This is a genomic window from Nocardia sp. NPDC003482 (assembly GCF_053588115.1).
On record NZ_JBSFPI010000002.1, the window covers coordinates 454669 to 509735 of the forward strand.

At 69.9% G+C, this 55067-nt stretch carries 53 protein-coding genes, 1 tRNA gene and 2 pseudogenes (2 of these 56 only partly in view); 28 read left to right on the forward strand and 28 right to left on the reverse strand.

Annotation, left to right across the window (positions count from 1 at the left end):
- Positions 1 to 700: the 3' portion of a hypothetical protein gene (locus tag ACWDSJ_RS05275; protein ID WP_450029330.1), read on the forward strand. 98 nt of this gene lie to the left of the window's left edge; the window shows 700 of its 798 coding nt (coding positions 99–798); its start codon lies off the left edge, out of view; it ends in the stop codon at positions 698 to 700.
- On the opposite strand, the gene ACWDSJ_RS05280 is transcribed toward ACWDSJ_RS05275, so the two are convergent.
- The gene (locus ACWDSJ_RS05280; RefSeq protein ID WP_450029332.1) at positions 701 to 1072 is read right to left on the reverse strand and encodes a winged helix-turn-helix transcriptional regulator; all 372 of its coding nucleotides are present in this window, start codon (positions 1070 to 1072) and stop codon (positions 701 to 703) included.
- An 87-nt stretch (positions 1073 to 1159) separates the two neighbouring features.
- Between ACWDSJ_RS05280 and ACWDSJ_RS05285 the strand changes: the two genes are divergently transcribed.
- Together ACWDSJ_RS05285 and ACWDSJ_RS05290 are read left to right on the forward strand one after the other, a co-directional pair.
- Entirely contained in the window at positions 1160 to 1987 is an 828-nt protein-coding gene (locus ACWDSJ_RS05285; RefSeq protein ID WP_450029334.1) for an SDR family oxidoreductase, read from the forward strand.
- A gap of 59 nt (positions 1988 to 2046) precedes the next feature.
- Complete coding sequence (locus ACWDSJ_RS05290) at positions 2047 to 3156, forward strand: PLP-dependent cysteine synthase family protein (protein ID WP_450029336.1); 1110 nt, start codon at positions 2047 to 2049, stop codon at positions 3154 to 3156.
- Here ACWDSJ_RS05290 and ACWDSJ_RS05295 read toward each other — a convergent pair.
- Positions 3153 to 3917, reverse strand: coding sequence for a sulfite exporter TauE/SafE family protein (locus ACWDSJ_RS05295; protein WP_450029338.1), 765 nt, complete (start codon positions 3915 to 3917; stop codon positions 3153 to 3155). The genes ACWDSJ_RS05290 and ACWDSJ_RS05295 overlap by 4 nt on opposite strands.
- A gap of 236 nt (positions 3918 to 4153) precedes the next feature.
- On the opposite strand from ACWDSJ_RS05295, the gene leuA reads away from it, so the two are divergent.
- The gene (leuA, locus tag ACWDSJ_RS05300) at positions 4154 to 5956 is read left to right on the forward strand and encodes a 2-isopropylmalate synthase (RefSeq protein WP_450029340.1); all 1803 of its coding nucleotides are present in this window, start codon (positions 4154 to 4156) and stop codon (positions 5954 to 5956) included.
- Between the two features lie 235 nt (positions 5957 to 6191).
- Positions 6192 to 8033, forward strand: a complete 1842-nt coding sequence (locus ACWDSJ_RS05305) for a nucleotide-binding protein (protein WP_450029342.1) — start codon at positions 6192 to 6194, stop codon at positions 8031 to 8033.
- A 37-nt stretch (positions 8034 to 8070) separates the two neighbouring features.
- On the opposite strand, the gene ACWDSJ_RS05310 is transcribed toward ACWDSJ_RS05305, so the two are convergent.
- On the reverse strand, positions 8071 to 8979 hold the full coding sequence (locus tag ACWDSJ_RS05310; RefSeq protein WP_387359216.1) for a LysR family transcriptional regulator: 909 nt from the start codon (positions 8977 to 8979) through the stop codon (positions 8071 to 8073).
- Between the two features lie 94 nt (positions 8980 to 9073).
- Here ACWDSJ_RS05310 and ACWDSJ_RS05315 point away from each other — a divergent pair.
- From ACWDSJ_RS05315 to ACWDSJ_RS05340, 6 genes and pseudogenes are all read left to right on the forward strand, one after another.
- Positions 9074 to 9928 (forward strand): annotated as a pseudogene (locus ACWDSJ_RS05315) (EamA family transporter); the annotation flags it as partial.
- Positions 9929 to 10037: 109 nt separating this feature from the next.
- Positions 10038 to 11798, forward strand: a complete 1761-nt coding sequence (locus ACWDSJ_RS05320) for a hydroxysqualene dehydroxylase (protein WP_450029344.1) — start codon at positions 10038 to 10040, stop codon at positions 11796 to 11798.
- A 36-nt stretch (positions 11799 to 11834) separates the two neighbouring features.
- Complete coding sequence (locus ACWDSJ_RS05325; RefSeq protein ID WP_387359017.1) at positions 11835 to 13070, forward strand: Mur ligase family protein; 1236 nt, start codon at positions 11835 to 11837, stop codon at positions 13068 to 13070.
- Positions 13067 to 13777, forward strand: a complete 711-nt coding sequence (locus ACWDSJ_RS05330) for a type 1 glutamine amidotransferase (RefSeq protein ID WP_450029346.1) — start codon at positions 13067 to 13069, stop codon at positions 13775 to 13777. Before ACWDSJ_RS05325 ends, ACWDSJ_RS05330 begins: the two co-directional genes overlap by 4 nt.
- A 98-nt stretch (positions 13778 to 13875) precedes the next feature.
- On the forward strand, positions 13876 to 15495 hold the full coding sequence (locus tag ACWDSJ_RS05335; RefSeq protein WP_450029348.1) for a GMC oxidoreductase: 1620 nt from the start codon (positions 13876 to 13878) through the stop codon (positions 15493 to 15495).
- Positions 15496 to 15509: 14 nt separating this feature from the next.
- Positions 15510 to 16274, forward strand: a complete 765-nt coding sequence (locus tag ACWDSJ_RS05340) for an ion transporter (RefSeq protein ID WP_450029350.1) — start codon at positions 15510 to 15512, stop codon at positions 16272 to 16274.
- A gap of 16 nt (positions 16275 to 16290) precedes the next feature.
- Here the strand turns inward: ACWDSJ_RS05340 and ACWDSJ_RS05345 are convergent, their stop codons facing one another.
- Together ACWDSJ_RS05345 and ACWDSJ_RS05350 are read right to left on the reverse strand one after the other, a co-directional pair.
- Positions 16291 to 17502: a low temperature requirement protein A gene (locus tag ACWDSJ_RS05345; RefSeq protein WP_450029352.1), complete on the reverse strand. Its 1212-nt coding sequence runs from the start codon at positions 17500 to 17502 to the stop codon at positions 16291 to 16293.
- 20 nt (positions 17503 to 17522) lie between these two features.
- Complete coding sequence (locus ACWDSJ_RS05350; RefSeq protein WP_450029354.1) at positions 17523 to 17978, reverse strand: SRPBCC family protein; 456 nt, start codon at positions 17976 to 17978, stop codon at positions 17523 to 17525.
- Between the two features lie 209 nt (positions 17979 to 18187).
- On the opposite strand from ACWDSJ_RS05350, the gene ACWDSJ_RS05355 reads away from it, so the two are divergent.
- The gene (locus ACWDSJ_RS05355) at positions 18188 to 18763 is read left to right on the forward strand and encodes a dihydrofolate reductase family protein (RefSeq protein WP_450029356.1); all 576 of its coding nucleotides are present in this window, start codon (positions 18188 to 18190) and stop codon (positions 18761 to 18763) included.
- 3 nt (positions 18764 to 18766) lie between these two features.
- Here the strand turns inward: ACWDSJ_RS05355 and ACWDSJ_RS05360 are convergent, their stop codons facing one another.
- Together ACWDSJ_RS05360 and ACWDSJ_RS05365 are read right to left on the reverse strand one after the other, a co-directional pair.
- Positions 18767 to 19180 (reverse strand): YjbQ family protein, encoded by a 414-nt coding sequence (locus ACWDSJ_RS05360; protein WP_387359031.1) that lies wholly within the window; start codon positions 19178 to 19180, stop codon positions 18767 to 18769.
- Between the two features lie 18 nt (positions 19181 to 19198).
- A complete protein-coding gene (locus tag ACWDSJ_RS05365; RefSeq protein WP_450029358.1) occupies positions 19199 to 19660 on the reverse strand; it encodes a MarR family winged helix-turn-helix transcriptional regulator in 462 nt (153 codons plus the stop codon).
- 89 nt (positions 19661 to 19749) lie between these two features.
- Here ACWDSJ_RS05365 and ACWDSJ_RS05370 point away from each other — a divergent pair, with 89 nt between their 5' ends.
- From ACWDSJ_RS05370 to ACWDSJ_RS05380, 3 genes are all read left to right on the forward strand, one after another.
- A complete protein-coding gene (locus tag ACWDSJ_RS05370) occupies positions 19750 to 20196 on the forward strand; it encodes an SgcJ/EcaC family oxidoreductase (RefSeq protein WP_450029360.1) in 447 nt (148 codons plus the stop codon).
- A 99-nt stretch (positions 20197 to 20295) separates the two neighbouring features.
- Entirely contained in the window at positions 20296 to 21561 is a 1266-nt protein-coding gene (locus ACWDSJ_RS05375) for an aspartate kinase (protein WP_387359037.1), read from the forward strand.
- A 2-nt stretch (positions 21562 to 21563) separates the two neighbouring features.
- Positions 21564 to 22598 carry an aspartate-semialdehyde dehydrogenase gene (locus tag ACWDSJ_RS05380; RefSeq protein ID WP_450029362.1) on the forward strand — a complete coding sequence of 345 codons (1035 nt, stop codon included), beginning with the start codon at positions 21564 to 21566 and terminating at the stop codon, positions 22596 to 22598.
- Between the two features lie 3 nt (positions 22599 to 22601).
- Here ACWDSJ_RS05380 and ACWDSJ_RS05385 read toward each other — a convergent pair whose 3' ends face one another.
- The gene (locus tag ACWDSJ_RS05385) at positions 22602 to 23159 is read right to left on the reverse strand and encodes a TetR/AcrR family transcriptional regulator (RefSeq protein ID WP_450029364.1); all 558 of its coding nucleotides are present in this window, start codon (positions 23157 to 23159) and stop codon (positions 22602 to 22604) included.
- Between the two features lie 97 nt (positions 23160 to 23256).
- Between ACWDSJ_RS05385 and ACWDSJ_RS05390 the strand changes: the two genes are divergently transcribed.
- On the forward strand, positions 23257 to 23661 hold the full coding sequence (locus tag ACWDSJ_RS05390; protein WP_450029366.1) for a nuclear transport factor 2 family protein: 405 nt from the start codon (positions 23257 to 23259) through the stop codon (positions 23659 to 23661).
- A 1-nt stretch (position 23662) separates the two neighbouring features.
- Here the strand turns inward: ACWDSJ_RS05390 and ACWDSJ_RS05395 are convergent, their stop codons facing one another.
- The gene (locus ACWDSJ_RS05395) at positions 23663 to 25012 is read right to left on the reverse strand and encodes a serine hydrolase domain-containing protein (RefSeq protein WP_450029368.1); all 1350 of its coding nucleotides are present in this window, start codon (positions 25010 to 25012) and stop codon (positions 23663 to 23665) included.
- A 141-nt stretch (positions 25013 to 25153) separates the two neighbouring features.
- On the opposite strand from ACWDSJ_RS05395, the gene ACWDSJ_RS05400 reads away from it, so the two are divergent.
- Positions 25154 to 25588, forward strand: a complete 435-nt coding sequence (locus ACWDSJ_RS05400; protein ID WP_450029370.1) for a Fur family transcriptional regulator — start codon at positions 25154 to 25156, stop codon at positions 25586 to 25588.
- Here ACWDSJ_RS05400 and ACWDSJ_RS05405 read toward each other — a convergent pair.
- On the reverse strand, positions 25585 to 26175 hold the full coding sequence (locus tag ACWDSJ_RS05405) for a TetR/AcrR family transcriptional regulator (protein ID WP_450029372.1): 591 nt from the start codon (positions 26173 to 26175) through the stop codon (positions 25585 to 25587). The two genes, ACWDSJ_RS05400 and ACWDSJ_RS05405, sit on opposite strands and share 4 nt — an antisense overlap.
- Positions 26176 to 26252: 77 nt before the next feature.
- On the opposite strand from ACWDSJ_RS05405, the gene ACWDSJ_RS05410 reads away from it, so the two are divergent.
- Entirely contained in the window at positions 26253 to 26975 is a 723-nt protein-coding gene (locus ACWDSJ_RS05410) for an SDR family oxidoreductase (protein ID WP_450029374.1), read from the forward strand.
- Between the two features lie 64 nt (positions 26976 to 27039).
- On the opposite strand, the gene ACWDSJ_RS05415 is transcribed toward ACWDSJ_RS05410, so the two are convergent.
- From ACWDSJ_RS05415 to ACWDSJ_RS05430, 4 genes and pseudogenes are all read right to left on the reverse strand, one after another.
- Positions 27040 to 27771, reverse strand: coding sequence for a TetR/AcrR family transcriptional regulator (locus ACWDSJ_RS05415; protein WP_450029376.1), 732 nt, complete (start codon positions 27769 to 27771; stop codon positions 27040 to 27042).
- A gap of 364 nt (positions 27772 to 28135) precedes the next feature.
- Entirely contained in the window at positions 28136 to 28780 is a 645-nt protein-coding gene (locus tag ACWDSJ_RS05420) for a LutC/YkgG family protein (protein ID WP_450029378.1), read from the reverse strand.
- Positions 28781 to 28944: 164 nt separating this feature from the next.
- Positions 28945 to 30099 (reverse strand): annotated as a pseudogene (locus tag ACWDSJ_RS05425) (transcription termination factor Rho, short form); the annotation flags it as partial.
- A gap of 267 nt (positions 30100 to 30366) precedes the next feature.
- Positions 30367 to 31992: a GMC family oxidoreductase gene (locus ACWDSJ_RS05430; RefSeq protein ID WP_387359057.1), complete on the reverse strand. Its 1626-nt coding sequence runs from the start codon at positions 31990 to 31992 to the stop codon at positions 30367 to 30369.
- A gap of 253 nt (positions 31993 to 32245) precedes the next feature.
- Here ACWDSJ_RS05430 and ACWDSJ_RS05435 point away from each other — a divergent pair, with 253 nt between their 5' ends.
- A complete protein-coding gene (locus ACWDSJ_RS05435) occupies positions 32246 to 32734 on the forward strand; it encodes a glutathione peroxidase (protein ID WP_450029451.1) in 489 nt (162 codons plus the stop codon).
- A 10-nt stretch (positions 32735 to 32744) separates the two neighbouring features.
- Here ACWDSJ_RS05435 and ACWDSJ_RS05440 read toward each other — a convergent pair whose 3' ends face one another.
- Entirely contained in the window at positions 32745 to 33308 is a 564-nt protein-coding gene (locus ACWDSJ_RS05440) for a TetR/AcrR family transcriptional regulator (protein ID WP_450029453.1), read from the reverse strand.
- Between the two features lie 110 nt (positions 33309 to 33418).
- Here ACWDSJ_RS05440 and ACWDSJ_RS05445 point away from each other — a divergent pair, with 110 nt between their 5' ends.
- Entirely contained in the window at positions 33419 to 34087 is a 669-nt protein-coding gene (locus tag ACWDSJ_RS05445) for a class I SAM-dependent methyltransferase (protein WP_387359059.1), read from the forward strand.
- 7 nt (positions 34088 to 34094) lie between these two features.
- Here ACWDSJ_RS05445 and ACWDSJ_RS05450 read toward each other — a convergent pair whose 3' ends face one another.
- Genes ACWDSJ_RS05450 through ACWDSJ_RS05470 form a run of 5 tightly spaced genes read right to left on the reverse strand, consistent with a single transcriptional unit; the run spans position 34095 to position 39507 of the window.
- Positions 34095 to 35165, reverse strand: coding sequence for a prenyltransferase (locus tag ACWDSJ_RS05450; RefSeq protein ID WP_450029380.1), 1071 nt, complete (start codon positions 35163 to 35165; stop codon positions 34095 to 34097).
- Complete coding sequence (locus ACWDSJ_RS05455; protein WP_450029382.1) at positions 35152 to 35883, reverse strand: class I SAM-dependent methyltransferase; 732 nt, start codon at positions 35881 to 35883, stop codon at positions 35152 to 35154. Before ACWDSJ_RS05455 ends, ACWDSJ_RS05450 begins: the two co-directional genes overlap by 14 nt.
- Complete coding sequence (locus tag ACWDSJ_RS05460; protein ID WP_450029384.1) at positions 35877 to 37124, reverse strand: glycosyltransferase family 4 protein; 1248 nt, start codon at positions 37122 to 37124, stop codon at positions 35877 to 35879. Before ACWDSJ_RS05460 ends, ACWDSJ_RS05455 begins: the two co-directional genes overlap by 7 nt.
- A gap of 48 nt (positions 37125 to 37172) precedes the next feature.
- Complete coding sequence (locus ACWDSJ_RS05465; RefSeq protein ID WP_450029386.1) at positions 37173 to 38021, reverse strand: LLM class F420-dependent oxidoreductase; 849 nt, start codon at positions 38019 to 38021, stop codon at positions 37173 to 37175.
- Positions 38022 to 38037: 16 nt separating this feature from the next.
- Positions 38038 to 39507 (reverse strand): FAD-dependent oxidoreductase, encoded by a 1470-nt coding sequence (locus tag ACWDSJ_RS05470; protein WP_450029388.1) that lies wholly within the window; start codon positions 39505 to 39507, stop codon positions 38038 to 38040.
- 209 nt (positions 39508 to 39716) lie between these two features.
- Between ACWDSJ_RS05470 and ACWDSJ_RS05475 the strand changes: the two genes are divergently transcribed.
- Positions 39717 to 40484 (forward strand): SDR family NAD(P)-dependent oxidoreductase, encoded by a 768-nt coding sequence (locus ACWDSJ_RS05475; RefSeq protein WP_450029390.1) that lies wholly within the window; start codon positions 39717 to 39719, stop codon positions 40482 to 40484.
- A gap of 5 nt (positions 40485 to 40489) precedes the next feature.
- Here ACWDSJ_RS05475 and ACWDSJ_RS05480 read toward each other — a convergent pair whose 3' ends face one another.
- On the reverse strand, positions 40490 to 41281 hold the full coding sequence (locus ACWDSJ_RS05480; RefSeq protein WP_387359073.1) for a crotonase/enoyl-CoA hydratase family protein: 792 nt from the start codon (positions 41279 to 41281) through the stop codon (positions 40490 to 40492).
- A 103-nt stretch (positions 41282 to 41384) separates the two neighbouring features.
- Between ACWDSJ_RS05480 and ACWDSJ_RS05485 the strand changes: the two genes are divergently transcribed.
- Complete coding sequence (locus ACWDSJ_RS05485; RefSeq protein WP_450029392.1) at positions 41385 to 42983, forward strand: succinic semialdehyde dehydrogenase; 1599 nt, start codon at positions 41385 to 41387, stop codon at positions 42981 to 42983.
- Positions 42984 to 42987: 4 nt separating this feature from the next.
- Here ACWDSJ_RS05485 and ACWDSJ_RS05490 read toward each other — a convergent pair whose 3' ends face one another.
- On the reverse strand, positions 42988 to 44376 hold the full coding sequence (locus tag ACWDSJ_RS05490; protein WP_450029394.1) for a lipase family protein: 1389 nt from the start codon (positions 44374 to 44376) through the stop codon (positions 42988 to 42990).
- Positions 44377 to 44490: 114 nt separating this feature from the next.
- On the opposite strand from ACWDSJ_RS05490, the gene ACWDSJ_RS05495 reads away from it, so the two are divergent.
- On the forward strand, positions 44491 to 45117 hold the full coding sequence (locus tag ACWDSJ_RS05495; protein ID WP_450029396.1) for a TetR/AcrR family transcriptional regulator: 627 nt from the start codon (positions 44491 to 44493) through the stop codon (positions 45115 to 45117).
- Positions 45118 to 45305: 188 nt separating this feature from the next.
- On the forward strand, positions 45306 to 45599 hold the full coding sequence (locus tag ACWDSJ_RS05500; RefSeq protein ID WP_450029397.1) for a hypothetical protein: 294 nt from the start codon (positions 45306 to 45308) through the stop codon (positions 45597 to 45599).
- A 95-nt stretch (positions 45600 to 45694) separates the two neighbouring features.
- Here ACWDSJ_RS05500 and ACWDSJ_RS05505 read toward each other — a convergent pair.
- The 3 genes from ACWDSJ_RS05505 to ACWDSJ_RS05515 form a co-directional block, all read right to left on the reverse strand.
- A tRNA-Pro gene (locus ACWDSJ_RS05505) sits at positions 45695 to 45768 on the reverse strand.
- Between the two features lie 55 nt (positions 45769 to 45823).
- Positions 45824 to 47503 carry a hypothetical protein gene (locus ACWDSJ_RS05510; protein WP_450029398.1) on the reverse strand — a complete coding sequence of 560 codons (1680 nt, stop codon included), beginning with the start codon at positions 47501 to 47503 and terminating at the stop codon, positions 45824 to 45826.
- Between the two features lie 39 nt (positions 47504 to 47542).
- The gene (locus tag ACWDSJ_RS05515) at positions 47543 to 48505 is read right to left on the reverse strand and encodes a metallophosphoesterase (protein ID WP_387359085.1); all 963 of its coding nucleotides are present in this window, start codon (positions 48503 to 48505) and stop codon (positions 47543 to 47545) included.
- Between the two features lie 81 nt (positions 48506 to 48586).
- On the opposite strand from ACWDSJ_RS05515, the gene ACWDSJ_RS05520 reads away from it, so the two are divergent.
- The gene (locus ACWDSJ_RS05520; RefSeq protein ID WP_387359087.1) at positions 48587 to 49051 is read left to right on the forward strand and encodes a GatB/YqeY domain-containing protein; all 465 of its coding nucleotides are present in this window, start codon (positions 48587 to 48589) and stop codon (positions 49049 to 49051) included.
- A gap of 183 nt (positions 49052 to 49234) precedes the next feature.
- On the opposite strand, the gene ACWDSJ_RS05525 is transcribed toward ACWDSJ_RS05520, so the two are convergent.
- On the reverse strand, positions 49235 to 51604 hold the full coding sequence (locus ACWDSJ_RS05525) for a penicillin-binding protein (protein ID WP_450029400.1): 2370 nt from the start codon (positions 51602 to 51604) through the stop codon (positions 49235 to 49237).
- Between the two features lie 378 nt (positions 51605 to 51982).
- Here ACWDSJ_RS05525 and ACWDSJ_RS05530 point away from each other — a divergent pair, with 378 nt between their 5' ends.
- Complete coding sequence (locus ACWDSJ_RS05530; protein ID WP_030516437.1) at positions 51983 to 52306, forward strand: WhiB family transcriptional regulator; 324 nt, start codon at positions 51983 to 51985, stop codon at positions 52304 to 52306.
- A 53-nt stretch (positions 52307 to 52359) separates the two neighbouring features.
- Here ACWDSJ_RS05530 and ACWDSJ_RS05535 read toward each other — a convergent pair whose 3' ends face one another.
- Positions 52360 to 53532 carry an ArsA family ATPase gene (locus tag ACWDSJ_RS05535; RefSeq protein WP_450029402.1) on the reverse strand — a complete coding sequence of 391 codons (1173 nt, stop codon included), beginning with the start codon at positions 53530 to 53532 and terminating at the stop codon, positions 52360 to 52362.
- A complete protein-coding gene (locus ACWDSJ_RS05540) occupies positions 53532 to 54551 on the reverse strand; it encodes an ArsA family ATPase (RefSeq protein WP_450029455.1) in 1020 nt (339 codons plus the stop codon). The genes ACWDSJ_RS05535 and ACWDSJ_RS05540 overlap by 1 nt, the downstream gene beginning before the upstream one ends.
- A gap of 94 nt (positions 54552 to 54645) precedes the next feature.
- Here ACWDSJ_RS05540 and ACWDSJ_RS05545 point away from each other — a divergent pair, with 94 nt between their 5' ends.
- Together ACWDSJ_RS05545 and ACWDSJ_RS05550 are read left to right on the forward strand one after the other, a co-directional pair.
- The gene (locus ACWDSJ_RS05545; protein WP_387359093.1) at positions 54646 to 54810 is read left to right on the forward strand and encodes a hypothetical protein; all 165 of its coding nucleotides are present in this window, start codon (positions 54646 to 54648) and stop codon (positions 54808 to 54810) included.
- Positions 54810 to 55067: the 5' portion of a RidA family protein gene (locus tag ACWDSJ_RS05550; RefSeq protein WP_450029405.1), read on the forward strand. Its footprint extends 204 nt past the window's final position; the window shows 258 of its 462 coding nt (coding positions 1–258); the start codon lies at positions 54810 to 54812; its stop codon lies beyond the right edge, outside the window. Before ACWDSJ_RS05545 ends, ACWDSJ_RS05550 begins: the two co-directional genes overlap by 1 nt.

The following is a 55067-nucleotide window of genomic DNA, read 5'->3' on the forward strand; positions in this document are numbered from 1 at the left end:
CACCGGGCGGACCTGCCAGGACTACATCGAGGTCGGCACGGCCGTATTCGACCGTGTCTGTGGCGAACTCGTCGAGGAGCAGCACGCGGCGGTGCTCGACGCCCGGATCGAGGGCTGTCCCGATCCGGAACCGGAGGTGCGCCGGGCGGCCATCGTGGTGCACGACGCCACGGGCGCCGAGCGCATGACCGCGGCCGCCGAGCTGTGCTACCGGGAGGTGGGCAACAAGGAAGTGGAGGAGTATCGAAAGGACTTGGCGCTGTGGGAGAAACGCGAGCGGCAACGCAACGAACGCTGCCTGCGCGCCATCGCCGCCGCCGGTCGCCGGATGCCGAAGGAGGGCGAGCTGCCCTACCTCGAGGTCGCCGATCCGCGCCTGCGCGGCCTGGTGCTGGCCCTGCGGGTCGAGGCCGACACCGTGCGCCACGAGGTGCCCGATCTCGACCACTGCCGCGAACAGCTCATGCTCGCCGAGAACACGGTCGCCGCGGCCCGATCCGCCGAACGTGTGGCACGGGCGAAGGGCGATCCGGCCGAGGCCGTGCACGCCCGCGCCTATGCCGCCCGCTGGACCCCGCGCGTCGCCCGCTGGGCCAGCTTCCTCGAACTCACCACCGAGGCCTACGCCGACGCCGCGTCGGTCGACGCCCTCGCCGACCGGTTGAGCCTGGTGACCCCGTCTCAGGAGGACTGTGGCTGATCAGGCCGAGGACGCGCGGCGCAGGTCGTAGTTCCGGCGTGCCGCGTCGACTCGAGTGAGGTTGGGGGACCATTCGGCGAGGGCGGCGAACAGCGGGCCGAGGCTGCGGCCGAGGTCGGTGATCTCGTAGACGACGCGGGGCGGGACCTCGGCGTGGTAGGTGCGCTCGACCAGGCCGTCGCGCTCGAGCTGGCGCAGACGCTCGGTGAGGACCTTCGGGGTGATCGAGGCGATGCGGCGCTGGAGTTCGACGAATCGCTGCGGACCGTACTCGTTGAGCGTCCACAGGATCGGCGTGGTCCAGCGGCTGAACACCACATCGACCACGGGGGCGATGGGGCAGGCGGTCTCGGGTGTCGTGTCGCTGCTCACAATCCCATTACTTTCCTCTAGGTACCTACTACCTCCACGATAGTAGCGTTTCTCCTGTTCGAAAGATCCACTCGGAGAGGGAAAGACATGATCGTGGTGACCGGAGCGACGGGCAATGTGGGGCGCGCGCTGGTGGGGGAGCTGAGCGCGGCGGGACACCGGGTGACGGCCGTGTCCCGGTCGGTGACGGCCGCCGATGTGCCGGACGGGGTCGTCCCGGTGCGGGGCGACCTCACCCGGCCCGACGACCTCGTGCCCGCCCTGGCCGGGGCCGAGGCGCTGTTCCTGCTGACCTCGGGCGAATTCCTGGGCAGCGGGGCCGGACTCGACGGTGTGCTGAAACTGGCGCGGGACAACGGAATTCGCCGGATCGTGCTGCTGTCGTCGCAGGGCGTGGGGACGGGGCGGCATCCGGCGGGATTGGAGGACGCGGTGCGGCGGTCCGGGCCGGAGTGGACGATCCTGCGCGCGGGCGGATTCATGTCCAACGCGCTGCAATGGGCGGAAAGCGTTCGCGCGCAACGGATCATCGCGGCGCCGTTCGCGGATGTCGCGCTGCCGCTGATCGATCCGGCCGATATCGCCGCCGCGGCCGCGACGACCCTCGTCGACGACGGGCACGCCGGGCGGGTGTACACCCTCACCGGGCCCGCGCCGATCTCGCCGCGCGAGCAGGCCGCCGCCATCGGTGCGGCGATCGGGGAGCCGGTGCGCCTGGTCGAGTTGACCCGCGCGGACGCCGCCGCGGCCATGCGCGCGTACCTGCCGGAGCCGGTGGTCGAGGGCACGCTCGACATCCTCGGCGACCCGACCCCCGAGGAGCGGCTCGCGGATCCGGCGGTGGCCGAACTGCTCGGCCGTCCCGCGGGTGGTTTCGCCGCGTGGGTGGCCCGGTACGCCGACGCGTTCCGGTAGGGCGTTCGCCCTGGATGTGTAGGCTTCGAACCCGGACATCCAGGTCGGAGGAGGTGCGCATGACCACGAGCGAGACCGGCACCGCGGTCGACATCAATCGCTACGATCCCGTCCACCGGCAGTGGCTGGCCCGGGCCGTCGCCAAGGTTCGCGCCGACGCGCGCCGCTCCTCGGACACCCATCTGCTGCGCGTGCCGATCCCGGCTGTGCCGGGGGTGGACCTGTATCTGAAGGACGAGTCCACCCACCCCACCGGATCGCTCAAGCATCGGCTGGCCCGGTCGCTGTTCCTGCACGCGCTGTGCAGCGGCTGGATCCGGCCGGACCGCCCGGTGATCGAGGCGTCCAGCGGATCGACCGCGGTGTCGGAGGCGTACTTCGCGCGGCTGATCGGGGTGCCGTTCATCGCGGTCATGGCCCGCGGCACCAGCCGGGAGAAGGTGCGGCTGATCGAATTCCAGGGCGGCCGTTGCCATTTCGTGGACAATGCCAACGAGGTGTACGACGTGGCCGCGCGGCTGGCGCGCGAGACCGGCGGCCACTACATGGACCAGTTCACCTTCGCCGAACGCGCCACCGACTGGCGGGGCAACAACAATATCGCCGAGTCGATCTTCGACCAGCTCGCCGAGGAACCCCATCCGGAACCGGCCTGGGTGGTGGCGACCGCGGGCACCGGCGGCACGTCGGCGACCATCGCCCGCTACATCCGCTACACCGGCCGCGCCACCGGACTGTGCGTCGCCGATCCGGACAACTCGGCGTTCTTCCCGGGGTGGCGCGACGACGATCCGGAGCTCACCACCGAAATCTGTTCGCGCATCGAGGGAATCGGCCGCCAGCGCGTCGAGCCGAGCTTCGTCTCCGCGGCCATCGACCGGATGATCCACGTGCCCGACGCCGCCGCCATCGCGGCCGTGCACGTGCTCGAGGAGCTCATCGGCCGCAAGGCGGGCGCCTCCACCGGCACCGGGCTGTGGGCGGCGTTCCACATCATGTCCGAGATGGCCCTGCTGGGCAGCACGGGCAGCATCGTCGCGTTGCTGTGCGACCCGGGCGACCGGTACATCGACAAGTACTACTCCGGCGAGTGGCTGGCCGCCCAGGGGCTCGACGTCGAGCCCTATCGAATCCGGTTGCGCGCCTTCCTCGAGACGGGGCGGCTCTAACCGGCGAGCAGCCGCACCACCGCGACCACGCCGACCACCACGATCACCGCGCGTAAGGCGTTGGGCGGCAGGCGACGTCCCACGGTCGCGCCCAGCTGGCCGCCGATGATCGAACCCACCGCGATGAGCGCGGCCGCCCGCCACGACACGTCCGCGACACAGATGAAGATCAGCGCCGACACGGTGTTGGCGAGCAGGGCGAGATAGTTCTTCACCCCGTTGAGCCGCTGGATGTCCTCGTGCACGAACACCCCCAGCAACCCCATCAGCAGCACCCCCTGGGCCGCGCCGAAGTAGCCGCCGTACACACCCGTCCCCAGGACCGCCAGCCAGAGCAGCAGCCCGCCGTGTTCGGGCGCCGCGCCCCCGGACTCGCGGCGCCGCTTGACCCACGCCGACAGGCGCGGCTGCGCGACCACCAGCACCAGCGCGAGGATGATCAGCACCGGCACGATCGCCTTGAACGCGCCCGGCGGCAGTGTCAGCAGCGCCACCGCCCCCGCGATCGCGCCCAGCAGCGTCGCCGAGCCCAGCCGCAGCAGGCGCGAGCGCTGCCCCGACAGCTCGCGGCGATAGCCCAGCACGCCGCTGAGCCCGCCCGGCACCAGGCCGATGGTGTTCGAGACATTGGCCGTGACCGGCGGGAAACCCAGGGCGAGCAGGACGGGGAAGGTGATCAGCGTGCCCGAGCCCACGACCGTGTTGATGCCGCCGGCGGCGATGCCCGCGGCGAAGACCGCGAGCTGTTCAGTCAAGGTCATGGGTCCACCTCACGTCCCCGCCCGGTTCCGGCGCCAGAGGTGGGACGAATCTCACGCTCGTCGACCTGCCTTTCCGTCCTCGATTTCGGAGCGGTAAACTCGCGACCATCATGCAGCGGGCACTTCTTCTCGGCCGCCGCGACGGGGTCTGATCCGACCGGCTCCCGTCGCGGGGTTCAGCCGCGCCGGTCGATCCATCCTTGGCAGACCCACCAGCCCACATCACGGAGAAACGTATGTCACCCGCTGACGCATTCGTATCCGCCACCCGGACCATCAGCGCGCCCGCCAAGCCGGCGCCCGCGGACCAGCCCGCGTGGAACAAGCAGAAGAACTCCTCCATGCCGACCTTCCGGTATCGCCCGTTCGCGGAGGAGGTCGAGCCGATCACCCTGCCCGACCGCACCTGGCCGAACACGGTCATCGATCGCGCGCCGGGCTGGTGCGCGGTGGATCTGCGCGACGGCAACCAGGCCCTGATCGATCCGATGAGCCCCGCCCGCAAGCGCCGCATGTTCGACCTGCTGGTGCGGATGGGCTACAAGGAGATCGAGGTCGGCTTCCCCTCGGCCAGTCAGACCGACTTCGACTTCGTCCGCGAGATCATCGAGGACGGCGCGATTCCCGACGACGTCACCATCCAGGTGCTGACCCAGTGCCGCCCCGAGCTGATCGAGCGGACCTTCGAGGCGTGCCGCGGCGCCGGGAACGTCATCGTGCACTTCTACAACTCGACCTCGATCCTGCAACGGCGGGTGGTGTTCCGCGCGGATCGCGAGGCGGTCAAGAAGATCGCCACCGACGCGGCGACGCTGTGCCTCGAGATCGAGCGGCGCTATCCGGACACCAACTGGCGCTACGAGTACAGCCCCGAGTCCTACACCGGCACCGAACTGGAGTACGCCCGCGAGGTGTGCGACGCGGTCACCGAGATCATCGCGCCGACCCCCGACAAGCCGATGATCATCAACCTGCCCGCGACCGTCGAGATGGCCACGCCCAACGTGTACGCCGACTCGATCGAGTGGATGAGTCGCAATCTGGCGCGGCGGGATTCGATCGTGCTGTCGCTGCACCCGCACAACGACCGCGGAACCGCCGTCGCCGCAGCCGAATTGGGCTATCAGGCCGGGGCCGACCGCATCGAGGGCTGTCTGTTCGGCAACGGCGAGCGCACCGGCAATGTGTGCCTGGTGACCCTGGGCATGAATCTGTTCTCCCGCGGCGTCGATCCGCAGATCGACTTCTCCGACATCGACGAGATCCGCCGGACCGTCGAATACTGCAACCAACTGCCCGTGCACGAGCGGCATCCCTACGGCGGCGATCTGGTCTACACCGCGTTCTCCGGCAGCCACCAGGACGCCATCAACAAGGGTCTGGACGCGATGAAAGCCGCTGCGGACGCGGCGGATTCGGATGTCGACGACATCACCTGGGAGGTGCCCTACCTGCCGATCGACCCCAAGGACGTGGGCCGCACCTACGAGGCGGTCATCCGGGTCAACTCGCAGTCGGGCAAGGGCGGCGTCGCCTACATCATGAAGACCGATCACGGGCTGGCGTTGCCGCGCCGGTTGCAGATCGAGTTCTCCCAGGCGATCCAGCGCATCACCGACGGCGAGGGCGGCGAGGTCACGCCGAAGGAGATGTGGGACGTCTTCGCCGACGAGTACCTGAATCCGATTCTGCCGCTGGAGCGGATGCGGCAGAAGGTCACCGCGTCGGAGACCGACGGCGGCACCGACCGGATCGACGTGGTGGTCAAGGTCGACGGCGTCGAGCAGGAGATCACCGGCACCGGCAACGGCCCGCTCGCCTCGTTCGTGGACGCGCTGTCGACCATCGGCTACGACGTGCGGGTGCTGGACTACTCCGAACACGCCATGTCCTCCGGCGACGACGCGCAGGCCGCGGCCTACGTGGAATGCGCGATCGGGGACAAGGTGACCTGGGGCGTGGGCATCGCCACCTCCATCACGACGGCCTCGCTGCGCGCGGTCGTCTCGGCGGTCAACCGCGCCCAGCGCGCGCACTGAACTCGGTCCGCCGCCCGGTCCGCGCCGGGCGGCGGCCCTGTGGATCACATGTGGATAACTCCGCGCGGCAACGGGTATGGACTCGCTCGGCCGGAGCACGGGTAATCGGACAGCGTGCTAGCTTGGAGCTGCATTAGCGCCGAGCTCTCTGCTCGAACTCCGAGCAGATGGGGGAAACGTGACGACTGACGACAACTCGACCCAACCGCCCTGGTTGCAGAACCACGGAGTGGACGTGGCAGCCGAGCAGGACGATTCGAAACCGGCGCACGAGGATCCGGCCGAGGACGCCGCGGCGGAGGCCGCCGCGGGCGAGGAGACCGCCGAATCGGAACCGCCCGAGGGCGGTGAGCCGGCGGCGTCCGGAGTGTTCCCGCCCGTGCCGGAGTCGCTCGGGCAGGAGCCGTTCGGATCGTTCGCGCCGAGCGGATTCGCCGGTCCGGGTGTCCCGTCGAACTCCGGCAGCTTCCCGATTCCCGAGCAGTACGGGCAGCCGGGCGATCCGAATCCGTTCGTGCCGAGCGGTCCCGGCGACCCGAACCAGTTCGCGCCGCCCCATTTCGGCGCCCCCGGCGATCCGAGTCAGTTCGCTCCCGGTGGTCCCGGGCAGTACGCGCCCGGTCCCGGTGATCCGAATCAATTCGCGCCCGGGCAGTTCGCGCCCGGTCCGGGTGATCCGAATCAGTTCCCGGGCGACCCGCAGGGATACGGGGCCCCGAACGCGTTCGCGCCCGGCCCATCCGGTGATCCCAACGCGTTCCCCGGCTACGGCGAGGCGCGGCAGGAGACGCCGTACGGCGAGATCCGGCAGGAGATCGGCCCGGACGGCATGGTGCGCCGCGTCTTTCCCGAGGACGGCGGCCAGCAGGGCCCGCCGCCGGAACCGATGGGCGGCAATCAGGAGCAGTACAGCTGGGCCCCGCCCCCGCTGCCGCCGGCCCCGCCCCCGCAGCAGCTGTACTCCCAGCCGCCGCTGCCGCCCGGTCCGCCGGGCTGGCCGGGCGGCGGACCGGCGAATCCGCCGCAGCCGCAACAGTATTCGGGCTTCCAGCCGCAGCACATGGCCCAGCCCGGCCAGCCCGCGCACTCGCTCAACGATCTGAACCTGCTCAAGCGCGCCCGCAAGGCCCCGCGCAGCGGCTGGCGGCGCGCGGTGCACAAGATGACCGGCGGCACGGTCAATCCCGGCGAGTCCCCGGCCGACGTCGTCCACCGCGAACTCGTCGAACGGGTGAATCAGCCGGTGCGCGGCGACTACCGGATCGCGATCCTCTCGCTCAAGGGCGGCGTCGGCAAGACCACGACCACGGTCGGGCTCGGTTCGACGTTCTCCTCGCTGCGCGGTGACCGGGTCATCGCCATCGACGCCAATCCGGACCTCGGGACGCTGGCGCACCGGGTGCCGCGCCAGACCCGCTCCACGGTGCGAAACCTGTTGGAGGACCAGCACATCGGCCGCTACTCGGACGTGCGGGCGCACACCTCGCAGGCGCCGAGCCGGTTGGAAGTGCTTGCCAGCGAACAGGATCCGGCGGTGTCGGAGGCGTTCAGCGAGGAGGACTACCGCCGCGCGATCGCCATCCTCCAGCAGTTCTACAACATCATTCTCACCGATTGCGGTACGGGACTGATGCATTCGGCCATGAAGGGCGTGCTGGACATGGCCAGCTCGCTCATCCTGGTGACCTCCCCGGCCATCGACGGCGCCCGCAGCGCCTCGGCCACGCTGGACTGGCTCGAGCATCACGGCTACGGCAAGCTGGTGGAGCGAACCGTGGTGGTGGTCAACGCCTCTCGCCGCGGCGCCTCCACGGTCGACCTGGATCAGCTGCGCAAGCTGTTCCTGGACCGCACCCGCGCGGTGCAGGTCGTCCCGTTCGACGATCATCTGGCCGAGGGCGCGGAGATCGATCTGGAACTGGTCGGCAAGCCCACCCGGCGGGCGCTGCTGGAACTGGCCGCGATGGTCGCCGACGACTTCGGCTATCACGTGCCGCAGCCGCCGTTCCCGAGCCCGCAGACCAACTATCCGGGCGGCCCGCAGGGCTATCCGCAGGGGCCGTACCCGGGGCAGTGACCCGGATGCCTTGCGCGAGGCCGGATTTCGCGGTCGGTCAGCGCGGTCTGCCCGTGGCGGCCACGTCGCGGGCGGCCGTCTCGAAGGCGGCGAGGACGGCGGCGATGGCGGGCCGGGCGGCGGCGTCGGGGCGGGCGGCGAGTTCGTAGAGCCGGGCGGCCCGGACCCCGGCCAGCCGCAGCACCACCAGCTCGGGGTGCCGGACCGCGTAGCGGGGCATGAGCGCGACCCCGTAGCCGGAGGCCACCAGCTCCTCGATCACGCCGAAGTCGTTGAGCCGCTGGGCGATTCGGGGCTGCACGCCGGTGACGGTCGCGATCGAGCGGAGCACGTCGTCGACCGGGAAGCCGCCGCGCACGCTGAGCCAGGTCTCGTCGGCGAGTTCGGCGGGCACCACCGCGCCCTGCCGGGCCAGCCGGTGGCCGGGGGCGACGACCACATCGATCGGCTCGCGCATGAGCACCCGCGCGGTGACCCGGGGACCGGTCAGCGCGGGCGCGCGTTCGTCGCGGTGGGTGAGCACGACGTCGTAGTCGGCGAGCAGGCGCGACACCTCGGTCGGGGGCACGTCCTCGTCGCGGGCCACCACCTCCACGCCGCTGCCGTCGAGCGCGGCCAGCACCCGCGCGAGCAGCAGCACGGCCCCGGACGGGAACAGCGCCACCCGCACCTGACCGCGCGGGGAGCCGCGATACAGCGCCATCTCCGCGGCGGCGCGCTGCATGGCGGCCAGCACCTCGTCGGCGCGGACCACCAGCGCGCGCCCGGCGTCGGTGAGCCGCACCCGCCGCCCGTCCGGTTCCAGCAACGCCACCCCGGCCTCCCGGGTGAGCACCTTGAGCTGCTGGGAGACCGCCGACGGGGTCATCGACAGCGCCTCGGCCACCGCGGCGACCGTGCCGCGGTCGGCGAGTTCGCGCAGTACCCGGAGACGTTCGACCGCCATGAATCCCGCTGTGTCCACTCTTCAGTTGTACTACATCGACATTCCATAATTATTCGATGGTGCTTATCTGTCCGATGCTTCGATGATGGGCGGCGTGAGTAACCGTGATCGTCTGCTCGGCCTGGCCGTCGTCCTGCTGTGGGGGCTGAACTTCCTGGCGTTGCATGTGGGCCTGGAGCACTTCCCGCCGTTCTTCTTCGCCGGGCTGCGCTTCGCGGTCCTCGCGATTCCCGTGGTGCTGCTGGTGCCGCGGCCGCGGGTGCCGGTGCGCTGGCTGGTGTTGTACGGGGCGGGGTTCGGGATCGCGCAGTTCGCCTTCCTGTTCACCGCGATGCGGGCGGGCATGCCGACCGGGCTGGCGTCGCTGGTGTTGCAGAGTTCCGCGCCGTTCACCGTGGTGCTCGGCGCGGTGCTGCTGCGAGAACGCTTGCGGCCCAGCCAGTTCGCGGGCCTGGGGGTGGCCGTGCTCGGCATGGCGGTGATCGGCTGGGATCGGGCCCAGCACGCCACCGTGGCGCCGGTGCTGCTGACGCTCGCGGCCGGGCTGGGCTGGGCGTTCGGCAATATCGGCTCGCGGCTGGCCGCGGCGAGCGATGCCGGGCATCGGGTGGATCCGCTGCACCTCACCCTGTGGATGGCCGTGGTGCCGCCGGTGCCGATGTTCGCGCTCTCGGCGGCGGTGGAGGGTCCGGCGACCGGCTGGCGCGCGCTGGCCGACGCGTTCACCCCCGCCGGGTGGCCCGCGCTGGCGGCCCTCGCCTACACCGCCGTGCTGGCCACCCTCGTGGGTTCGGGCCTGTGGACGTATCTGATGGGCCGCTACCCCGCGGGCGCGGTCGCGCCGCTGTCGCTGCTCGTGCCCGTGGTCGGCATCGGAACCGCCTGGCTGTTCCTGGGCGAACGACCGTCCGCCCCGGCGCTGGCGGGTGCGGTCGTGGTGATCGCCGGAGCGTTCGCGGCCACCTCCCCCCGGTCGGGGTTGTGGTTTTTCACACCCCATCCGGCACGTCGGCGGGTTCCACCGCTTAGAGTTGGCCGCGGCGTGGAGGTCTCGACAGATGGCAGATCGGCAATCGACCGTGTCGCGGCGGCGGGTGCTGCGCGGGATGGTGGCCGCGGGCGTGCTGACCGCGGGTGGATCGCTGCTGCGCCCGGGCCGGGCGGCGGCGGATCCGGGACGGAGCGTGGCGATCTTCGGCGGCGGGGTGGCCGGGCTGACCGCGGCGCACGAACTGGCCGAGCGGGGTTTCGCGGTGACCGTCCACGAGCGGCGCGCGCTCGGCGGTAAGGCCCGCAGCATCCCCGTCCCGGGGTCCGGCCGCGACGGGCGACCGGATCTGCCGGGCGAACACGGGTTCCGCTTCTTCCCGGGGTTCTACAAGCACATTCCGGACACCATGCGGCGAATCCCGTTCCGGGACAACCCGAACGGCGTGTGGGACAACCTCGTCCCCGCCGTCGAGGCGCGCTTCTCCCGCGCCGGGACCGACGACGTGTTGCTGCCCATGGGTCAGGTCGCGAAGCCGTGGTCGACTCCCGACGACTTCCGGCAGACCGTGGGTTCGGTCATCGCGACCTCGACCCGGATGCCGATGACCGACGCGCTGTACTTCGCGAACCGGCTGCTGGTCTTCAACACCAGCTGCGACGAACGCCGCCTGGGCCAGTGGGAGAACACGGCGTGGCGCGATTTCGTCGGCGCGCGCGGGCGATCGGCGGAGTTCCGCGTGCTCATGTCGCGCACGCTCACGACGCTGCTGGTGGCCGCCAAGGACGATCACGCCAGCACCCGCACGATCGGCAGCATGGGCGAACAGTTCCTCGGCAATCCGCTCGAGACCGGCAACGACGGCCCGCTGGACCGGCTGCTGAACGGGCCGACCACCGAGGTGTGGATCGATCCGTGGGTGAATCGCCTGCGGCAGTTGGGCGTTCGGTTCGAGACCGCCGAACTGCGCGGGCTCGACGCGGCCGGCGGCCGGATCACGGGCGCGCGGATCGCCGACGCCGCGGGCGCGGCGCGCACGGTGACCGCGGACCACTACCTGCTGGCCGTGCCGATGGAGGTCGCGCGCGGGCTGTGGACCCCCGAAATTCTCACGGCGCGACCGGAACTGGCCGCCATGAGCGATCTGGTCACGAACTGGATGAGCGGCATCCAGTTCTATCTGCGCCGCCCCACCGAGATCGCCCGCGGCCACACCGCCTACGTCGACTCGCCGTGGTCGCTGACCTCCATCGCGCAGAACCAGTTCTGGTCGCGCACACCGATTTCCGGCTACGGCGACGGCACCGTGCGGGACTGCCTGTCGGTCGACATCTCCGACTGGAACACCCCCGGCATCGTCTACGGCAAACCGGCCGTCGAATGCACCCACGAGGAGATCGCGCACGAGGTGTGGGCCCAGCTCCAGGCCCATCTGGACGGCGCGGCGACCCTGCGCGACGAGGACCTGTGCTCCTGGTTCCTCGACACCGGCGTCGCCTGGGACGCGGCGCGCGGGCGCAACACCAACGCCGATCCGCTGCTGATCAACACCGCCGGTTCCTGGGCGGCCCGCCCGCAGGCCCACGGCGGACTCGAAAACCTGTATCTGGCAGGCGATTACGTGCGGACCAACGTCGACCTGGCGACCATGGAAGGCGCGGCCGAGTCGGCGCGCTCGGCGGTGAACGCGCTGCTCGACGTCGCCGGTTCGGACGCGCCGCGCTGCGCGCTGTACACCCTGTACCGGGCGCCCGAGCTGGAACCGCTGCGGCGGCTCGACGTCGGCCGCTACGCCGCCGGACAGCCCAATATGTTCGACGGTCCCGCCTAGCGAGAGCGCGGCGGCGACAACACATAAACTCACGTCGTGGCAGACATCTCGGTACGTGGGCGGCTGGCGCTGCGGGCGGCGGCGGGCGCCTCGTGGGCGTCGCAGAAGGCGGGGCGGGGCAAGGGGTCGATGATCGGCGGCCTGATCGCGCTGCGGATCGATCCGTCGATCATGACGCAGCTCGGCCGCGGTCGCCGCACCGTGCTGGTGACCGGGACCAACGGCAAATCCACCACCACCCGCATGACCACCGCCGCGCTCGGCGCGCTCGGACCGGTGGCCACCCAGGCCGACGGCGCGAACATGGACGCGGGCATCGTCGCGGCGCTCACCGCGCATCGCACGGCCCCGCTGGCCGCGATCGAGGTGGACGAGCTGCATCTGCCGCACGTGGCCGACGCCCTCGACCCCGCCGCGGTGGTGCTGCTCAATCTGAGCCGCGATCAGCTCGACCGGGTCGGCGAGATCAACATGATCGAACGCAAGCTGCGCGCGGGCATGGCCCGCCACCCCGACACCGTGCTCATCGCCAACTGCGACGACGTGCTGGTCACCTCGATCGCCTACGACCACCCGAACGTGGTCTGGGTGGCCGCCGGGAGCGGCTGGTCGGTGGACGCCACCAGCTGCCCGCGCAGCGGCGAGCCGATCGTGTGGGAGGGCGCGCACTGGCGCAGCACGGGCGCGGACTTCCGGCGCCCCGAACCCGACTGGTGGGTGGACGAGGAGTTCCTGTACGGCCCCGACGGCCTGAAACTGCCGCTGCACCTGGCACTTCCGGGCCGGGCCAATCGCGGCAACGCGGCCCAGGCGGTCGCGGCCGCGGTGGCCCTGGGCGTCGAGGCGGAGAAGGCGGCCGTCGCCACCGCCACCGTGCGTGAGATCGCGGGCCGCTACCGCACCGCGCGGGTCGGCGAGCACACCGCGCGGCTGCTGCTGGCGAAGAATCCGGCGGGCTGGCAGGAGGCGCTGTCGATGATCGATCCGGAGGCCACCGGCCTGGTGATCGCGGTCAACGGGCAGGTGCCCGACGGCGAGGACCTGTCCTGGCTGTGGGATGTGCGCTTCGAGCACTTCGAGGGCACCCAGGTGGTCGCGGCCGGGGAACGCGCCACCGATCTGGCCGTGCGGCTGACCTACGCGGGCGTCGAGCACACCACGGTCGCCGATCCGCTGCGGGCCATCGCGTCGTGTCCGCCGGGACGGGTCGAGGTGCTCGCCAACTACACCGCGTTCCGCGACCTCAACCGGGATCTGGAGGCAGCCCGATGACCGACTCGACCGTGCGCATCGGCCTGGTGCTCCCGGACGTCATGGGCACCTACGGCGACGGCGGCAACGCGCTGGTGCTGCGGCAGCGGCTGCGCATGCGCGGCCACGCCGCCGAGATCGTCGAGATCACGCTCACCGATCCGGTCCCCGAATCGCTGGACATCTACACCCTCGGCGGGGCCGAGGACTCCGCGCAGCGGCTCGCCACCCGGCACCTGCAGCGCTACCCCGGTTTGCAGCGCGCGGCCGCGAAAGGCGTTCCGGTGCTGGCGATCTGCGCGGCCATCCAGGTGCTCGGCAACTGGTACGAGACCTCCTCCGGCGAGCGGGTCGACGGGGTCGGGCTGTTCGATGTGACCACCTCCCCGCAGACCAAGCGGGCCATCGGCGAGGTCGCCTCGACGCCGCTGCTGCCGGGGCTGAGCGCCGCCCTCACCGGCTTCGAGAACCACAGGGGCGGAACGGCTCTGGGCCCCGACGCGACCGGTCTGGCCCGGGTGACCCGCGGCGTGGGCAACGGCGTGGGCGACGGGCTCGAGGGCGTGGTCCAGGGGTCGGTGATCGGCACCTACATGCACGGCCCCGCGCTGGCCCGCAATCCCGAACTGGCCGACCATCTGCTGCGGCGCGCGCTCGGGGTGGACGACCTCGAACCGCTGACCCTGCCCGAGGTCGATCAGCTCCGCCGAGAACGCCTGCGCGCGTGAGGGGTTGTGACATGTGCGAAGACTCGAAGATCGCGTTGTTCGGTGACCGCCGACGCGGTACTCTCGCGCGGCCAGGCGTGGACTAGGGAGGTCACAGCGTGCGCAGACGCGCCTTTCTGAAGGCGGCCGGAGCGGCAGCGCTGCTCGGCGCGGCGGGGGCGGGGTTCCGCCCGGGATCGGCCGCGGCCGATCCGGTCTGGAACGACCTGTTCCGGCAGTGGGTGCCCGAGATCTTCGCCCCGCTGCCCGATCCGCCGGAACACACCGAGGCCGTCGTCGTCGGCTCCGGATTCGGCGCGGCGGTGGCGGCGCTGCGGCTGGCCGAGGCGGGGGTGAGCACCTCGGTGCTCGAGCGCGGCTCGCGCTGGCCCAACGACCCGTGGCGGGAGATCTTCACCGGCGACGATCTGCCCGACGGGCGCGGGTTCTGGCATCGCACCAGCTTCACCGGGGTCACCAAGGTGCCCATGCAGGTCGCCGACTTCGGCGGGGTGCTCGACGTGACCTCCTACGACGGCATCGACGTCTGGCGCGCGGCGGCGGTGGGCGGCGGTTCGATCGTGTTCACCGGGGCCATGATCGCCCCCGAACGCCGGTTCTTCGACGAGATCTTCGGCGGCACGGTCGCTTTCGACGAGATGGACCGCGTCTACTATCCGCGCGTGCGGCAGATGCTGCGGCTGAGCACCATGCCCGCCGACATCTACGCCTCCGCCCCGTTCACGCATTCGCGGATGTGGGACGAGCAGGTGCGCAAGGCCGGATATCAGCCGGTGCCCAACGAGTCGATCTACAAGTGGGACGTCGTGCGCGGCGAATTGACCGGCGCCACACGGCCTTCCGCGACCGCCGGACGCAGCAACCTGGGCAACTCCAACGGCGCGAAGTACGACCTGAACCAGAACTATCTGAAGGCCGCCGAGGACACCGGCCGCTCCCGCATCTATCCGGGCCACCGGGTCGACAGCATCGCCCAGGACGGCAACGGCCGCTACGTCCTCACCGTCACCAAACTCGATCCGACCGGCGCGGTGCTCGCCACCCGCACGCTCACCTGCGACCGGCTGTTCCTCGGCGCGGGCTCGGTCGGCACCACCGATCTGCTGGTGAGCGCGCAGGCCACCGGCGGCCTGCCGCATCTCAACGAGCACATCGGCGCGGGCTGGGGCACCAACGGCGACGCCGTGCTCGGCCGCGGCGAGAGCGCGCTCGCCGGGCTGGGTCAGGGCGTCGCGAGCGCCAGCCGCGTCTTCGACGACTCCGGGATGCCGCTGACCCTCGAAAGCTGGTATCTCCCGGGCTTTCCCATGGAGACCGGGGCGCTGGCCTCGCTCGGCATGGCGTTCGACCCGACCCGCGCCCGCTTCACCTACGATCCGGCGCGCCGCGCGGCCACGGTCAGCTGGCCGCGCAAGGCGCAGGACGACGTGGTGGCGGCGTGCCGCGCGGTCGATCGGCGCATCGCCGAACGGGCCGGGGCGCTGTTCGACTACGGGCCGATCGGCTACGACGCCAACGCGATCTTCACCGCCCATCCGCTCGGCGGCGCGGTCATCGGCAAGGCCACCGACAACTACGGTCGCGTCATCGGGCATCCGGGGCTGTACGTGGTCGACGGCGCGGCCGTGCCGGGCAGCACCGGAACGGTCAATCCGTCGCTCACCATCGCCGCGCTGGCCGAACGCAATGTCGAGGCCGTCATCCGCGCCGGGCGTTGATTACGCTCGCGACGATGGACGTCGAGGAGTATCCGCGCAAACCGCCCGCGCTGTGGACCGAGTTCGTGATGCTCGCGCTGGCCGTGGCGTCGGTGGCGCTGCTGGTGTGGATCACGTTCTTCCTCGTGCCCGCCGGGGCCGAGCACTGGATCGTGGCCGCCGACTACGCGATCTGCGCGGTGTTCGCCATCGAGTTCGCGTGGCGCTGGCGGCGCGCGGACTGGTCGTGGACGTTCCCGTTCGTCTACTGGTACGAGGTGCTGGGCATGATCCCGGTCACCAGCCCGTTCTTCCGCGGCTTCCGGCTGCTGCGCGTGGTGGTGATCGCGGTCCGGCTGGCCCGCGCGGCCGATCGCGCGTTCGGTGACCGGGTGACCGCGGCGCTGGTGAACCGGTTCGTGGGCACCATCGTCGAGGCCGTCAAGCGGCCGGTGACGATGGCGGTGCTCGAGGAGGTCGCGCAGGTGCTGCGCACCGGCCAGTACACCCGCAACATCGCGCTCGCGCTGGAGGAGAACCGCGACGAACTCGACGCCATGATCGTCGAACTGATCAAGAACGATCCGCAGATCGGCCGGGTGCGCTACCTGCCCTTCCACGAGGACGTCATCCGCGGCATCGCCAACACCAGCTTCCGCATCCTGTTCCAGGCCCTCGGCGATCCGCGCATCGACGAACTCATCGGAGATGTGTTGCGGGAGAACGTGAATCAGATGCGGATCGCGGTGCGCGAGGGTCTCGAGGTGCCGGAGACGGTGGACCACAAGGCGATTCGCTGAGCTCGGTGCCCCGTGCTCAGTGCTCGGTGCCGTGCCGGATCTCCGCGCGCGGTTCGGCGTAGCGCACGACCTCCCACGCGATGAGCGCCGCGAGCACCCCGAACAGCACCGCGAGCGCGGCCATCGCGGGCAGATGCGCGGCGAGCGGCACCAGCGCGATCAGCACGACGGCGGTGAGCACCCGCGGCCACAGCACCACCCCGGTGGCGTAGTGCCGGAAGCCGATCAGCGCGATCAGGTACAGCACCACGCCGCCGTACAGCGCGAACAGCGGTATGCCGGTGAGCCGATCGCGCAGGGTGTGTTCGGCCGCGCCGCCGAGGTAGCTCTCCACCTTCTTCAGGCCCAGCGAGAGCGCGATGATGCCGACCACCATCGGGAAGTGCCAGTAGGTGTAGCAGTTGCGCGCGATGCGCACGCGCCGCTCGCCGTGCGCCTGTTCCATCGCGTGCTCCACCACGGCCGCGCCGACATCGAAGTACGCCCACCACAGCAGCGCCGAAACACCAAGGGCCAGAAGCGATCCCACCGTGATGGGCCAGGAGATCGGCAGTCCGGCCACGCCCACCCCGATCGAGACGATGGATTCGCCCAGCGCGACGATCACGATGAGGCCGTGCCGCTCGGCGAAATGGGCGACGGAGTTGACCCGCCATTCGTTGCCCGCGAACATCGTCCAGAGCATGTCGCCCGCGATGGCCGCGAGCCACCACCAGATCTGCGCGCTGCCGTGGTTCACGGCCGCGACGATCAACAGCACGGTCCCGATCGTGATCGAGCCGATCGACCAGCGCGTGACCTGGCGGCGCAGTTGCTCGTCATGGCTACTGGCACACCAGAACACGTACAGGTGCACCAGCCGGATCACCAGGTAACCGATCGCGAACACCAGCGGCGCGTACCACCCGCCCGGAAAGTCGTGGAACGCTTCGGGAATCGCGAGCGCCATGATCAGCGCCGCGCCCATGGCCGCGAACATCGCTACCCGCGCGATGCCCTCGTCGGCCTTGATCACATTGCCCAGCCAGGCGTAGGCGATCCACACCCACCACATGACCGCCAGGACCAGCAGGGCCCGCAGCATGTTCGGCGCGGTGGTCTCGTGCGCGGCGAGATCGGTCACCTGCGTGAAGGCGAACACCAGCACGAGATCGAAGAACAGCTCGAGTTGGGTCACCGAGGAGTTCTCGGTGACGGCCTGCATGCGGCCCCGTCGGACACCCGTCATGGGGACATCGTGGCAGGCGATCAGCTCACTTCGTAGTTCTCGAAGCGAAATTTCTCGATGAACTCGATGAGGTTCTGCACGGCCTCGTCGTTGACCCGGTTGAGCGTCCGCTTCATCAGCAGGCCCGGCACCGGGATCGGCAACTGCACCTCGGTGTGGTACCAGACCTCGGTGCCCTCGGCCACTTCCTCGATCTCGAACCAGCCCTTACCGCCGCCGCCGATGCCGCTCTCGACCACCTCCCAGGCGATCCGGTCCTCGGCGCAGTCGTATTCGATGACCTGGCGGTCGTGGTTGTTCATCGGCGTCACCGTCGCGTAGACCCGCTTGGGCCGGCCGAACTCGTCGCGCGTCGCCACCCGCACGTCGTTGTGCCACGGTGACCATTCCGGAATCCGCTCCACCGCGAGCAATGCCTCCAGCACCTGCTCCGGATGGACCTCGACGAGAAATCGGTGGTCGGTCTTCGTGCGCATTGCCTGTGCCCTCCACCCCCCGTACTGGTACGGCCCGATTGTCTCCGTGGTCACAGCCGCCCGTCAACCATGTGGTCTGTTTCACACGTGTCGCTCACAGGGTTCCGGGGCGGGTTTTGTGTGCGCTGCCAGGGCCTTGACACCACTTCAGATGTAGTACTATATTCTGATCACTACATTCGGAGTACAACGGCCAAGGCGGTAACTACATGCGAAAACTCGTCTACTACGTGGGTGTCTCGCTGGACGGATACATCGCCGGGCCCGCGGGCGAATTCGACTTCTTCCCGGTGGCGGAGGACGTGACCGCGTGGATCGCCACCGACTACCCCGAAACGATTCCCGCGCACCTGCGCCCGCATCTGGGGATGGCTGTGGACACTCCGAACACGCGGTGGGACACGCTGATCATGGGTCGCGGCACCTACGAGCCGGGACTCGCGATCGGGGTGGCCAGCCCGTATCCGCATCTGAAGCAGTACGTCGTGTCGACCACGCTGCCCGAGGTCGAGGATCCGGCGGTCGAGATCGTCCGCGAGAATCCGGTCGCGCTGGTGCGGCGACTCAAAGCCGAAGAGGGCCGCGATATCTGGCTGTGCGGCGGCGGAACGCTCGCCGGGGTGCTCGCCGACGAGATCGACGAGCTGATCCTCAAGACCTATCCGGTGCTCGCGGGTACGGGTGTGCCCGTCCTCGCGGGCGCGTTCCACCCGACGCGGTTCACCCCGACCGCCAGGCGCGAATTCGCCAGTGGCGCACAGGTGAGCTGGTACACCCGCGCCTGAGCGTCAGCCCGCGAGGAACGACAACCGGACCTCGCGGACCGGGTTGTCCACATTGAGGTCGACCATCGCCACCGATTGCCAGGTGCCCAGGGCCATTTCGCCGCGCAGCACCGGCACGGTGGCGTAGGGCGCGATCAGCGCGGGCATGACATGGCTGCGCCCGTGCCCGCGCGAGCCGTGCGCATGCCGCCAGCGATCGTCGGCGGGCAGCAGATCCCGCAACGCCGCCAGCAGATCGTCGTCGCTGCCCGCGCCCAGTTCGATCAGCGCCACCCCGGCGGTCGCGTGCGGCACGAACACGTGCAGCAGGCCGTCCCGCCCCGCGGCCACCTCCCCGAGGAAGCGCGCGCACTCGCCGGTGAGGTCGCGCACGACCTCGTCCCGGCCGGTCTTCACCTCGACAACGGTGCTCTCCATATCCGAGTCCTTCCCGAATCACGCACCCGTACGCAGCAGCGCCGCCACCCGCTGCGATGTCTCGTGCAGGCGATCGAAGACGTCCAGGATCAATTCCAGCTGCTCGACCGTGTAGTCGCCCAGCAGTTTCCCGAACTCGCGGGCCAGCGGCTCGTAGTGCGCGCCGATCTCGGCGACCCGATCCTCGGCGAGGGTCACGATGACGCGGCGGCGGTCCGCGTGGTCGTGTTCGCGGCGGACGAAGCCCGCGGCCAGCAGCCGGTCGATCATGCGCGTCACCGCGCCGGTGGTCAGGCCGGTGCGGGCGGCCAGCTCGCCGGGCGTCGCGGAACCGTTGAGCCGCAACAGGTTCAGACAGCGCAGGTCGGTCACGTGCAGGCCCAGTTTGTCGGCCACGGCCTGATGCATCATCACCGCGTCCGTCGCGTTGCGCTGCGCCGCCACCGTGAGCCGCTCGCCCAGTTCCGCCTTCGTCGTCATGCTTGACAGCATAGCCGCTTTGGCTCAGTATCTTACTCAATCAACTATTTCTTGACGCAGTTGATGTGTCGATCAGAGAAAGGCCCACCATGACCACCCAGCAGCTCGCCGACGAAACCGCGATCCGCACCCTGTTCGACGACCTGAATCGTGCCTGGGCCGACGGCGACGCGGCCGCCTTCGCGGCCTGCTTCACCGCCGACGCCGACTACGTGACCTTCTTCGGCCCGCACTACCGCCGCCGCGCCGATATCGAGGAGATGCACCGCCCGGTGTTCGAGAAGTGGCAGAAGGGCTCGCGGCTGGACGGCGAGATCACCTCGCTGCGCTTCGTGACCCCGGATGTCGCGCTCGTGCACGGCAAGGGCGCGGTGGTGAAGGGACGCGGGCGGCGCAACCGGTTCAACACCAAGGTGAACCTCTTCGTGGCCGTGCGCGAGGACGGGGAATGGCGGTTCACGGCCTTCCACAACACCAAGCAGAACTGGTTGCTCACCGCGCTGACCACCCGTCATGCCCCCGCGCCGGTTTCTTGAGCCCGGTCACAGTCGGAGGTGGGCCGGAAACGGGTAGACATCGATCGGTACCCTTAGTTGCTGGTAACAGCCAGCTCGTCGATCTTGGAGGACCCTGTCGTGGCTCTCGTCGTTCAGAAGTACGGAGGATCCTCGCTCGAATCCGCCGAGCGAATCCGTCGCGTCGCTGAACGGATCGTGGAGACGAAGAAGCAGGGGCACGACGTCGTCGTCGTGTGCTCCGCCATGGGTGACACCACCGACGAACTGCTGGATCTCGCCCAGCAGGTGGCGCCCGCCCCGCCCGCCCGGGAACTGGACATGCTGCTCACCGCGGGCGAGCGCATCTCGAACTCGTTGGTGGCCATGGCCATTCACTCACTCGGCGCGGAGGCCCGGTCGTTCACCGGCTCGCAGGCCGGGGTGATCACGACCGAGGCGCACGGCAACGCGCGCATCATCGACGTCACCCCCTCGCGGGTGCGGCAGGCCCTCGACCAGGGCACGGTCGTGCTCGTCGCCGGTTTCCAGGGCGTCTCGCAGGACAGCAAGAACGTGACCACGCTGGGCCGCGGCGGTTCCGACACCACCGCCGTCGCGCTGGCCGCGGCGCTCGAGGCCGACGTCTGCGAGATCTACACCGACGTGGACGGCGTCTTCACCGCCGACCCGCGGATCGTCCCGGACGCGCAGAAGCTCGACCAGGTCTCCTTCGAGGAGATGCTGGAGATGGCGGCCTGCGGGTCCAAGGTGCTCATGCTGCGTTGTGTGGAGTACGCCCGCCGCTACAACGTGCCCGTGCATGTGCGCTCCTCGTACACCGACAAACAGGGCACCTATGTCTACGGATCGATGGAGGACATCCCCTTGGAGAAAGCAATCCTCACCGGCGTCGCGCACGACCGCAGCGAGGCCAAGGTGACCGTGGTGGGCCTGCCGGACGAGCCGGGCTACGCCGCCAAGGTGTTCCGGGCCATCGCCGACGCCGAGATCAACATCGACATGGTGCTCCAGAACATCTCCAAGGTGGAGACCGGCAAGACCGACATCACCTTCACCCTGCCCAAGACCGACGGTCCCAAGGCGGTGGAGTTCCTCACCAAGCGGCAGACCGAGATCGGCTTCTCCCAGGTGCTGTTCGACGACCACATCGGCAAGGTGTCGCTGGTGGGCGCGGGCATGAAGAGTCATCCCGGCGTCACCGCCACCTTCTGTGAGGCGCTGGCCGAGGCCGGGGTCAACATCGATCTCATCTCCACCTCCGAGATCCGAATCTCCGTGCTGGTCAAGGACACCGAACTGGACGAGGCGGTGCAGGTGCTGCACAAGGCGTTCGATCTCGGTGGCGACGAGGTGGCGGTCGTGCACGCCGGAACGGGGCGTTGATCATGGGAGTGCGCGTAGGAGTCGTGGGCGCGACCGGACAGGTCGGCGCCGTCATGCGAAAACTGTTGGCGGAGCGGGACTTTCCCGCCGACGAGGTGCGTTTCTTCGCCTCGGCGCGTTCGGCGGGCAAGACCCTGCCGTGGCGCGGCGGGGAGGTTGTGGTCGAGGACGCCGAGACCGCCGATCCCAGCGGACTGGATATCGCGCTGTTCTCGGCCGGGGCCACCATGTCCCGGGTGCAGGCGCCGCGGTTCGCCGCCGCCGGTGTCACCGTGATCGACAACTCCTCGGCGTTCCGCAAGGATCCCGAGGTGCCGCTGATCGTCTCCGAGGTGAATCCGGAGCAGGCGCGGAATCTGCCCAAGGGCATCATCGCCAATCCGAACTGCACCACCATGGCCGCCATGCCGGTGCTCAAGCCGCTGCACGACGAGGCCGGGCTGCACCGCCTGATCGTGTCCAGCTACCAAGCGGTTTCGGGCAGCGGTCTGGCCGGTGTCGAGGAACTCGCGGGCCAGATCCGCGCGGTCGCCCCCGAGATGGAGAAGCTGACCCACGACGGTTCCGCGGCCGAGTTCCCGGCTCCGAACAAGTACGTGGCCCCGATCGCCTTCAATGTGCTGCCGCTGGCCGGTTCGCTGGTCGACGACGGCTCCGGCGAGACCGACGAGGACCAGAAGCTCCGCAACGAGAGCCGCAAGATCCTCGGCCTGCCCGATCTGCTGGTGAGCGGAACCTGCGTGCGCGTCCCGGTCTTCACCGGTCACTCGCTGTCGATCAACGCCGAATTCTCCCGCCCGCTGTCGGTCGAGCGCGCCCGCGCGATCCTCGCCGACGCTCCCGGCGTGAAACTCACCGACGTGCCCACCCCGCTGGCCGCCGCCGGTATCGACGAATCCCTCGTCGGCCGCATCCGCCACGACCCGGGCGTCCCCGAGGGCCGCGGCCTGGCCCTGTTCGTCTCCGGTGACAACCTGCGCAAGGGCGCGGCGCTCAACACCATTCAGATCGCCGAGGTGCTGCTCCGCCGGAGCTGAGGCTCAGCGGGGGCGCATGCCGTCGAAGACGATGGCGAACGTGTGGCGGCGTTCGTCATCGGTGATCTCCGGGGAATGGGTGGCGAGGAAGACGCCCCGGATGATCCGCTTGAGATCGGTCGGGCGCAGGTCCGCGCGGATCGCGCCGTCGTCCTGGGCGCGGCGCAGCAGGCCATCGATCTCGTCCCACAATTGCTGTGTGGGAGCGGAACATTCGACGGTGTCGTGGCTGCCCAGGGCCTCGGCGAGGTCGCGTTTGAGGCCGCCCTCGGCGACCATGCGCTCCAGGAAGGCGAAGAAGGCCGGGCCGGGTTCGGCGGCGCGCGCCGCCTCCCGGGCGAAGTCGATCATGCGCTCGAGATTGTCCACGATCGCCGCGTGGAACAGCGCCTCCTTCGTCGGGAAGTGCCGATAGACCGTGCCGGGGCCGACCCCGGCGCGGCGCGCGATCTCGTCCAACGGAACCGAAATGCCCTCGGCCGCAAAGGCTTCCCGCGCCGCGTTCAACACCCGCTCGCGATTGCGGCGGGCGTCGGCGCGCAGGGGACGTGTCTCGGTCACGGCGCGAGTCTACCGAGTCGGGCCATTGACAAGCGGGGCGATCGTTCCGGAAGATAAGCGGGGCGTTAATTCCGTTTATTGTCGAAACGAGGTTGCCATGGTCGAGACCCCACGCGAACTGGTCGAGAAGCTGCTCCGGGTACTGCCCGCCCGCGACGCCGACGCCTTCGCCGCGCTGTTCGCGCCGGACGCGGTGTTCGAGATCCCGTTCACCGTCCCCGGCCTGCCCGAACGGCTCGCGGGCCGCGAGGCCGTCCGCGACCATCTGCGGCGGCGGTGGGCGGGCACGAGCGGAATCGAGGTGCACGGCATCGACTTTCAGCTGCACGAGTGCGCCGACCCGGAACTGTTCGTCACCGAGATCGATGTGGACATGACCCGTCCGGGCGCCGAGCGGGCGCGAATTCGTACCTCCGTCAATGTGATCCGGATTCGCGACGGCGCGATCGTGCTGTTCCGCGACTACATGAACACCGCCCTGCTGGCCGGACTCGACGCCTGACTCAGCGGATGCCCGGCGTGCGCGGATCGGGCCCCAGGCACACCACGACGAAACAGCCGGGCGGCGCGTCGGTGAAGGGCGCGGCGAGCGGAGTCTGCAAGCAGGACAACACATTACAGCCCGGATAGGCGGCCGGGCCGAGCCCGAACACCGACGCGGCGATATCGGGATCGATGTAGTCGCCCGGATTCAGCTCGATCGCCTGCTCCACGTACGGCCCGGGGTCGAGGACCGGCGGCCGTTGCATGGCGGCCACCAATCGGCGGAAGAACTCCCAGGACAATTCGTCGGTGGTCTGCAACACCCCGGACACGCCCCGCCCCGTGCGATTGCCGAACACGCCCGTCCACACCACGGTCAGATCCCACTCCGGCACCACGAACACGTTCTGCAACCCCAGTCCCGACATGAGATACGTGTCGCGCGGCAGGAACGCGGGCATCTCCACGCATCCGGCGCCGACCCAGAACAGATAGCCGTAACAGGGATTGGCCGCCGAGGGCCGCCGCGCCGCGCGCAGGAACTCGCTCGACACCACCCGCCGATCGCCCCAGCGCCCGTCGTCGGTCACCAGCAGGCCCAGCCGCGCCAGATCGTTCGGCGGGATCAGCAGGTGGGCGTAGCCGTAGGTGTGCCCGGAACGGTCGCGGGCCCAGTAGTAGTCGCCGCGCGCGATGCCCAGCGGATCGAACAACTCGCGCTGCGCGAAGCGCTGGAACGGCTCGCCGACCGCGAGTTCGATCACATAGGTCAACAGGTCCACATTGCGCTGGCTGTAGGTGAATTCGGTGCCGGGCGGATTGTCGAACGGCGTGCCCAGCGCCTGCACCGCGCTGTTGGGATCGATCGGGACGACCGCGGTCAGCCCCTCGGTCAGCGCGCCGATCCGCAGTCCGGAGGTCTCGGTGAGCAGGTTCTCCACCGTGATCGCGCGGTGGGCCGGGTCGCCGAGCCCGGGCGGCAGGTACCGATCGATCGGGGTGTCCAGGTCGAGCAGCCCACGGTCCCAGGCGATTCCGGCGACGAGCGCGACGACGCTCTTGGTCACGCTCCACACGTTCCAGGCGGTGTCGCCGGTGGCGGCGTTGCTCGGGCCCTCGCCCACCAGGCAGTTGTGCCGGAACACTTGCACATTGAGCCGATTGCGCTCGCCGGTGAACGCCAGCGCGGCGGCCAGCCGGTCGGCGTCGAATCCGGCGGCCTCCGGTGTCGCGCGGGCGAACTGCCGTCCGGCCGGGACCGCGCACCGGATCTCGTCGCCCGACTCGGCCCATCCGGGGGCGGCCACGAAGACGCCCGCCAGCAGTGCGGCGACGACCATGCCCGAAATCCACGCGCGGATGCGGCCCATGCCGGGAGGCTAACGCGCCGGGCGACACGCGGTGGCCAACACGCCAGTGTCGCAATGGAATCGAGAGCGTTCCCGCCGATCAGCGAAACATAACTATCGGTCTTTTCTTGTCTTGTTCCAGAAAAGCTGGACACTGGAGTCATGCACACCGACCCCTTCGATCCGCGTGCGCGCCTGCGCGAGGCCGGGCTGCGCGTCACCGCGCCGCGCGTCGCGGTCCTGGATGCCGTGGTGGCCCAGCCGCATTCCGACGCCGATCGGGTGGCGGCCGCGGTCCGCGAGCGTCTCGGCACGGTGTCCACCCAGGCCGTCTACGACGTGTTGCGCGCCTGTGTGCACGCCGGTCTGCTGCGGCGGATCGAACCCGCCGGATCCGCCGCGCTCTACGAGGCGCGCACCGGCGACAATCACCACCACCTGGTGTGCCGGCAATGCGGCACGGTCGTGGACGTCGACTGCGCCGTGGGTCACGCCCCCTGTCTCGATCCGTCGGACGCGCACGGGTTCGTGATCGACGAGGCCGAGGTCGTCTATTGGGGTCTGTGCGCGAACTGCCGTCGCGTCGACCGATCTTAGGAGCCGGGCGCCAGCGTGGCCGCCAACCGCGCCGCCGTTGCCTCGTCCAAAGGGGCGTGCCCGAGCAGGAACCGATACCAGAACACGCCGTAGACCTGGTCGACCACCAAGTCCACATCGGTGTCCGATGCCAGTTCGCCCCGCTCCACCCCGCGAATCACGATGCGCCGCAACGCCGCTCGCCGGGTCAGGGCGAACTGCCGCAGCAACTCGGCGGTGTGCGGATCGTCCGCCGCCTCGCGCACCAGGGTCCGCAGCGCCGAGGCGGTCGAATTCTCTTGCGCCCCAGTGAAAGTCGCCGCGATCATGGCCGTGAGATCGCCGCGCAGCGAACCGGTGTCCGGTCGCGGGACCGATTCGTCGGCGCGTTCGAGCATGGCCGCCAGCAGGACCGCGCCCTTGGAGGGCCACCACCGGTAGATCGTCTGCTTGCCGACCCCGGCCGCGCGCGCGATGGCGTCGATGGTGATCGGGGCCCCGTCGGCGGCGGCGAGCAGTTCCACGGCGGCGCTCAGAATCGCCTGCCGCACCGCCTCGTTGCGGCGGCGCCCCGTGTGCGGGCGCGGCGGGCGGCTCGGGGATGCCATGGGAATACCGTACCGCCGTCTCCGGTTGTCGAGACTGTCAGTCTTGACAACAGATCTCGAGCAGAAGAGAGCAGCAGATGAACGCTCCGCACGTCGTCGTCATGGGTGGTAGTTCCGGGATCGGCGAGGCGACGGCCGCGGCCTTCGCCGCCGACGGGGCCGAGGTCACGGTCACCGGACGCGACCAGGCCAAGCTCGACGCAGCCGTCGCCCGGATCGGCGGCGCGACCACCGGCTTCCGGATGGACGCGAGCGACCGTGCCGACATCGACCGGTTCTTCGCCGCGTGCGGCCCGATCGATCACCTCGTCGTCGCGGTCAGCGGCGCGGCGGGCAGCGGTCCGTTCGCGGAGCTGGATCTCGACGACCTCGCCGCGGGTTTCGAGGCCAAGTTCTGGGCGCAGCTGCGGGTGGTGAAAGCCGCACTGCCGCATCTGGTTCCGGCCGGTTCGATCACCCTGGTGACCGCGGCCTCGGCGCACGCGGCGTTCCCGGGCACGGCCGGACTGGCCGCGATCAACGGCGCGCTGCACGCGCTGGTGCCGCCGCTCGCGGTGGAACTCGCGCCGCTGCGGGTGAACGCGGTCGCGCCCGGTGTCATCGATACGCCGTGGTGGGACCGGGTGCCCGCGGAGCGGCGGGAGGCGCTGTTCGACGGGTTGGCCGCCACCACACCCGTCGGCCGGGTCGGCCGGCCCGAGGAGGTCGCGAGCGCGATCCGCGCGCTGGCCGGGAACGGATTCGTCACCGGGGTGGTGCTCGACGTCACGGGGGGAGCGAACCTGCCCACCGGGCGCTGAGCGATCTCGGCGAGCGCCGGCACTCGGTCGGGATGCTCGGGCTCGATGACGTTGCGCCGCTTGCTCATCCGGGCAGGCGGCGCAGCTCCAGGGCGTCGAGGACGATGCCGAGTTCGGTGTCGAAGTGGGCGTCGCGGGTGCGGGCCGGATCGGCGTCGTGGTGGTCGGTGTAGCGGCGGTGGATGCGGGGATACGGGCTCGAGGCCGCGCGGGCGGCGGAACGCAAGCGCCGCAACCACTCCGGTTCGGCCAGGCCGCTGTGGGCGAGGGTGGTGAGCATGGCGGCCTCGGTGGAGGTCGCGCCGATGACGTAGCCGAGCAGGACGTTCGCGCCGCGATCGGCGGACTCCTCGTCGAAGCCCGCCGACTCCAGGATCGTCAACAGGGCTTCCGACAGGCGCATCATATTGGGGCCCAGGTGACTCAGGCCCGCGGTGCTCAGCACGCCGGTGATCCACGGGTGGCGCAGCAGCACGGCCCGGATGTCGCGGCCGAGCCGCAGCAGCGCGGGCCGCCAGCGCTGCGGGGGTGCGGCGGGAAGCCGGATCTCGCCGAAGGTTTCGTCGACGACGAGTTCGAGCAGTTCGTCCTTGTTCGCGACGTGGGTGTAGAGGGAGGTGGCCCCGGCGTTGAGTTTGGTGCCGAGGCGACGCATGCTCAACGCCTCGAAACCCTCCGTGTCCAGGAGTTCGATCGCCTCGGCCACGATCTGTTCGCGGCTCAGCACGGGTGTGTCACGGCGGGGGCGCTGCGGGCGGGTCCAGACCGATGGGATCCCTCGCGCGTTCGCGGCCATCGCGGTCTCTCCTCTCCTGTCCGAGCCAGCATAGTGGCATTCGCACATATGTTCGCCCGCACGGATTCGCGTGCGGGACCGGAGAGGTTAGGCCGCTTTCAGAGCATGCCCCACCAGTACAACAGGCAGGCCAATACGAAGACGACCACGGTTTCCATCGTCGCTCCCAATCTCCTTGGCGCACTTGTCCACCATCATTCCTCGAGATGGCGCGAAACGCTCAGGACCATGATCACAACGTGGCAACGGACAACGGTCCGGACGTGCCCGCCACCCCTCGCGAACGGGCACATCCGTACGAGAGCACGATGCCGCCCGGGGCTTGGTTCGGGCTTAAGAAGCGCTTGCAGTCGCGCCGCGTCGCCTACTCGACGATGACCACCACGAGGTGGCGCGGGCCGTGGCCGGCCGCGGCGATCGAGACCAACTCGTCCTCGTCGGGCGCCGCCGCGGGTCCGCGGAACCAGGTGATCGGGCGGCGGGAGTCGAGTTTGTCGAGGACGTCGGGCAGCGCGGGTTCGATCTGATCGGCCCGCACCACGCAGATGTGACAGCCGGGGGCCAGCAGCGACGCGCGGCCCTGGCCCGGCCCGCCGTCCAGCACGATGGTCGCGGGCTCGACGACCGCGCCCGCGCAGCCGGTCACCACGGCGTCGGGCGTCTCGGTCGACACGAGCGGATGGTCGGGCACGACCCGGTGACGGTCGGTGTCCGCCCAGACGGTCAGCCACTCCAGCGGCAGGCCCTCGGGGGCGACGACCGAACCGATGTCGTGGGTGGTGAGCGCCTCGGTCACGGCGTCGGCGATCTCGCTGTCGGAGATCCGAACCACTTGCGCGCCATCGTTTTTCACGCGTTCGGCGAACATGTCGACGAGTTCGGCGCGGGCGGCCGGATCCAGATCGGGCGTGTGACGGCGGTGGCGGCCCAGGGTGACCGTGCGCTCGTCGTCGGGCAGGGCCTTGAGGGCGTCGGCGACCCGGCGCAGCATCTGCTCCCGATCGGTCATTTTCGCTTCTCGCCCGGAATGCCCGAGGTTTCGTCCCACCGGCGAGAACTTCGACTCGATTGCACCGGCAGCCTCACGAAAACCTCCAGATCCAGCCGGGTCGGCCTGGTCCCTTGTGCCGATCCCCGGTCCAGGGTAACGGGAGGAACCGGGCGGGCACGAGATCACCTTCCGGCGGTGCGGATGTTGTGCAGGAATTCGGCGTTGGTCTGGGTGCCGCGCAGTCCGGTCAGCAGGAGTTCGGCGGCCTGGCGGGGTTCGCGGCCCGCGAGGGTGCGGCGCATGGACTCGACGGCCGCCAGTTCGGCGGGGTCGAGCAGCAGTTCGTCGCGGCGGGTGCTGGAGCGGTTGACGTCGACGGCCGGGAAGACGCGCGCGTCGGCGATCTGGCGGTCGAGTTTGAGTTCGGCGTTGCCGGTGCCCTTGTACTCCTCGAAGATCACCGAGTCGGCGAGCGAGCCGGTCTCCACCAGCGCGGTGGCGATGATGGTGAGCGAGCCGCCGCCCTCGATGTTGCGGGCCGCGCCGAGGAACCTCTTGGGCGGGGCCAGCGCGGCCGCGTCGACGCCGCCGGAGAGGACGCGGCCCGAGGCGGGGGCGGCGAGGTTGTAGGCGCGGGCCAGGCGGGTCAGCGAGTCGAGCAGGACGACCACGTCGCGGCCCATCTCGACCAGGCGCTTGGCGTGTTCGATGGCCAGTTCGGCGACCGCGACGTGTTCGCGCGGCGGGCGGTCGAAGGTGGCGGCGGCGATGTCGGCGGGCACGGCCCGCGACAGGTCGGTGACCTCCTCGGGGCGCTCGCCGATCAGGACCATCATGAGCTGGCATTCGGGGTGGTTCTTCGCCACGCCGTGCGCGACCGATTGCAGCACCGAGGTCTTACCCGCCTTGGGCGGGGCGACAACCAGGGCGCGCTGGCCCTTGCCGATCGGCATCGTGAGATCGATTGCGCGGGTGGTCAACTCGTGCGGTTCGGTCTCCAGGCGGAGCCGGTCGCAGGGATGGATGGGGACCAGCTCGGCGAAACGCGGTCGCTTGCGGGCCTGTTCGGGCGCGAGCCCGTTGACGGTGTCGACGCGCACCAGCGGATCGAATTTCGCGCCCGCCCGCCGGGTTCCGACGGCGCCGGTGACGGAATCACCGGGGCGCAAACCGTTCTCGCGGATCAGGCGGGTGGATACGTGGACGTCGTGCTCGCCGGGCAGATAGCCCTCGGTGCGCAGCGACGCGTGGTTGTCGGAGATGTCGAGGATGCCGGTCACGGTCGTCGCCGGGACCGCATCCTGAATGTCGTTGTGTGTCATGGTGTTTCCCCCTCCGGGAAATGTCGCGTGGGTACGGCGAACGGCCGTGACCGCGGCCTGGTGCCGCGAATGAGAACTCCGGCGGAACCGGAATGAAGACCTTGCGGGGCGGGATCAGATCAACCTGCGTCCACAAGAAGAACGATGCCTACGTTAGCGGCACCCACGACAACACGCAATCCCTTCGGATTGTTCCCGGCCCGAAAAGCAGGGCCGGGAACAGGAAGGGAGAGGGCGCAGGAGAGGCGCGGCCGCCCGGAGGGGCGGGGCGGCCGACCGGTATCAGGAGGCGCTGATCAGCTCCGCGGCCTTCTCGCCGATCATGTAGCACGGCGCATTGGTGTTGCCGCCGGTGATGCTGGGCATGATGGAGGCGTCGGCGACGCGGAGGCCCTCGATGCCGAGGACGCGCAGCTGCGGGTCGACGACCGCGCGTTCGTCGACGCCCATGCGGCAGGTGCCGACCGGGTGGTAGACGGAGTGGACGCGGTTGGGGAGTTCGCGGCGCAGGGCGGTCTCGTCCCGGTAGGCGGGGCCGGGGGAGAACTCCTCGGTGACGTCGCCCGCGACGGCCTTGTTCGCCATGATGTCGCGGATGATTTTGATGCCCTCGACGAGGAATTCGGTGTCGGTCGGGTCGGACAGGTAGCCCGGGTCGATCAGCGGGGAGGCCAGCGGATCGGTGGAGGCCAGCCGCAGCTCGCCGCGGCTCTTGGGGTAGATGAGCGTGGGGAAGATGGTCAGTCCGGCGCGCCGGTCGACCATGTGCAGCTTGTCCTCGTCCTGGTTGGGCACCGGATAGCTCCACGGCAGGGTGTGGATCTGCATATCCGGAATGTCTTGCGCGAACGAGGTTTTCACGAAGCCGACGACCTCGAACACGGTGCGGCCGAACCACGAGCTGCCGGGCCGGACCAACTCGCGCATCAGGCCCGCGGCGAAATGCGAGGGGATGCCGCGGTGGATGGCCTTCTTCGAGATGAAGGTCATCGGCACGAACAGGTGGTCGTGCAGGTTCTGGCCCACGGGCAGATCGGCGTGCACGTCGATGCCGAGTTCGCGCAGCTGACCCGCCGGGCCGATGCCGGAGAGCATGAGGATCTGCGGCGAGCCCATGACGCCCGAGGACACCACGACCTCGCGGGCCGCGCGGATGATCCGCGTCCCGGACTTCTCGATCACCTCGACGCCGGTGGCCCGGCCCTTCTCGATGACAACGCGCGCGACGTGCGCGTTGGTCAGCACCTTCAGGCCCGAGTTCGGCCGATTCGTGATGAATCCGCGAGAGGAGCTGTAGCGCAACCCGTCTCGCACGCTCTGCTGGAAAACGCTGATGCCCTCCTGGGATTCGCCGTTGTAGTCGGCGATCCGCGGCACCCCGAGGGTGTCGGTGGCGGCCTCCATGAACTGCTGGGCGATCGGGGTCAGCTCGCGCTGGCGGGTCACCTCGATGGGTCCGCCCGCGCCGCGCAGTTCGCTCGCGCCGCCCTCCCAGTTCTCCAGCCGCTTGTAGGCGGGCAGCACGTCGGCGTAGCTCCAGCCGGTGCAGCCCTCGGCGGCCCAGGAGTCGAAGTTGGCCTTGTTGCCGCGCACGAACAGCATGCCGTTGACCGAACTCGAACCGCCCAGCACCTTGCCGCGGGTCATCGGGATCTCGCGGTCGTTGGCGTGCTTCTGCGGAACCGAGTTCTGCTTCCAGGTCACGCGCTTCTTGAGCTGGGGGACCGTGTGCACCATCGTGATCATGCCGGGGGTCGTCACCAGGCGGGTGTCGTCCTTGCGTCCGGCCTCGATCAGGATGACGCTCGCGCCGGTTTCGACGAGCCGGCCGGCCACGGTCGCGCCGGCGCTGCCCGCGCCCACGACGATGTAATCGGCCTCGCTGGTATCCGCGCTGCGGTCGGTCATATTCGCATACCTCATCCTCGAAGTGGCTCCGGACACACTGTAGAACAAGTTCTAATCCGAGAGAAGATCCGGGCCGCGCCGGGATCGCCCTCGGGGCACTCGGACATGTGGTAGATCATCTCCCGGAAACCCGGGCGAGGCGGTGTGGAGCGGCGTCTCCATCGAGGTAGAACTCGTTTCAGTTGTCCGCGTGCGGGTGACCCATCGGGAGCCGCGGGATCGAGCAGCGGCCGGTCGCGGTTCGTAAGATCGGATTGTGAGCATTCGTGACATTCCCGTCCGCACCTTGTCCGACGAACCCACCACCCTCGCCGACCTGGCCGGGGACCGGGCCCTGCTGGTGGTGAACGTGGCCTCCAAATGCGGCCTCACCCCGCAGTACACCGGCCTGGTGGAACTCCAGAAGACCTACGGCCCACGCGGTTTCAGCGTGATCGGCGTGCCGTGCAACCAGTTCATGGGTCAGGAACCCGGCACCGCCGAGGAGATCCAGGAATTCTGTTCGGCCACTTACGGAGTCGACTTCCCGCTGCTGGAGAAGGTCGAGGTGAACGGCGAGGACCGGCATCCGCTGTATCGGGAACTCGTGGAGACCGCCGATGCCGAGGGCACGGCGGGCGATATCCAATGGAACTTCGAGAAGTTCCTGGTGAATCGCGACGGTGATGTCGTGGCCCGCTTCCGCCCGCGCACCGAACCGAGCGACCCGGCCGTGGTCACCGCGATCGAATCGGTGCTCTGATCCGAGGGATTCAGCCCCGCAGCACCCGTAACGCCGATCTCTCCAAACGGTCCGCGATCTGCGCGTACGAGGCGTATCCGACGCCCGCGCGCACGAGCGCGCCCGCGTAGAGCAATTCCAGGGTCTCGACGATATCCGGATCGGCGTCGGGACCGAGCGCCTCGATCAGGCGGCGGCGGATCTCGGCGCCGATGCGCAGGCGCAGATGCGCCACATCGGGATCGGTGCCCAGCAGCGCGCTGGTGACCGCGCCCGCGAGCGCGGGTTCGTCGGCGACCAGCATGGCGGTCTGGCGCAGCACGGCCAGGACCCGCTCGGTGCGGTCGGGGGAGTCGACGACCGGCGCGGCGGTGGCGGCCAGGCGCCGCCAGAAGACCTCCGCGACCAGGTGCTCCTTGGAGGAGAAGTAGGTGTAGGCGGTGGCCGTGCCGACGCCCGCGGCGGCGGCGACCATGCGCACGGTGAGCCCGGCGAATCCCTCGCGCGCGAGCACCTCCAACGCGGCCCGCGTCAACCGGTCGACGGTGTCGGCCTGCTTCTCGGTGAGACGGCGGCGCGTGGCCTCCATATTCACCGCGGGCGGCTCGCTGGAAAGGGGATCAGACACGTGTCCGGATGCTACTATCTCAAAGCTTCGGGGGCAACTGGACACGCCTGACGCGGGCGGACGGAAAGGTATTCATCGTGACTCGTGCCGATTCGGCGATCTCTGAGGATACGGCCCGATTGTTCGAAATCGCCGAGGCGACAACGGGTTTCATGCCGCCCGACGAGGGTCGCGCGCTGTACGAGGCGGCGCTGCGCTACGGCGGTTCCGGAACGATCGTGGAAATCGGCACCTACTGCGGCAAGTCGTCGATCTATCTCGGCGCGGCCGCCCGGCGGACCGGGGCGACGGTCTACACCCTCGACCACCATCGCGGCTCGGAGGAGCATCAGCCCGGCTGGGAGTATCACGACACGTCGCTGGTCGATCCCGAGACCGGCGTCTTCGACACGGTCGCCACGTTCCGGCGCTCGATGGTGAAGGCCGGGCTCACCGATACCGTGGTCGGGGTCGTGGGGGCCTCGGCCACCGTCGCGCGGATCTGGCGCGAACCGATCCGGTTGCTGTTCATCGACGGCGGGCACACCGAGGAGGCCGCCCAGCGCGACTACGACAACTGGGCGCACTGGGTGGCCGCCGGGGGCGCGCTGGCCATCCACGACGTGTTCCCGGATCCGCGCGACGGCGGCCAAGCGCCCTACCACATCTATCGGAAAGCTTTGGACGGCAACGGTTTCCGCGAGGTGTCGGTGACCGGTTCGCTGCGGATCCTGGAGCGGTCCGCGGGCTGCGGCGGCGCGGCCTGAGCCGGGCTCAGGACAGCGTCGACACGCAGTCGCAGGCGAAGCCGGTGCTCATATCGGCGGTGGCGGCGAGTTCCCGGAACACGCCGTTGCCGCCGGAGGTGCGCGACAGCGCGTCGGCGGCCAGGATCATCGCGGCCCCGGTCCAGGTGGTGCGCTCCTCGGGCCAGTGCTTGCCGTCGGCGAAAACCAGTCCGGTCCAATAGGATCCGTCCTCGGTGCGCAGATGCTGCATCGCGGCCAGCAGATCGCGGGCGCGGTCGCGATCGCCCACGGTGTCCAGCGCGAGGGCCAGCTCGCAGGTCTCCGCCCCGGTCACCCACGGCCGGTCGCCGACGCAGCGGATGCCGATGTCGCCCACCACGAAATCGTCCCAGCGCGCGGCGATCCGGGCCTCGGCGGCGGCGCCGCGAAAGGCGCCGCACAGCACCGGGTAGTACCAGTCCATCGAGTACCGGTCCTTGAGCGCGAACGCCTCCGGATGGTGCCGGATAGCGTGCCCCAGCCGCAGCGCCGCGACCTCCCACTCGGGCTGGTCGATGTCGAGGAACTCCGCCAGCGCCAGCGCGCACCGGATGCTGTGGAACATGCTGGAGCTGCCGGTCAGCAGGGCCTCCGGCAGGATCTCGGAATCGGTTCGCAGCCAATAGATCTCGCCGCGCGGGCCCTGGAGGGTGAGCACATGGTCGATGGCGGCGCGCACGGTCGGCCACAGCCGGGTCGCGAAGTCCCGATCGCCGGTGCAGCGCACGTAGTGCCACACACCCGTGGCGATGTAGGCGCAGAAGTTGGTGTCGGCGTCGGCGATCTCGATCGCGCCGCACCGGAACTGACTGGGCCAGGACCCGTCCGGGCGCTGGGTGCGCGCCGACCACTCGTAGGCCGCGCGCGCCTCGGTCAGCAGCCCCGCGACGGTGAGGGCCATGGCCGATTCGACGTGATCCCACGGATCGGTGTGCCCGCCGGGAAACCAGGGGATGGCGCCGTCGGATTCCTGTGCGGCCGCGATGGATTCGGCCGTGGCCAGGGTTTGCGCGCCCGTGAGGACGCCGGGTACCGCCGGGAGCTCAGCACCCGGCACGGCGCACCGCCGGTTTCGTGAAGTACAGGGCCACGCTCTTGCCGATGAGCGGGTTGAGCAGGTCCTCGGCGAGCCGGGTGACGCGGGGCGCCTTCATCATGTCCCACACCAGCAGCCGGTGATAGGCGCGCACGGCCGGATGGTCGTTCGCCTCGACGCCGACCAGACACTTCAGCCACCAGTACGGCGCGTGCAGGGCGTGCGCGTGTTCGGTGCGCACGAAACGCAGTTCGCGGGCGGTGATCTTGGCGCGCAGTTCGTCGGCGCGGTAGATCCGCACGTGCCCGCCCTCGTTGGCGTGGTATTGGTCCGAGAGCAGCCAGCAGATCCGTTCCGGCAGCCAGCGCGGCACCGTGACGGCAAGGGCCCCACCGGGTTTGAGGACCCGGACCAGTTCGGCGACGGCCCGGTCGTCGTCCGGGATGTGCTCGAGGATCTCCGAGGCGATCACCACGTCGAATTCGCCGTCCTCGAACGGCAGCGCGAGCGCGTCGCCCTGCACGGTCTCCGCGCGGGCGTGCGCGGGCACCTCGCCGGCCTCGGCCATGGCCCCGAACATGACCTTCACGTCGGCGAGGTCGGCGGCGTTCTGATCGAAGGCGACGATGTCGGCGCCGCGGCGATACGCCTCGAAGGAGTGGCGGCCCTGGCCGCAGCCCACATCGATGACGCGGGTGCCGGGCCGGATGCCCAGCCGGTCGAAATCGACGGTCAGCATGCGTTCGCCTCCTCGTAGTGATCACCGGACGAGCGGGCGATGGCCCGCTCGTAGACCGAGACCGTCTGCGCGGCGACGGCCTCCCAGCTGTACACCGCCAGCGCGCGGGCGCGCCCGGCGGTGCTCAACGCGGCCCGTCGCGTCGGCGAGTCCAGCAGACCGCCGACGGCCGCGGTCAATTCGTCGACATTGCCCGGCTCGACCAGTTCGGCGCAGTCGCCGACCACCTCCGGCAGGGCTCCCGCGCGGCTGGCCACCAGGGGTGTGCCGCTCGCCAGCGCCTCGACGGCGGGCAGCGAGAAACCCTCGTACATCGAAGGGATGCAGGCCAATTCGGCCGAGGCCAGCAGTTCGGCGAGGTCCTGATCGGACAGTCCGCCCGCCACTTGCACGATGTCGGAGAGCCCGAGTTCGGCGATCAGCTTCTCGGTGGGTCCGTTGGGTTCCAGCCGCGCCACCAGCCGCAGCTCCACCTCGTGCGTGGCGCGCAGCCGGGCCAGCGCGTGCAACAGCACCCCGATGCCCTTGAGCGGTTTGTCGGCGCTGGCGACCGCGACGACGCGGCCGGGCACCCGGCGCCCGCGCGGACGGAACAGTTCGGTGTCCACGCCCAGCGGCACGACCCGCAATTGTTCGGGGGCGACGCCGAAGTCGCTCGCGATATCGGTGGCCGAGGACGACGAGACGGTGATCAGGTCCGGGATCTCGCGTGCCACCCGCCGCTGCATGCCGAGGAATCCGTACCAGCGCCGGACCAGCGGCGTGCGCCACCACTTCGCGGCGGCCAGATCCACCTCGCGGTCGCGGGTGATCGGGTGGTGGATGGTCGCGACCAGCGGCAGGTGCCGCGCGATGTCGAGCAGGCCGGAGCCGAGGCACTGATTGTCGTGCACCACATCGAATTCCGCGGCGCGCTCGCGCAGCAGGCGGGCCGCGCGCAGGCTGAAGGTGCGCGGCTCGGGGAATCCGGCCGTCCACATGGTGGCCACCTCGAGCAGATCGATGCGATCGCGGATCTCGCTCGGGCGCGGCGTGCGGAACGGGTCGGGCTCACGGTAGAGATCCAGGCTGGGCACCTCGGTCAGGCGCACCCGCGGGTCGAGCAGTTCCGGGTACGGCTGCCCCGACAGCACCTCGACCTCGTGGCCCAGTTCGGCCAGGCCGCGGCTCAGGTGCCGCACGTAGACCCCCTGTCCGCCACAGTGGGTCTTGCTGCGGTAGGACAGCAGGGCGATTCGCACGTTCTCGGCTCACTCTCCGATAGGCGACACAAGAAAGATCAGGATATTTCAGATCAGGCCGAGCTTCGCGGCGAGTCGATCCAGATAGCCCAGAACCTCGGCCTCGCTCCGATCCGGCAGGCCGTAGATCGCGTCGGTGACGCCGTGCTCGTCCCATTCGGCGAGTCGCGCCGGGTCGGGCTTGCCGTCCAGGGCCACCACGCGCGGCGCGCCGGACCGGCCCTCGTCCCGCCAGATCCCGTGCAGCAGGGCCAGCCGCTTCACCAGCAGGTCGGGTTCGTACGGGGTGGTGATCCAGCCGTCGGTGTGCCGGGCGACCCAGCGGAAACCCTGTTCGGTTCCGGCGGTTCCGATGAGCACCGGCAGCGCGGCCTGCGCGGGTTTGGGCCAGGCCCAGCTCGGGCCGAAGTTCACGAATCGTCCGTCGTAGCTCGCCTCGTCCTGGGTCCACAGCGCGCGCATGGCCTCGAGGTACTCGCGCAGCGCGGTGCGGCGCTTGTCGCCGGGGATGCCGTGGTCGGCGAGTTCGTCGGTGTTCCAACCGAATCCGGCCCCGAGGGTGACCCGGCCGCCGGACAGGTGGTCGAGGCTCGCGATGGTCTTGGCGAGGGTGATCGGATCGTGTTCGGTGGGCAGGGCGACGGCGGTGGCCAGTTCGATGCGCTCGGTGACCGCGGCCGCGGTGCCCAGCGCCACCCACGGATCCAGGGTCCGCAGATAGCGGTCGTCGGGCAGGCTGGCGTCGCCCGTGACCGGATGCGCCGCTTCGCGTTTCACCGGAATGTGGGTGTGCTCGGGCACGAAGAACGAGGCGAAGCCCCGATCCTCGGCGGCGCGGGCGGCCGCGGCGGGGGTGATGCCGCGGTCGCTGGTGAACAGGACGATGCCGAAACGCATTGGGCCGCCTACCTTCTCAGTTCGTCGCGGCGGCGCGCCCGGCCCGCCTGCCGTAGAAGCTGCCGTCGCCGAGCGACGACCCGCTGGCGTATCCGCCCGCGCAGATGCCCGAGGTGCAGCGGCCCGCGGCGTACAGCCCCGCGATCGGCTCGCCGGACACGTGCAGCACGCGCGAATCCAGATCGGTCTTCAAGCCGCCCAGGGTGAATCCGGCGGTGAAGTTGCGCATGTCGAAACCCGCCAGCGGGGTGCCGATCGGCCTGACCCATTCGGGCTTCTTGCCCAGCACCGGGTCCTCGCCCGCGGCGGCGTGCCGGTTGTACACCTCGACGGTGGCCTGCAACGCGCCCGCGGGCAGGCCCATATCGCTCTCGAGTTCCTCGACCGTCTCCGCGGCCCAGGTGGGTGGCTGCCGGAAGTACGGGCTCGACGTCTCGGTGGCCATGCCCTCCTCGAGCGCGGCCTCGTCGATGATCAGGAACGCCTGGTTGTCCTGCTGGATGAGGGTGGCCTGGCCGATGCGCCCGGGGTAGGTGTCCTCGGGGATGTAGCGCTGGCCGCGGCCGTTGACCAGGATGCCGCGCACCAGCAGCTGCGGATCGCCGAAGAAGGCGACCTCGGTCGCGTCCATGTGGGCCAGTTCCGCGCCGAGCGCCTGGGCCACCCGGATGCCGATGCCGTCGTGCTGTTCGATGGCCGCGGCCGGGCGGCCGATCAGCCGGGGCGCGTAGTTCTCGACCATCTTCTGTTCGTAGGCGAAGCTGCCGGTGGCCAGCACCACGCCGCGGCGCGCGCGGACGTGCACGAGGTCGCCGTAGCGCTTGGCGACCACGCCGACCACCCGATCGTCGTCGTCGACGATGAGGCGTTGCAGCCGGATGTCGTATTCGGCTGTGACGCCGAGCCTTTCGGCGGTGTCGGTGAGCGGCTTCATGAGCATGTAGCCGCCGCCCCGCTCGCCCAGTCGCTTGTCGGTCATCTGCGGGAGATGCCCGCGCGGCGCGGGGGGCACGAGGGTGTTGAACGGCGCGGCGTTCTCGCCGCCGGAGTACATCAGGCCCTCGTCGTGCGGCGGCTCCCAGCCGGGCTGGCCCCAGAACTCCTCCTTGAACGGGACGCCCTGATCGACCAGCCAGGTGTAGTGCTCGACGCTGCCCTGGCAGTAGTCGTGGATCTTGGCCGCGTCCACTCCCGGGCCCAGCGCGGCGAGCAGGAACTTCTCCATGTTCTCCGGGGTGTCCTCGAAGCCGAGGGCCTTCTGCAACGGCGTGCCGCCGCCGAGGTAGATGAAGCCGCCCGACTGCGAGGCCGCGCCGCCCCAGCCGCCGGTGCGTTCCAGCACCAGCACCTCGGCCCCGGCACGGGCGGCCTCGATGGCGGCCGCGGCCCCGGCGATCCCGTAGCCGACGATCACCACGTCGGCCTCGAAGTCCCAGTGGGTGACGGCGTTCGCCCGCAGCGGTCGCACCGTGGCGGTCTCGGTCATGATCGGTTGCTCCTCGGCGCGCGGCGGTGTCTGGACACGTGTACGGACTATATGGTCGGGGGCGTGGGCGATGCAAGAACTTGTTTCAATTCTGCCGTCCTCTCGTGCGCTCGGCCCGCGCTTCCCGCTCATCGGGACCGGTGCCGGAAAGTGCCGACGACCTCCCGAGAACGTGTTCTACTTGGGCGGAGAAACGCCCGGGAGGTTCGATGACCGAGACAGCACTGGTGACGGGCGCGGCCAGCGGTATGGGCCGCATCGTCGCGCGACGACTGGCGGCGGCCGGATACCGCGTCGCCGCCGTGGATCTGAACGAGGCCGGGCTCGCCGAGACCGCCCGCCTCGCGCCGGGCACGCGCACCCACGTCTGCGACGTGTCGGACGCGGCCGCGCTGCGGACGGTCGTCGACGAGGTGCGCGCCGAACTCGGCCCGCTCGCGCGCGTGGTGCACGCCGCCGGATTCGCCCGCGTGGGCGGCGCTCTGACACAGGATGTTTCGGACATCCGGCGGCTGATCGAGGTGAACTACCTCGGCACGGTGAATCTGTGCCAGGCGGTGATCCCGGCCATGAGAGAGGCCGGGACGGGCACGGTGGTGCTGTTCGCGTCGATGGCGGGCTGGCTGTCGTCGCCCGGCCTGTCGGCCTACGCGGCCTCGAAGTTCGCGGTGATCGGCTACGTCGACGCGCTGTACCAGGAGCTGCACGGCAGCGGGGTGCGGCTGCTGTGCGTCTGCCCGCCGCATGTGGAAACGCCCTTCCTGGAAGGGGTTCGGGCCGTCGATCCGGCGGTGCTCGCCGGTCAGCGCGGGATGTCGCCCGACCGGGTGGTCGACGATATGGAGAAGGCGCTGGCCGGGCGGCGGACGCCGCTGTACATCTTCCCCGGCCAGGCGCACGCGCTGGTGCTGGCCCGCCGCTTCGCCCCGAATCTGCTGCGGCGGCAGATCGTCCGCATGGTCAAGCCGACGGTGTGAGAACCTCAGCGCCCCTTGAACTCCGGCTTGCGCTTCTCGGCGAAGGCGCGCGGACCCTCCTTGGCGTCCGCGCTACGGAACACCTCGAGACCCAGTTCGGCGTCGATCTTGAACGCCTCGTTCTCGGGCAGGCCCTCGGTGTCGCGGATGGTCTTCAGGATGGCCCGCACGGCGAGCGGGCCGTTGGCGTTGATCTGCTCGGCGAGTTCGAGGGCCTTGTCCAGCGCGGTGCCGTCCGGCACGACGTGTCCGATCAGCCCGATCTCCTTGGCCTCGGTCGCGGTGAGGTGGCGGCCGGTCAGCAGGATCTCGGCGGCGATGGTGTAGGGCACCTGCCGCACCAGCCGCACGGCCGAGCCGCCGATCGGGAACAGGCTCCAACGCGCCTCGGACACACCGAATTTCGCGCTCTGCCCGGCGACCCGGATATCGGTGCCCTGGAGGATCTCGGTGCCGCCCGCGATGGCCGCGCCCTCGACGGCGGCGATCAGCGGTTTGGTCAGGCGACGGCCCTTGAGCAGGCCGGGCATGTAGGTGGGATCCCAGCCGCCGCCCTCGCTCATGTTGTCGGCCGGGCTCTGCCGATTCATGTTCTTCAGATCGGCGCCCGCGCAGAACGCCCCGCCCGCGCCGGTGAGGACGCACGAGCGGATCTCGGGATCGTTGTCGACGGTGTCCCAGGCCGACACCATGATGTCGAGCATCTCGGCGGAGAGCGCGTTGCGCACGGCCGGGCGGTTCATGGTGACGACGAGCGTGGCGCCGCGGCGCTCGACCAGGGCGTGCGGTTCTGTCATGGGGACGAAGTTACCCGGCGACATTGTCGGAAACAATAACGTGTTCTAGTTTGGATCCTGGGTGACCGCTGGGACGGGCGGCGAGTGGACGGAGAGATCGGCGATGGAGACAACCACGCAGGGCGGCGCGACCACGCTGCCGCCGCGGATCACGCAGGCGCTCATCGATCGACTGACCGCGATCGTGGTCGCGGGTACGGGCGGGGAGACGCGCGAGCCCTACCCGCTGACCGAGGTCTACACCGGCGACGTGGTCGGCGCGCTGCCGCAGTCCACGCCCGGTGATGTCGCCGAGGCGGCCGCCGAAGCCCGTGCGGCGCAACGGGATTGGGCAGCGCGCCCGCTGCGGGAACGGCTGGCGGTGTTCGCGCGGGCGCACGAGCTGCTGCTGGCCGAGCACGAGACGATCGCCGAACTCATCCAGCTCGGCAACGGCAAGACCCGGCGCATGGCGGTCGAGGAGTCCTGCGACGTACCGATGGTCATCAGCCACTACCTCAAGGTCGCGAAGCGGGTGCTGAAACCCGTGCGGCGCGGCGGTCCGATGCCGTTGATCACGACCTCGACCGAACAGCATCGGCCCAAGGGCGTGGTGGCGGTCATCTCGCCGTGGAACTTCCCGTTCGCCATCTCGCTGTCGGATTCGGTTCCCGCGCTCATCGCGGGCAACGGGGTCGTGCTCAAGCCGGACAACAAGACCGCGTTGTGCGTGCTCTACGGGGTCGAGTTGCTGTACCGGGCCGGGCTGCCGCGCGGGCTGTTGCGGGTGGTCTGCGGCGGCGGGCCGGATGTGGGTCCGGCCATCATCGACAACGCCGACTTCGTCATGTTCACCGGATCGACCGCGACCGGGCGGGTCATCGGAGAGTTGGCCGGGCGCAACCTGATCGGGTGCAGCCTCGAGCTCGGCGGCAAGAATCCGCTCATCGTGCTCGACGACGCGAAGCTCGACGACGTCATCCCGGGCGCGCTGTTCGCGGTGTTCGGCAACTCCGGGCAGGCGTGCATGCACATCGAGCGGATCTATGTGGCGGACAAGCTCTATGACGAGTTCCTGCGCCGCTTCGTCGCGGCCGCCGAGGAATTGGGCGCGAGGGCGGGCGCGAGTTACGACTACGGTCCGGAGTTCGGCTCGCTGGCCTCGGTCGAGCACATGGAGAAGGTGGCCGCGCACGTCGAGGACGCGCGGGCCAAGGGCGCGACGGTGCTCACCGGCGGGGCGCCGATGCCCGATGTGGGTCCGGCGTTCTACGCACCGACCGTGCTCACCGATGTCACCCCGGACATGCTGCACGCCACCCAGGAGACGTTCGGGCCCGTGGTCACGGTCTACCGCTTCACCGACGAGGAGGACGCGATCCGGCGGGCCAACGCCACCACCTACGGCCTCAACGCCAGCGTGTGGAGCGCGGATCTCGCCCGTGCGCGGCGGGTCGCGGATCGGCTCGAGGCGGGCAATATCAATGTCAACGACGGGTTCGTGACCACCTACTCGGCCAAGGGCACGCCCTCGGGCGGGGTGAAGCAGTCCGGCGTGGGCGTGCGGCACGGCGACGCCGGACTGCTCAAGTACACCGACACCGTCAATGTCGGCGTGCAGAAGGTGCAGGTCATGGCGGCCCGCGCCAAGCAGCCGTTCGACAAGCAGCTGCGGCAGACGATGGTCACGCTGCGGCTGATGCGCAGACTGCGCGTCCGCTGAGGCGTCAGCGCACGCCGATCGGCTTGCCGAAGAACGACGCGAAGGTCTCCCCGAACGTCGCGGTGAGCAGCTGGAAACCGTTGGGGTCCAAGGCGAGCCAGCCCGCGTCGGTGGTCGTGCACCCGGTCGGCGCGGGCACGCCGTCGAGCCGGTCGCGCAGCCACAGCATCGCCGGGCCCGCGCCGGAGACCTCGCTGGCGATGTGCTCGCCGAAGTGCTCGCGGGTGTAGGCGACCGACGCGCCGTTGCGGCAGTAGGTGTCGACGAGGGTGTTCACCTGGCCGACCGGGATGATCTCGTCGGGGTTGGCGTTCCAGATGTACATCGGCATATCGGGGACGCGGGCGCCCATCCGGGTGCGGTCGAGCACGTCGGCCACGACGGGATCGCGCATCGGATCGCCCGGAACCCGAAGCAGCCCTTTGAGATTCAGGAACGGCAGCAGCATCGAGACGTACTGCACGCACAGCCCGCTCTGCACGGTGGTGACGGCCCGGCCGAGCGGGTCCAGGTTGTCGGCCATGAACCGCGCGAACTCCGGATACTCGTGGGCGAGTCCCATGACCGCGGCCAGGACCAGACCCGAGGTGAGCTGGCCGTTTGCCACATCGAGCACCCGGCCCAGATCGGCGGGAACGCCGCCCTCCGCCACGCCGACCACGTTCAGTTCCGGCGCGTAGGAGCCCTTCAGCTCGGCCGCGTGCCCGGTGGCGATCGCGCCGCCGGAATAGCCGTAGAGACCGACGCGGGCGTCCGGGGTGATGCGCATGGGCGTGAAATCCCGTGCGGCGCGGATACCGTCGAGCACGATGCGCCCGGCCAGCGGACCGGCGGCGTAGGCGTTGTTCGGGCCCTGGTGATCGGGGATCACCACGCCCCAGCCCTGTTGCAGCGCGCCCTGGGCGATGACGAATTCGGCAGGGGCCACGATCTGGCCGAGCAGCGGACCGGCCGAAAGATGTTGGATCGCATACGACGGCGCGCAGTACCCGGCCAGCGAGTCCTCGGCGATCTGCATCGACACCAGTTTGTCCGGGGCGGAACCGCGCGGTTTCAGAACCGTCGCCACGGCCGCGATGGGCGCGTCATGGCTGTCGGTGGAGCGGTAGGACAGCTGCCAGGCGTCCACATTGACCGGGATCAGGCCCAGATTGGCGACCGTGACCTGCCGGGCGGCGAGGATCTCGCCGGGCGCGGCGGCGGCCACCGTCTCGGCCGGGGGATGGTAGAAGCCCGGATCCAGTTCCGGCGGAAGGGGAATCGCGGCGGCGGGGGCTACCGGCGGATCCTCCGGTGCGGCGGTGGCGACGGCGGTCCACGGCGTGGCCAGGGCCACCGCGGCGGCCAGCACCAGCGCGAGACGATGGGTGCGGCGGGCTCTCGACTCGGTCAACTCGGGCTCCTTCGGCTATGTGAGACCACCTCGTCTCACATAGTCGGGAACTATGACACGCGGTGATCCGGATCGCAAGAGCGCCGGCCGGTCGCGGCCCCGTACGGTGGAGGCGTGACGATCGTGGAACGGCAGTACGGTGGACGCGCCGTCACCGAGCGCAAGGCCGAGCGGCGGGACCGGTTCCTGCGCGCGGCGACGCGGATCTTCGCCGAGCGCGGCTACGCGAACTGTTCGCTCGCGGACGTGTGCGCGGCGGCCGGGCTGTCGAAGCGGCAGTTCTACGAGGAGTTCTCCACCCGCGAGGACGTGCTCATCGCCGCCTACGACCGCATTCAGGACGAGGCGGCCGCGGCGGTGACCCGGGCGATGGGCGAGGTCGGCGCGGACGCCGATCCGCGCACGGCGATCACGGTGATGTTCGGGGCGTATCTGGAATCCATTGCGGCCGAACCCCATCGGGCCAAACTCGCGTTCCTCGAGGTGGTCGGGGTGAGCGAGCGGATGGAACGGCACCGCCGCGAGCGCCGCCACATGTGGGCCCAGGTGATCGAACGCGTGGTGATGCCGCTCGCCGCATCGTCGGGCCGTCTGCGCGGCGGCCCCGGCATGGCCACCAGCGCCCTCATCGGCGCGGTCAACGGCATCGCCCACGAATGGCTGCTCACCGACCCCCGCCCGCCGGTCACGGAACTGACCGATCTCCTGGTTCCGGTGGCGCTGGCGCTGATCGAGAGCTAGGCGCTCCCGGGCGCGGTCGTGAGCGGGGGGACCAACGAATTGGGGTCCGGCCTGTTCGGGGGCGGCGGGCTAGGCTGCGGAAGATGAACCGCGGCAGGCGAATTCGCCGGAGATTTCCGATCGCGGCGCCCGTGCCGGTGCGGTGGGCGGCGTTCGGTATCGGGGTTCACGCGGTCGATCATCTAATTGTGCCGTTGGTCCCGCCGTCCGGGTGGAATGTGGGCACGGTCTATCACCTGGTCAGCGCGCCGGTGTACGCGGCGATGATCCTGCCGGTGCTGGCCGGTCGGCGGTGGGCCCGGATGGTGATGACGGTGTTGCTGGGTGGTCAGTTCGCCGGGCGGTTCGTGGTGTGGGTGTTGTTTCCCGAGACGGGCGCGCGGCTGGCCCTGCTGGCCGGGTGGGCGGTGTCGATCGCCGTGCTGGTGTTGCTGTGGGCGCCCGGCTCGGCGCGGCGGTATTTCTCCGGGACGCCCGGGTGAAAACCCTTGTGGGCGTGGGTAATACGGGCCGACAAAGAGTAAGATCCCTGACCGGCGATGCCGGTCAGGGACCCTGTCGTGTCTCCACACACGAGTCGGGGTGACAGGATTTGAACCTGCGACCTCCTCGTCCCGAACGAGGCGCGCTACCAAGCTGCGCCACACCCCGTGGTCGAGCCTGTCGTAGCTTACAGCAGGGGCGGGGCCGACGTTAAATCGGCTGGTCATCGGACCGGGAGCGGGCGGATGCTGGCGAGGATCCGCTTGGCCGTCTCCTTGTCCACGGATTTGGCGACGCCCTGGTCGGCGGCGATGGTCATGACGAAATTGCTGTTCTCGCCGGGGAAGGCGAAGGTGAAGACCGAGAACGCCTTGGCGCAGCCGGGGGCGGGGGTGGCGCCGCCGCCGGTGGTCTCGACGAAGGCGCCGTGCAGCTGGCCGTCCAGCGATGTGAGTGGTTCGGCCGCATTGGAATTGGCGCCGGTGGCGGCGGGCCAGCCGACCTTGATCATGCGCATGCCGACCTCCTTGGCCGCGGCCGCCGGATCGGACTGGCCGGACAGGGTGAGGAAGGCGCTGGTGCGCACCGAGCGGGGACAGTAGTTCTCGCCGTCGGTGGTGCGGCCCGCGATCTCCACGGTGTCGGGTGGGTTGCCGAGCGTGGTGGTGGCGAGCGGGTCGATCCGCCAGTCCGCGGGCACGTCGTAGACCGCGCCGCGATCGGGGATCAGAACGGTCTGGTAGCCCGGGATCACCGGTTCGGCGGCCACGGCCGCGGCGGCCGCCGCGGTGGTCGTGGGCCGGGTGGTCGACGGGCGCGTCGTACTCGGCGCGGCGGCGCGTCCGGTGGTCAACGCGCTCACCATGGACGGGGACGGTGCCGCGTCGGTCGCGGGGGCGTCGGTGTGGTGCCGGGTGGAGACCAGGGCGACGGCCCCGGCGACAGCCGCCACGACCACCACCGCGGCCCCGGCGAGCAGCCAGCCCTTGCGTCCGCGCCCGGTAGGGGGTTCGTCCGAACCGCCCGTCGCGGGGACGCCGACCATGGTGTCGGGATATCGCGAATCCCCTTGTGTGGCAGCCGAACTGCGGCGAGATTGGGTGGAACCGCCCGCCGTGTTCGCGCTGACCGTCGTCTCCGGGTAGCGCGAATCCGGCCGTCCCGCGGCGGGAGTGCGGCGGGGTGGTTCGGCACCGGTCGCCGGATTCGCGCCGACGGCTGTTTCCGGATACCGCGAATTCGCCTGTGCCGGGCTCGCGCCGACCGTTGTGTCCGGGTACTGCGAATCCCGCCGTGCCACAGGGGGAGTGCGGTGGGTCGGCTCCGAGCCGCTCGCCGGGTTCGCGCTGACGTTGGTCTCGGGATAGCGCGGGTTCGCCTGTGCCGCAGGGGAAATCCGGCGGGTGGTTTCCGAGGCGGATGGCTCCGGGTATCGCGGGTCGGCTGGCCCGGCGGGTGGGGTCCGGCGGGCCGGGCCTTGCGGTGGTCCGGCCGGAAACCGTTGTCCGGGAGGCGGATTCCGGGGGTGGCGCTGTGGCGGGGCGGCATCCTGGGCGGGCGGGACCTCGGTGATCGGGCGGGTGGGGTCCTCCGGTGGGGTGGCCGAGCGGCCGGTGGCTCCGGCCAGCGACTGGAGGGCGCGGGTGGCGGCGTCGTGGTCGAGGCCGGGGCGTGATTCGCGCGGCGGCGCCGGGGCGGGGCGGTTACCGCCGCGCGGCATCACCTCGGTGTGGTCGGCCGGTTCGCGGGCGGCCCAGTCCTGCCAGTTCGGGCGGGGGAGGGGTGGTTCGGGCTGGGCGAACATCTCCGTCTTGGCCGTGTCCGCCGGCGATTGCACGCGGCGGATGGCTCTGGTCGCCGCGGCGTCCTCGTCCTCGGGCCGCTTGTCGAACCCACTGCTCACCCTCGTCCCCTACCTGACGTTCCGGCTCGGCGCGCAAGACTAGCGCGCGACGGCCTCCGATGCCGAGACTCCGTGCCCGGTATCGGCCGCCGGGCGGCGCGGGGGCGCGGCCACGAGCGTGAGCAGGGTGGCCTCCGGACGGCAACAGAACCGGTAGGGGGCCCACGGGGAGGTGCCCAGCCCGGCGGAGACGTGCAGGAGAGTGTGCGAACCCCAGCGTGAGGGGCCCTTGACGCGGGAGCGGTCGATGCCGCAATTGGTGACCAGCGCGCCGTAGCCCGGCAGGCACAGCTGGCCGCCGTGGGTGTGCCCGGCGAGCACGAGGTCGTAGCCGTCGGTCGCGAACCGGTCCAGCACCCGGGGCTCGGGGGAGTGGGTGAGCCCGATACTCAAGTCCGCCAACGGATTCGGCGCGCCCGCGACGGTCTCGTAGCGGTCGCGGCGCAGGTGCGGATCGTCCACGCCCGCGGTCGCGATCTTGATTCCGGCGACCTCGAGGTCGCGGCGCACATGGGTCAGGTCCAGCCAGCCGCGTTCGGTGAAGGCGGCGCGCAGATCCTGCCAGGGCAGGGGGGCGCCGTGGACGCGCTTGTGGTTCTTCTTGAAATACTTCAGCGGGTTCTTCGGCACCGGGGCGAAGTAGTCGTTGCTGCCGAAAACGAACAGCCCGGGGCGCGCGAGCAAGCCGGACAGGGCCTGCACGACGGCCGGGACCGCGCGCGGGTGGGCCAGGTTGTCGCCGGTGTTGACGACCAGATCCGGTTCCAGCCGTTCCAGTTCCCGGACCCACGCCTGTTTCAGCTTCTGGCCCGGGGTCATGTGCAGATCGCTCAGATGCAGCACCCGCAGGCTCGACGAGCCCGGATGCAGCACCGGCAGGGTGGCCTCGCGCAGGACGAAGGCGTTGCGTTCGATGAGCGAGGCGTAGCCGATTCCTGCTGCTGCCGCCCCGGCGGCGCCCAGCGCGGCTCGTCGGAGTACGGAAGACGAGAGTTCGGGCATTCGCTCAGGATAGGCGACGGCCGCCGACCGCGCCGAGTGCTGTTCCGCACAGGCACATCCGCGACCGGATACCGTGAGCGCATGACGGAACTCAAAGCCACGCTGCGCGCCGATCTCACCGCCGCCATGAAGAGCAAGGACGCGTTGCGCACCGGCACGTTGCGCATGCTGCTGGCCGCCGTCCAGACCGCCGAGGTCGCCGGTTCGCAGGCCCGGGAACTCTCCGACGCCGAGGTGATCGCGGTCCTCGCCAAGGAGGCCAAGAAGCGCAACGAGGCGGCGGTGGTCTACGAGCAGGCGGGCCGCGGCGAACTCGCCGCCAACGAGCGCGCCGAGGAGGAGATCATCGCCGAATACCTCCCCACCCCGCTCACGGAGGCGGAGATCGCCGACATAGCCGACACCGCCATCGCCGAGGTCGCCGAACAACTCGGCGAACGCCCCGGCATGAAACAAATGGGCCAGGTCATGAAAACCGCCACCCGCCTCGCCGCCGGCCGAGCCGACGGCTCCCGCCTCTCCGCCGCCGTCAAATCCCGCCTCTGACCCCCAGCCCTACGAACCCAGCCGCACCCCTTATCCGGATCCGCACCCCTTACAGGGCCCTACAACGAGTGCGGATCCGAATAAAGGGTGCGGCTGTGTTCGTAGACCTGGGGTAGTCCCCACTCTCCACGCTGTTCCTGGTCTTTCGGCCCCCCAGGGCCGAAAGACCAGGATTACCAACGGTTATCGCGGAACCGGGATGGGGATGGGGATCGGGGGGAGGCGTGGGGGAGGAGGTAGGCCCGGCAAGCCCGGGGGAAGCGGGGCGGGGCCCGGTGGGGGTGCTTCGCGTTGGGTGCCGTCGCTGACGTTGACCGTGATGACCGAGCCGGGGATGGCCGAGCCGTTCGGGGTGGTGTTGATGACCGTGCCCTTGGCGGGGGAGCCGGGGACGGTGACCATCGTGACCTGGAAGCCCGCGCCGATCAGGGCCGAGCGGGCCTCGGCCTCGGACATGCCGGTGACGTCGGGGATCTGGGAGTTGTTGGCGCCGCGGACGTACTTGTCGTCCAGCGGGGGGAAGGCGGGCGGGGGGAAGTGGTCGAGGACCGGTTTGATGCCCTGGAACCAGCTGCGCGCGGGTTCGTTACCGCCGTAGAGGTTTCCGTCGCCGCAGCTGCGGAGCGGGAACGAGCAGATCTCGCCGGGGGTGGGCGAGTCGCCGTAGATGTAGGCCGCGCCCGCGAGCGAATTGCTGAAGCCCAGGAACGCCGAGGAGCGGTGCGATTCGGTGGTGCCGGTCTTGGCCGACAGCGGCGCGTTCCAGCCCACGGCGCGCGCCGAACCGGCCGCGGTACCGCTGACCGCGTCCTGTCCCAGCGCGTTCGCGAGCGTATTGGCCAGGCCGGGCTCCACGACCTGCTCGCACGCCTGCTGGGTGAGCGGGACCTGATGGCCCTCGCGGTCGACGACCTCCTTGATCGGATTCGGCGGGCACCACTTGCCGCCCGAGGCCAGCGTCGCGGCCACGTTCGACAACTCCAGCGGGTTGATCGCGAACGGGCCGAGGGTGAACGAACCCAGATTCTGCTGCTTGACCATGTCGGCGAGGCTCTGGTTGCCGTGCCCGGAGGTCCCGGCCTGGGCGTAGGAGCGCATGCCCAGCCGGATCGCCATATCGACCGTCGGCGTCACCCCGACGTCCTGGATCAGCTTGACGAACGCGGTGTTCGGCGACTGGGCCAGCGCCTCGGTCACCGACATCGGCGACTTGTAGTTGCCCGCGTTCTTGACGCAGTACGCCTCGGCCGGACAGCCCGGCGTACCGCTGTTGCCCATGCCCTTGGCGACGAGGAAGCCGGGCACGTCCAGTTGGGCGTTGATGCCCAGGCCCTTCTCCATGGCCGCGGCGGTGGTGAAGATCTTGAAGATCGAGCCCGCGCCGTCGCCGACCATCGAATACGGTTGCGGCTGAACGGTTTGGTGCAGGTTCTGATCGAGGCCGTAGTCGCGGCTGGACACCATGCCCAGTAGCGGATGCGAATCCTGTCCGGCGCCGATGATGCTCATGACCTCGGCGATGTCCTCGAGATGCGGATTGGTCACCGAGTCGACCGACGCCTTGATCGAATTCTGCACGCCCGGATCGAGAGTCGTGCGGATCAGATAACCCCCCTTATCGATCTGATCCTTGCTGATGCCCGCGTTCTGCAGGTACTGCAACGCGTAGTCGCAGAAGAAGCCGCGGTCCGCCGCCGCGATGCAGCCGCGCGGCAGGCCCTTCGGCTCGGGCAGGACGCCCAGCGGGGTGGCCTTGGCGGCGCGGAACTCCTCGGCGCGGCTGGGGATGTTCTGGATCATCGTGTCCAGCACGGTGTTCCGGCGGTCCAGCACGCCCTTCGGGTTGGTGTAGGGGTTCAGCTTGGAGCTGGACTGCACCATGCCCGCCAGCATCGCGGCCTGCGAGACGCTCAGATCCTTGGCGTCCAGACCGAAATACGTCTGGGCGGCGTCCTGCACACCGTAGGACCCGTTACCGAACGGCACCAGGTTCAGATAGCGGGTGAGGATCTCGTCCTTGGTGAGTTCCTTCTCCAGCGTCAGCGCCATCCGGATCTCGCGCAGTTTGCGCGCGGGCGTGGTCTCGATGGCGGCGCGGCGCTCGGCGTCGGTCTTGGCCACGACGAGCAGCTGGAAGTTCTTCACGTACTGCTGGTCGATGGTCGAACCGCCCTGCTGCACCTCGCCGCTGGACTGGTTGCGCAGGAACGCGCGCAGCGTGCCCTGCCAGTCGACGCCGCCGTGCTCGGCGAAGCGCTTGTCCTCGATCGACACGATCGCCAGCTTCATGTCGTTGGAGATCCGGTCGCTGGGCACCTCGAAGCGCCGCTGCTCGTAGAGCCAGGCGAAGGGCGTTCCGGACGCGTCGACCATGGTGGACACCGCGGGGACGGTGCCCTCCACGAGTTCCGCGGAGACGTTGTCGACGGCGTCCGCGGCTCGGTTCGACACGAACCCGAAGCCACCGGCGAGCGGGAACAGCAGCCCGGCGAGCAGCACGGCCGCCAGGACGCACGCACCGGCCAGCCTCGCGAGCGTTTGTGAGATCGGCACGTACCCAAGCCTAAAGGCACGCCCGCCCAACGCGCGGTGGGCCGCCGCCGTTCGGCCCCGTCACCGCTTCCGGGCAATCGTCCAGTCATCCCCTACGGACCGCTCCGGCGCGTCGCGGCCACTGCTCACGGGCGTGTCGTCCGCTTGATGGGCGACTGTCCGGTTCAGTTCGGGATTTGCAGGGACGGCCGTACCAAAAATTCCAAGGACGGTCTTGCGCAGGCGCCATACCTTTACCTAGATTGAGAACCCAGTGTGATAGAGCTAACACTCAAAGTGGAATGTGGTGCAGGACGCAGCGGGGTTGGGTGGCTGCGCGATGCACGCGATTCTGGAGCGCCGTTGACCCGGTGTTCGGACTGCAAAGGGGCACACCAAATGCACATGACTACCCCCATCGCTCGATTGGACGTGGAGCAGGCCGAAGCGAGAATCGCCTGGGTGTCCCAGGCCCGATGCAAGGAAGTGGATCCCGACCAGTTGTTCGTGCGCGGCGCGGCGCAGCGCAAGGCGGCCACGATCTGCCGGCACTGCCCGGTGCTGATGGAGTGCGGGGCCGACGCCCTCGACAACCGGGTGGAGTTCGGCGTGTGGGGTGGCATGACCGAGCGGCAGCGGCGTGCGCTGCTGAAACAGCATCCCGAGGTGACGTCCTGGGCGGACTTCTTCCGCGCCCAGCGCCAGCAGAAGGTTGCGATGTAGCCGATCGCAGCCCAGCGATGGTCCGAGCCCGCGATTGCGGGCTCGGGCCGTTTTCAGGGCCGCCGCGGGCCGACCAGTTGGTCGCCGACCGCGCGCAGCGCCTCGAGGTCGGAGACCTCGAACGGCAGCGCGGTCACCGCCACGAGCGGCACCCGGGGGTGGGCGCCGGTGAACCGGTGCAGCAGATGCTGTTCGCGCTTGGCGGTGCGCGCCCGCTGGGCGTGGATGCGCAGGACGTCGGCGGTCAGCTCGGCCGCCGAATCCTCGGCACCCTCGGCACTCTCGGCGCTGTCGGCGGCGAGCCGATCGGCCGCGGCGAGGGCGTGCTCGGGGGAGAGCGCGCACAGCACCGGATGGGTGCGGTTGAGCACCAGCCCGGCCAGCGGCATGCCGTCGGAGGACAGCCGGTCCACGAAGAACGACGCCTCGCGCAGCGCGTCCGGTTCCGCCGCGGCGACCACGAGGAAATGCGTGCCCGGCCGCGAGAGCATGGCGTAGGTGCGCTCGGCCCGGTCCTGGAAGCCGCCGAACATCGACTCCAGCGATTGCAGGAACAGCGAGGCGTCCTTGAGCATCTGCCCGCCCACGACCGTCGAGACCCCGCGCACGGCGAGGCTCATCGCCCCCGTCACGAACCGGCCCACGCCCCGGCCGGGCGCCATGATCACGCGAATCATCCGGCCGTTGAGGAAGTTTCCGAGCCGCTTGGGCGCGTCGAGGAAGTCCAGCGCGTTGCGCGAGGGCGGGGTGTCGACGACGATCAGATCCCATTCCCGCCGCCCGGCCAGCTGCCCGAGCTTCTCCATCGCCATGTACTCCTGCGTTCCGCCGAAGGAGGAGGCGACCGTCTGATAGAAGGGGTTCGAGAAGATCTGCTCGGCCTTCTCCGGGCTGGTGTGCTCGAGCACCATCTCGTCGAAGGTGCGCCGCATGTTCAGCATCATGGCGTGCAGTTCGCCCTTGGCGTCCGGACCCAGCTGGACCCGCTGCGGCTTGTTGCCGAGATCGCTCACCCCCAGCGACTGCGCGAGCCGCCGGGCCGGATCGATGGTCAGCACCACGACCTTGCGACCCTGTTCGGCCGCGCGCAGCGCGAGCGCCGCGGCGGTGGTGGTCTTGCCGACGCCGCCGGAACCACAGCAGACCACGACCCGCGCGGCGGGATCGGCGAGGATGCGCGAGATGTCCAGCGGCGCAAGGGGTGCGGGCGGTAGCGAACTCGTCATCAGCGGACCCCCTGCGCGCTCAGCTGTTCGGCCAGCTCGTACAGCCCGCCCAGATCCATGCCGTCGGCGAGCGTGGGCAGATACAGGCGGCTGACGTCGACCTTGGCCAGCTCGGCCGAACTGTCGTCCTGCGCCCGCAGCGTGGCCGAATGCTCCACGGCCTCCTGCACCAGGCCACGGAAGTCCTTGTCCGACAACGAGATTCCGGCCTTGTCCAGTCCGGCGCGCAGCGCCTCGGTGTCCAGTTCACCGGAGGCCACGCGGGCGCGCGACCCGGCGGGCAGATAGCCCTGCGCGGCCCGGTTGACGATCAGCGTGCCGATCCGGAAATCGGCCTCGGTCAGTTCCGCGATGGCGTCCGCGGTCTCCTGCACCGGCAGCGCCTCGAGCAGGGTGACCAGGTGGACGACGGTCTGATCGGAGTGCAGCAGCCGGGACACCCCGTCGGCCTGCGAGGCGATCGGGCCGCCCTTGGCGACCTCGGCCATGGCCTTGGTGACGTCGAGGAAGCTCGCGATCCGGCCGGTCGGCGGCGCGTCCACCACGACCTCGTCGTAGACGGGGGAGCCCGACTTGTCGACGCGCACCGCGCATTCCTTGATCTTGCCGGTAAGGATGACGTCGCGCAGGCCCGGGGCGATCGTGGTGACGAACTCGATCGCGCCCATCCGCCGCATGGCCCGGCCCGCGAAGCCGAGGTTGTAGAACATGTCGAGGTATTCCAGGAAGGCGTGCTCGATGTCGAGCGCGAGCGCCACCACCTCGCCGCCGCCGTCGGCGGTCGCGATCTTGGTCTCGGTGGGCGGCAGCGGCGGCAGATCGAACAGCTGGGCGATCGACTGCCTGCCCTCCACCTCCACCAGCAGCACGCGCCGCCCCCCGGCGGCCAGTGCGAGCGCCAGAGCGGCCGACACCGTGGACTTCCCGGTGCCGCCCTTGCCGGACACGTAGTGCAGGCGGGCCCGGTCCGCGCGTTCCGGCCACCCTCGTTTCAGCCCGGGTTCCTCCGAAACGGGCACTGCTGTCGGTACTCCCACGATCGCGAGCCTATAACCCGTTATGAAAGCGTGGCTATGGACTGGCCGCACGGGCGCCCCACTACGCTTCTGGCTCATGAGTGATCGGACCCAGTGGGAATACGCGACCGTGCCGTTGCTGACACATGCGACCAAGCAGATTCTGGATCAGTGGGGTGAGGACGGCTGGGAGCTGGTGACCGTGCTGCCCGGCCCGACCGGTGAGCAGCACGTCGCCTACCTGAAGCGGAACAAGCGCTGATGGCCGGGTCGTGGCGGGAGAATCTGGAACGGCTGGGCCTGGAACTGCCGCCGGTGGCCGCCCCGGCGGGCGCGTACATCCCCGCGCTGCGCTCGGGCGCGCTGGTCTACACCTCCGGGCAGCTGCCCTTCGTCGGCGGTGAGTTAACGGCCACCGGCAAGGTCGGGGCCGAGGTCTCGCTCGACCAGGGCCGCGAGGCCGCCAAGTACTGCGCGCTCAACGCGCTGGCCGCGGTCGGATCCGTCGTGGATCTCGAC

Bases quoted from the DNA above. Each gene is read 5' to 3' on its own strand.
- ACWDSJ_RS05285 (WP_450029334.1), top strand. From the start codon at position 1,160: ATGATCGTGGTGACCGGAGCGACGGGCAATGTGGGGCGCGCGCTGGTG.
- ACWDSJ_RS05290 (WP_450029336.1), top strand. From the start codon at position 2,047: ATGACCACGAGCGAGACCGGCACCGCGGTCGACATCAATCGCTACGAT.
- ACWDSJ_RS05295 (WP_450029338.1), bottom strand. From the start codon at position 3,917: ATGACCTTGACTGAACAGCTCGCGGTCTTCGCCGCGGGCATCGCCGCC.
- leuA (WP_450029340.1), top strand. From the start codon at position 4,154: ATGTCACCCGCTGACGCATTCGTATCCGCCACCCGGACCATCAGCGCG.
- ACWDSJ_RS05310 (WP_387359216.1), bottom strand. From the start codon at position 8,979: ATGGCGGTCGAACGTCTCCGGGTACTGCGCGAACTCGCCGACCGCGGC.
- ACWDSJ_RS05320 (WP_450029344.1), top strand. From the start codon at position 10,038: ATGGCAGATCGGCAATCGACCGTGTCGCGGCGGCGGGTGCTGCGCGGG.
- ACWDSJ_RS05330 (WP_450029346.1), top strand. From the start codon at position 13,067: ATGACCGACTCGACCGTGCGCATCGGCCTGGTGCTCCCGGACGTCATG.
- ACWDSJ_RS05340 (WP_450029350.1), top strand. From the start codon at position 15,510: ATGGACGTCGAGGAGTATCCGCGCAAACCGCCCGCGCTGTGGACCGAG.
- ACWDSJ_RS05345 (WP_450029352.1), bottom strand. From the start codon at position 17,502: ATGACGGGTGTCCGACGGGGCCGCATGCAGGCCGTCACCGAGAACTCC.
- ACWDSJ_RS05350 (WP_450029354.1), bottom strand. From the start codon at position 17,978: ATGCGCACGAAGACCGACCACCGATTTCTCGTCGAGGTCCATCCGGAG.
- ACWDSJ_RS05355 (WP_450029356.1), top strand. From the start codon at position 18,188: ATGCGAAAACTCGTCTACTACGTGGGTGTCTCGCTGGACGGATACATC.
- ACWDSJ_RS05360 (WP_387359031.1), bottom strand. From the start codon at position 19,180: ATGGAGAGCACCGTTGTCGAGGTGAAGACCGGCCGGGACGAGGTCGTG.
- ACWDSJ_RS05365 (WP_450029358.1), bottom strand. From the start codon at position 19,660: ATGACGACGAAGGCGGAACTGGGCGAGCGGCTCACGGTGGCGGCGCAG.
- ACWDSJ_RS05370 (WP_450029360.1), top strand. From the start codon at position 19,750: ATGACCACCCAGCAGCTCGCCGACGAAACCGCGATCCGCACCCTGTTC.
- ACWDSJ_RS05380 (WP_450029362.1), top strand. From the start codon at position 21,564: ATGGGAGTGCGCGTAGGAGTCGTGGGCGCGACCGGACAGGTCGGCGCC.
- ACWDSJ_RS05390 (WP_450029366.1), top strand. From the start codon at position 23,257: ATGGTCGAGACCCCACGCGAACTGGTCGAGAAGCTGCTCCGGGTACTG.
- ACWDSJ_RS05395 (WP_450029368.1), bottom strand. From the start codon at position 25,012: ATGGGCCGCATCCGCGCGTGGATTTCGGGCATGGTCGTCGCCGCACTG.
- ACWDSJ_RS05400 (WP_450029370.1), top strand. From the start codon at position 25,154: ATGCACACCGACCCCTTCGATCCGCGTGCGCGCCTGCGCGAGGCCGGG.
- ACWDSJ_RS05405 (WP_450029372.1), bottom strand. From the start codon at position 26,175: ATGGCATCCCCGAGCCGCCCGCCGCGCCCGCACACGGGGCGCCGCCGC.
- ACWDSJ_RS05410 (WP_450029374.1), top strand. From the start codon at position 26,253: ATGAACGCTCCGCACGTCGTCGTCATGGGTGGTAGTTCCGGGATCGGC.
- ACWDSJ_RS05415 (WP_450029376.1), bottom strand. From the start codon at position 27,771: ATGGCCGCGAACGCGCGAGGGATCCCATCGGTCTGGACCCGCCCGCAG.
- ACWDSJ_RS05420 (WP_450029378.1), bottom strand. From the start codon at position 28,780: ATGACCGATCGGGAGCAGATGCTGCGCCGGGTCGCCGACGCCCTCAAG.
- ACWDSJ_RS05430 (WP_387359057.1), bottom strand. From the start codon at position 31,992: ATGACCGACCGCAGCGCGGATACCAGCGAGGCCGATTACATCGTCGTG.
- ACWDSJ_RS05455 (WP_450029382.1), bottom strand. From the start codon at position 35,883: ATGCTGACCGTCGATTTCGACCGGCTGGGCATCCGGCCCGGCACCCGC.
- ACWDSJ_RS05465 (WP_450029386.1), bottom strand. From the start codon at position 38,021: ATGCGTTTCGGCATCGTCCTGTTCACCAGCGACCGCGGCATCACCCCC.
- ACWDSJ_RS05470 (WP_450029388.1), bottom strand. From the start codon at position 39,507: ATGACCGAGACCGCCACGGTGCGACCGCTGCGGGCGAACGCCGTCACC.
- ACWDSJ_RS05475 (WP_450029390.1), top strand. From the start codon at position 39,717: ATGACCGAGACAGCACTGGTGACGGGCGCGGCCAGCGGTATGGGCCGC.
- ACWDSJ_RS05480 (WP_387359073.1), bottom strand. From the start codon at position 41,281: ATGACAGAACCGCACGCCCTGGTCGAGCGCCGCGGCGCCACGCTCGTC.
- ACWDSJ_RS05485 (WP_450029392.1), top strand. From the start codon at position 41,385: ATGGAGACAACCACGCAGGGCGGCGCGACCACGCTGCCGCCGCGGATC.
- ACWDSJ_RS05515 (WP_387359085.1), bottom strand. From the start codon at position 48,505: ATGCCCGAACTCTCGTCTTCCGTACTCCGACGAGCCGCGCTGGGCGCC.
- ACWDSJ_RS05520 (WP_387359087.1), top strand. From the start codon at position 48,587: ATGACGGAACTCAAAGCCACGCTGCGCGCCGATCTCACCGCCGCCATG.
- ACWDSJ_RS05530 (WP_030516437.1), top strand. From the start codon at position 51,983: ATGCACATGACTACCCCCATCGCTCGATTGGACGTGGAGCAGGCCGAA.
- ACWDSJ_RS05535 (WP_450029402.1), bottom strand. From the start codon at position 53,532: ATGACGAGTTCGCTACCGCCCGCACCCCTTGCGCCGCTGGACATCTCG.
- ACWDSJ_RS05545 (WP_387359093.1), top strand. From the start codon at position 54,646: ATGAGTGATCGGACCCAGTGGGAATACGCGACCGTGCCGTTGCTGACA.